We start from the raw sequence: 56,555 nt of genomic DNA on the forward strand, positions 1-56,555 counted from the left end.
GCGCCGTGGAAATTGCCGTTGCTCTCCACCCGGCCGTCGAGCGTGACGACGGGGTTGTCAACCGCGCTCGCGAGCTCCCGGTCGCGGACCAGGCACGCGTGTGCGAGCGTGTCGCGCCCCGCCCCGTGCACCTGCGGCGAGCAGCGCAGCGAATAGGCGTCCTGCACGCGGGTGCACTGCGGACCGCGGTGGCTGGCCATAATGGCGGAGCCGGCGAGCAGCGCCCGCAGGTTGGCGGCGCTGTCGGCCTGACCGGGATGCGGGCGCAGCGCCTGCAGGTCCGCGGCGAACACCGCGTCCGTCCCGAGCTGGGCCTCGACGCTCATCGCGGCGGCGAGGTCGGCCGTGCGGAATAGCAGCGCGAGGTCGTGGGTGGCCAGCGTCAGCATGCCGAGCATGCCGTCGACGCCGTTGGTCAGCGCCAGACCCTCCTTCTCGCGCAGCACGACAGGCGTGATGCCGGCCGCGGCGAGCGCGTCGGCCGCGGGCCGCGCCTCGCCGCCGACGCGTACCGTGCCCTCGCCCATCGCGGCGAGCGCGCAGTGCGCGAGCGGAGCGAGGTCGCCCGAGCAGCCCAGCGAACCGAACTCGTGCACAACGGGCGTGATGCCCGCGTTCAGCATCGCCGCGTAGGTCTCCGCGGTCTCCAGGCGCACGCCCGTGCGGCCCGTGGCCAGCGTCGACAGGCGCAGCAGCATCAGCGCGCGGATCACCTCGCGCTCGACCTCCGGCCCGGAGCCGGCCGCGTGCGAGCGGATGAGGCTGCGCTGCAGGGCCGCGCGGTCCGCGGCGGCGATGTGCTTGGTCGCCAGCGCGCCGAACCCCGTGGAGATCCCGTAGTGCGGCTCGGGATCGTCAGCAAGCGCCTCGATGACATCCCGGCTCGCGACGATGGCCTTGCGTGCCTCGTCGCTCAGCCGCACCCGCGCGTCATGACGGGCGACGGCGAGTACCTGGTGCTGCGTCAGCGCCTCGACGCCCACTGCGATCTCGTTCATAACCCCATGGTGCGGCGCGGACCGCGGCTTGTGACCTCTCGCGCAGCGGACATTGTCTGGGATTACAGATTCAGCCGGACGCCGCCGCGTGATGGTCTTCCGCCGCGGCGGCGCCCAGTCGCCGGCTGACTTCGGCGGCGGTCCTTGCTGCCCGTGCGGCGAGTTGCTCTTGCTCGCGCGCGCCGACCTCCGCGCTCGGGAATGTCACCGCCACGGCCGCGGCCGGGTAGCCGGCGCGATCGGTGGCGGCGACCGCGACCGAGGCGAACTCGGGTGTCACCTCGCCGTCCTCCGATGCGAATCCCCGGTGGCGAGCGTCGGCCAGCAGGTGCCTGAGCGCGGAGAGCGATCTCGGGCCCCGGTCATTGCGCAGCACGAAGCTGCCCGGGTCTGCGTAGAGCGCTCGCACCTGCGCCTTGGGCATCAGCGCCAGCATCGCCCGGCCGCTCGCGGTCAGGTGCGCGGGCAATCGCACGCCGACGTCCGTGATGAGCGGAGGCCGGCCGGTCGCGCGCTCCTCGATGACGTAGATGACGTCACGCCCGTGCATGATCGCCAGGTGCGCATTCTGGCCGGTGTTGTCCACCAGGGCGGCCAGCGGCGCTCGCGCCAGCCGCTGCAGCGACGTCTGCCGTGCGTAGCCCGAGGCCAGTTCGTACACGGCGACGCCGAGCGCGTACCGCCGCTCCTCGGCGAGGTGGACCACGAATCCGGCCCGGATCAGCGTGTCGAGCAGGTGGTAGGTCGTGGACCTCGGCAGGTCAAGCTCACGGCTGATGGCCGCCGCGGCCGCCGGCTGCGCCTGCGTGCCAAGGTACTGAAGCACCGCCAATGCCTGCGCGGCGGCCGGGACTACTGCCACAGCCGCATCCTACGGCTGAGAACCCCGACCAGACGCTCACGTAAAGGCGCCGTGGCCCCGGACGGGACCCTCACGTAGCGTGAGTTCATGGCAACAGCGACGCAGCATACCGAGACGGCGGGCGATCCAGGTCCGACGGTCTTCGTTCTGTTCGGGGCGACAGGGGATCTGTCCAGGCGGCTGGTGCTCCCGGCGTTCTACCGGCTGGCACGCGAACGGCTGCTGCCCGCGCAGTGGGTGCTGGTGGGGAACGGCCGCGGTGACCTGGCGCACGAGGACTTCCGTACCAGTTTTCGTGACGCGCTGACCGAGTTCGGTCCGGAACCGGAACCGGGGGAGTGGGACGCCTTCGCGGAGCGGGTGTTCTTCGCCGGCGGCGGGTTCAGCTCAGAAAGCCCAGGCAGCCTTCTTGACGTGATCAGCACAGCCCGGGGGTCGGTCGGCCCCGACCCGCTGCTTGTGCATTACCTGGCCGTTCCGCCCGTCGCCTTTGCCGGGCTGACGAAGGCCCTTGGCCAGCACGGGCTCTCATCGGGTGCCCGCGTTGTCTATGAAAAGCCGTTCGGCACGTCTGGCGATGCCTTCCGTGAACTCGACCGGGTCGTTCATTCGGTCCTCGACGAGCAGCAGGTGTACCGGATCGACCATTTCCTGGGGAAGGAAGCCACCCAGGACCTGCACGTGCTGCGGTTCGCCAACGAGTCGTCGGCCGCGTTCTGGAACCGCAGGCATGTCGAGTCGGTGCAGATCGACGTGCCGGAGACGCTCGACGTCAGCGACCGGGCTCAGTTCTACGACGCCACCGGCGCGGTGCTCGACATGCTCGTCACCCACCTGTTCCAGGTGGCCGCCGAGATCGCCATGGAGCCGCCGGCCACCCTCGGCTCGCTGGATTTGCAGGCCGCCAGGGAAACGGTCATCAACTGCTTCCGGCCCCTCGACCCCGCCGAGGTGGTGCTCGGCCAGTTCGCCGGATACCGCGACATTCCCGGTGTCGATCCGCGTTCCACCCGGGACACCTTCGTCGCCGCCCGGCTCTGGATCGACACCGACCGCTGGCGTGGTGTGCCGTTCTACCTGCGCACCGGCAAGCGGATGGCCGCGACGGCGCAGCGGGTCAGCCTGATCCTGCGCGAACCGGCGGGACCGCTGGCCGGCAGGCTGCCGCGCAGCGGAAACATACTTTCCTTCTCACTCGCCGGAGACGGCGAGATCGATCTCTCCCTGGTGGCCAAGAAGCCCGGTCCAGCGCTCGATCTCGATGTGGCGCACGCGTCCATCCCGCTGTCCGGCCTCTCCGGCGCGCAACCGCTGCCGGCGTACGTCCGGTTGATCCATGACGTGCTCCTCGGCGACCGCTCGCTGTTCACCAGACCGGATGGGCTCGCCGCGGTGTGGCGGGTCGCCGAACCCCTGCTGTCGCGGCCGCCGCAGGTCAGCTCCTACCCGCCCGGATCGTGGGGACCGGCCGAGGCGCGGGATCTCGTCGCGCCCATGACCTGGCTTCTCGGCCAGTAGCACGCCCGCTGATCAGCCGCGCTGCCGCGGCGCGGCCAGCGGGGCGGCGAGCGTGATTCCCGCCGCGCCCGCGGCGATCATCCGGTCGTCCCAGGCGCGTACGTCGATGGTGGTGTTCACGGTGGGCGGCTTGCCCCTCCGCGGCTGGCGGGTGCTGCCGCTGCCGCTCGACGACGTGACGTCGGCCGCCGAGGCGCTGCGGGCGCAGCCCGCCGGGCCGGCCCGTGCGGTGGCCGGGCCCGCCTTCGCCCGCGCGGTCTTCGACCTGTCAGGCGCGGGCGACCTCTTCCTCAGCACCGACGGGCTGGGCAAGGGCGTCGCCTGGCTCAACGGGTTCTGCCTTGGCCGGTACTGGTCGCGCGGCCCCCAGCGGACGCTGTACGTGCCGGGGCCGGTCACCAGGAAGGAGGGGAACGAGCTGATCATCCTGGAACTGGGCGCGACGACCAGCGGCACGCTGCGCTTCGTCCCCGGGCCTGACCTGGGGCACACGGAGACCTGAGCGGCCGCGCTACAGGCCCTCGTTGATCAGCCGGCCCACCTTCTCGAAGGTCTGCGGCTTGAACTTTTTGTAGTAGAAGGCGAGGCCGACGCCGATCAGCACCACCGCGAGGTCGACCGGGCCGAACAGCTTTGCGTACCCGTAGGACCCGGCCCCGAGGAAGTTGAGGTTCTCGAACAGCAGGTACACGACGTAGCCCTGGCTGATGAAGGCGAGCACCGGGGCGAGGAGCGTCCGCCACCAGTGGACCTCATCCCCGTGATGGCGCAGGAAGTAGACGACGATCGCCAGGGACACCAGCGCCTGGACCGACAAGATGATGATGACGCCCATGACCGCCATCAGCCCGTACAGCTGCCCGTAGGCCTGGGAGCTCGGGTCGCCGGTGCCGACGAATATCGCGAACAGGCCGATGATGAGCAAAGAGAGTAGCGAGGTCGCGATCGAGGCGATGTGCGGTGACTGCCACCGGGGGTGCGTCTTGCCGAGAACGGGCGGCAGCATCCCCTCGCGGCCCAGCGAGTAGGCATACCTGGCGGTGGTGTTGTGGAAGGCCATGCCGCACGCGAACGAGCCGGTGATGATCAGGTAGCTCATCACCGACGTGACCCAGTGGCCGGCGTACTGGGTGGACGGTGCGAAGAAGAAGTTGGCCGGGTCGCTCTGCGCCGACGCGATGGCCGACTTGACCGACGGATAGCCGGCCAGCGACGCCCAGGAGGTCAGGGTGTAGAAGGCGCCGAGGCCAAGGACGGAGATATACATCGCCCGCCCGATGTTCTTCTTCGGGTCGCGGGATTCCTCGCCGTAGTTCGGCGCCATCTCGAAGCCGACCCAGGACCAGAATGCGAAGAACAGGCCGACGCCGACCGCGCCGGCGGCGAGCTTGCCTGAGGCGGGAAAGGACTGGAACGCATTGACGGGATTCAGGGCCGACCAGTACAAGTGCCCCTTGGCGAGCAGCATCGCGTCGAAGAGCAGCAGGATCAGCACCTCGGTGATGAGGCCGACCGCGAGGATCTTGGCGGAGAAGCTCACATCGAAATAGGTCAGCACGCCGATGACGACAACCATGCCGAGCGCGAGCGGCGCCCAGCCGACGTTCAGGCCGAGCGATGCCAGCTTGAGGTTGGCGAAGTAGGCGAACCCGCCGGCGAGCGACGCCTCGAAGACGCCATAGGCGACCAGCGAGCCGAATCCCGCGCCGAAGCCGATCTCCCGGCCAAGTCCGTGGCTGATGTAGGCGTAGAAGCCGCCGGCGGTTGTCTTCTTGCGGGACATGGCGACATAGCCGACGGAGAACACGGCCAACACGATGGTCGCGACGATAAAGGCGGCCGGCGTGCCGATGCCCTCGCCCGAGCCGACCACGATCGGCGTGTTGAGCAGCATCGCGGTGATGGGCGCGGAGCCAGTCAGGGTCAGGAACAGCACCCCGCCGAGCCCGACCGCGCCCCTGCGGAGCTTGGCGACGTCTTCCCGCGCGGAGATGTCGAAATCCTCGGAAACCGCGGGCGCGGTCACCGGCTCTGTCTGTGCCACAGGCCATTCCCTTCCAGACACGATGCTTGCGCGGGGAACGTAACAGCGAATGAAAGGGTGAATCAATAGCGGTAAATCGAATTAACATCCAGGAAACGGGAAGGACGATACCGTAACTTGCCGGGTCCATTACAGTTTCGACGTCCGTAACCCGCGCCGGGAAAAGGCGCGGGATTATCCTCCTGGTGCCATCGCCGGGCACCCTTACGAAAGGGGAGCGCGGGTCATGTTCACCTCCATCGCGGGGCGCGCGGTCGTGGTCACCGGGGGGACCCGCGGCATCGGCAAGGGCATCGCGGCGGTGTTCGCACGAGCGGGCGCGCGCGTGCTGATCACCGGTCGCGACGAGTCGTCCGCTCGGGTCGCCGCCGCCGAGACCGGCGCAGCGGGTTACGTGATCGCGGACGTCGCGCGCAAGGCGGACTGCGCGCGGGTCGCGGCCGAGGCGGACGAGAAGCTGGGCGGCGTCGACGTGCTGTGCGCCAACGCCGGCATCTTCCCCTCCGCGCCGCTTGCCGAAGTGACCGAGGACGAGATCGACCAGGTCCTCGGCGTTAATCTGAAGGGCACGATCCTGTCCGTCCAGGCCTGCCTGCCGCTGCTGCGCCGGTCCGGCCGCGGCAGGGTCATCCTCACCAGCTCCATCACCGGGCCGGTCACCGGCTATCCGGGGTGGACGCACTACGGAGCCTCCAAGGCCGGCCAGCTCGGGTTCCTGCGCACGGCGGCGATCGAACTCGCCCGCGACGGCATCACGGTGAACGCGGTGCTTCCCGGCAACATCATGACCGAAGGCCTCGCCGGGCTGGGGGAGGACTACATCGCCGGCATGACCGCGGCGATCCCTTTGCGCCGCCTCGGCACCGTCGAAGAGATCGGTCACGCGGCGCTGTTCTTCGCGACCGATGAGGCCGGCTACATCACCGGGCAGACGATCGTGGTGGACGGCGGCCAAGTGCTGCCCGAGTCACCAGACGCCGTCGCTAGTTGAGCCGGCGCCGCGGATCTCGGCAGCAGAACGTCCGGGATCCGGTCTAGCGTCTCGTCCATGACACACGCACCGTGGGAACCGCCAATGGCGGGCACTGAGGAGCAGCAGCTGATCGGCGCGCTCGAGCGCATGCGGACCACCTTCCGGTTCAAGGCGGACGGGCTTGACTCCGCGGGCCTGGGCCAGCGGATCGGCGCGTCGTCGCTGACCCTGGGCGGGCTGCTCAAGCACCTCGCCATCAACGAGGACTACATGTTCAGCGTGAAGTACGCGGGGGAGACGCTCGGCGAGCCATGGCCGGAGGTCGACTGGGACGCCAACCCGGACTGGGAGTTCGCCACCGCGGCAGACGACAAGCCGGAGACGCTCTACCTGCTGTGGGACGGCGGGGTGGAGCGGTCGCGGCAGCGGCTGTCGGCGGCACTGGCCAAGGACGGGGGCCTTGACCAGAAGGTGGCGGCCAACGCGGACGGCGAGCACGCCAGCCTGCGGCGCCTGGTGACCGACCTGATCGAGGAGTACGGGCGGCACACCGGGCACGCGGACCTGCTCCGCGAGGCGGTGGACGGCGTGACCGGCGAGGATCCGCCGAGCGACTGGCGTCCGGTGTCCGGCGACTACCGGATGCCGGGCGGACGATAACTGCGGCGGGAGTAGCCTGGCCGCCCGTCGTCACGCCATCGTGGTGAACGGCCGCGCCAGCTCGGCGCGCGCCGAGTCGTCAAGGTGGAGGCTGGCGGCGGCGAGGTTTTCAGCGAGATGCGCGCGCGTCCGGGTTCCGGGGATGAGGAGAATGTTCGGCGCGAGGTCGAGCAGCCAGGCGAGGGCGACCTGGGCCGGGGACGCGTGCAGGCGGAGCGCCAGCGCGCCGAGTACGGGGTTCCCCAGCAACTGGTGGTGCGCTTCGCCGGGCAATCCCAGCGGGCAGAACGGGACGAAGGCGATGCCTCGCGCCGTGCACTCCGTCAGGACGTCCAGGGCCCGCTGGTCCGCCAGGTTGAAGAGGTTCTGCACGCAGGCGATCTCCGTCTGGGCGACTGCCCTCAGCAGGTGCTCCCGGGAGATGTTGCTGAGGCCGATGCCGTCAATCAGGCCTTCCTCTCTGGCCCGGACCGGCGGAGTTGATGCGGCTCATCGAACCGCGGCAGCGCGCCACCGGCGTCGCGGCGGGCGGCCACCTTGCTCACGATCGCCAGCCCGTTTGGGTAAGGGTGCAGCGCCTCGCGGATGAGCTCGTTCACCGTGCCTGCCCCGTAGTACTGCGCGGTGTCGATGTGGTCCACCCCGGCCTCGACCGCCGCCCGCAGGACCGCCAGCGCCTCGTCCCGGTCTCGCGGTGGCCCGAAGACCCCGTCACCGGCGAGTTGCATCGCCCCGTATCCGGCCCGGCGCACCCGCCGCGGGCCGAGCGCGAACGAACCACCCAGGTCGTATCCCTGCTCCATAAAACCGCCTCCCGTTGGCCTGGCCGAGGCACGTGTGCCGTGCGAAGTGCTCTCATCTTCGCGGCAGGCCAGGTGAGCGGTCCTCGCCGGATCCCAGTGATCGCCGTGAGTTCCGATGGTTCACGCCGCGCGGAGATGGGTGGCCGCCGCGGCGGTAAGCAGCAGGTCGCTGACCGGGTGCCGCGTCCGTGGTGCCGCTTCGCGTGCGGCGAGGTGGGTGGGGAGCTCGGCGTTCGGGTCGGCGCGCCCGACCGCGAGGACTACCACCGGAGTGAGCTCCCGGTCCAGGTTGAACTCGGCCCGGACGGCGTCGCTGTCGAAGCCGCCGATCTGGTGCACTGACAGTCCCTGAGCCTGGGCTTGGGTGACCAGTGAGGCGACGGCCTGTCCCGTGTCATAGAGCGCCCACGGCTGTGGTGCGCCATCGGCGGCGGTGCGGGCCGCGACGAGGATAAGGGTGCTGGCCGCGTCCGCCCAGTCCCGGTTGCCGGGGGCGAGCGCGGCGAAGAGCTGGCGGTGAGCAAGATCGCCGCGGCTTGTCACCAGGAACCGCCATGGCTGGCTGTTGCTCGCCGAGGGTGCCCACCGTGCCGCCTCCAGCAGCGCGGTGACCTGGTCGTCGCTGACCTGGTGCTGCCGGTCGAACCCACGCGGGCTCCAGCGCTCCGCCAGCAGCGGGTGAACGGGAACCGCGGTGGTCGCGGGCTTGCGCATGTCGGTCCTCCGATTCTCCGGTGCCGGCCGGCTCCGGAAGGTGGAATTCACGCGCGCTGTAACATGGTTGATGCTTCAACTATTCCGGACAGGAAGTCCCCGGCAAGGCCCGGCTCCCGCCGCTTCGGTCACAGTCAGTCGTTGCGGCGGAGGCCGTGGAGAGCAGGCCCGCCCCTGCAGGGCCTGCGCCCGTCGCCGGCCGTGCCGTCGCGGGTGGCTCTGCGCCGTGTCCCACGGTGGGCGGTCAGTGTCAGGTCGGCCGCGATCTCGCGGCGGGACGGCGGCCGTTAGCGGCGGGCCCCAGGGCTGCGCCGCGAGGTGCGGCGGGCGGAACCAACCAGGTTCCGCCCGGCCATGGCCATCACCCCGACCGCCGACACCCCGACCAAGATGACGAGCCCGACAATTATGATCATGACGCACTCCAGGAATCTGAGTTGCAGATATCTCTCGCGGCAGGATCCCTGGAGCTGTCTGCCGCCTTCAGCCGTGACGTTTTGCCGACACCGCCTATTCACGAAAAAACCCCGGTCCCTGCCGCTGTCCCCGCGGATATCGCGCAGGTGCGGTTGCCAGGGTCCGGGGCAACTCTCTCACATTACGCCCCTTCCGGCTCTCGTGTGAAGGAGAACTCCGGAGCCGGTCTAAATATCTTCTTCCTCACGTCCTGGCGCATCCTTGGCGAAGAACCTATTGTCGCCAAGGACCTCTGCGACGTCTTCGGCCGCGGCCTGCTTCGTCCTCTTCAGGCGCGCGCTAGGGCCGGGCAAGCTGTAGTACCCACCGCGGCCTTGGCGGACGAGGGAGCGGGGCCGTCGCGAGCCACCGCGCAGGAACAGCGACAGCAGCAAGCCCAGTATTCCGGCCAGGATCAACACGATGCCAACGACGTGCACGTTCAGGCCGTGCGGTGAACCTGCCGCCAGGGCGAACCGCAAGATCGCGCCGACCGTGATCAGCGTGATGGCGGCACCGGTACTCATCACCCGCCGCCCGGCCGCCGGCGGCTCGTCATCCCGGGGCCCAGTGGCCGTCTTCACCGGGTTGCCCAGCCAGACAGGCGGCAAGCGGTGGCGGAGCCGGCGGTTCGGACTTGAAGGATCGATGTGGCAGTGCTCATGACTGACTCCTCGGGTGCCGGTGCCCGAATGCAAAAACTCCGGGTCGCGCGCTGACCCGCCACATTCGTGCGGGCAGCAGCCGGGATCCGGAGCAGTATTTTGAGTCTACGCTCTGCCGTCCCTTGTGGATAGGGCGATTCCACCGTTGGACATGGGGGCCGGCACCGCGTCCTATGAAGATATCGCTCCGGATACCGGCAGCTGCACCCTGGGAAAAATGGTAGGCAGTGCAGGACCGCGAAATTCTCCCACCGCGATCTGTCGCGCAATCCGGCTAACCCGTAGGTCAAATTCCTTTCACCTGCCTGATCGGGTGGCCGGGGCGCTTGGCGGCGGCTAGGCCGCCACGGAGCTGTTCCACGTTCACACTCTGCACGGATTTTCGAACGCCACCAATGACCGCATCGGGCTTAGGGTCAGAGGTGCGGTTTGCCCTGCGTAGCGTTCGAGCCGCCGCACGGTTCCCGTGACCCGCAGGCGATCGGCGTCTGTTGGCGCCTGACGCGGGCCAGCTTCCCGGCAGGGACTCCCTCCGGGCTAGCATCGCGGGAGAATTGGCGGGTGAGCCGCCCAATACGGGCTGCGGGGGGAGGATGGTGATGTGGCAGGCGAGCGGACGGCGCGGGTGTGGTCGTGGATTGACGCCGCTGGTGGGACCGGCGTTCCGGTGTCGCTGGCGGTGCTGTGCCGGGCGGCCGTGGGCTGCGTGGCAGTGGACGGCGCGAGCGTGACGGCGGTGAGCGGCCCTGGACTGAGCGAGCCGCTTGGCGCTACCGATGAGCTGAGTGCCCGGCTTGAGGAGCTGCTGTTCACAACGGGGGAAGGACCGGGGGCGGAGGATCTCCTTGTGGGGTCTCCGGTGCTGATCGCGGACCTGGGGGCGGTGGCTGGGCGATGGCCGGGGTTCGTCCCGGCGGCGGTGGCGGCCGGGGCGCGGGCGCTGTTCGCGTTTCCGCTGCAGGCCGGGGCGATCCGGGCAGGGGTGCTTTCGCTGTACCGGGCGCGGCCGGAGCCGCTGACGGCGGGCCAGCTGGCGGACGCGCTGGTTTTCGCCGATATCGCGCTGCGGCTACTGCTTGACTCCTCCTCGGGGATCAGCGGGTTGGCCGGCTACCACCCGCTTGATGGCCTGTCGGACAGCCGCGCGGAGGTGCACCAGGCGGCCGGGATGATCTCGGTGCAGCTGGGGGTGTCGCTTGAGGAGGCGCTGACGCGGCTGCGGGCGCACGCGTTCGCGGCCGGCGCGCCGCTTGGCGATGTCGCGGGAGCGGTGGTCGCCCGGCTGCTGCGGTTTGATCCCGAACCGGATCCCGGCCCCCTGCCGGCGTGACGGCCTTGCCGCGTCGGATGCCGTGACCTGACGGGACGCTGGCTTCAAGTGCCGCCCCAAGGGCTATTGTTGCGTTATGGCAGCAACCGTGGATGAGCGGCTGGCGCAGGCGTTTGTCGAGCTGGCGGACACGCTCGTCGCCGGGTATGACCTGATGGAGTTCCTGCAGACGCTCACCGACCGGTGCGTCGATCTGCTGGAGGTGGACGCGGCAGGGCTGCTGCTCGCCGACAACCGTGGTGCGCTGCGGCTGATAGCGGCCTCGACCGAGCAGGCCAGGGTCGTGGAGCTGTTCCAGATCCAGAACGACGAGGGGCCTTGCCTTGACTGCTACCGCAGCGGGCAGGCAGTCATCGTCAGCGATATCCACTCCGAGCGCGCCGCGGGCCGGTGGCCGCGGTTCGCCGCCGCTGCGCTGGAGATGGGCTATGCCGGCGTGCACGCCATCCCGATGCGGCTTCGCGACCAGGTCATCGGGACGCTGAACCTGTTCAGGACCGCGCCGGACGGACTATCACCTTCCGACGTGGTGGCAGCCACCGCGCTCGTGGACGTGGCCACCATCGGCATCCTGCAAGAACGCGCCGTGCGCCACCACGAGGTCGTAGCCGGGCAACTGCAACTCGCGCTCAACAGCCGGGTCATCATCGAGCAGGCCAAGGGAATCCTCGCCGAACGTCTCCGGGTATCCCCCGACGAGGCATTCGTGATGCTGCGCGGCTACGCACGCGACCACAACCACCCCCTCACCGAACTGGCCGGCGACGTCATCCGCGGCACCGCGCGCATCCCGGGCGCCAAGCTGGCGTGATCGCCTGACAGTCAGTCATTCCTGACGGCGGCTGGCGGCCCGCGGTCGAGCAGGCCCATCGCCCGCACCTGCAGCGACAGTGCGCGGAAGCTGGCCGTCGAAGGATCGACGGTGCAGTCCTTCACGCTCGCCGGTCTTGTGACCCTGGGGGTCGACAAACGGCGGCCCGGATGGCGTGACTGTGTCATTTCGCCAGGAGATTGCCACAGGGGTTCCCGCTGGCCTAGGGTGGCGATAGCGGTAATTACTAACGCGAACGTCATTGTGCCCGCGAGTGCACGATGGCGCGTTTGCCGCTCTGGACCTCGGCTGACCTTAACTGGGTTTCTGCGAGCCGAGGCTGGAATGACTGCAATTTCCTCCCGAAGAGCACCTGCCAGTGATCTTGAGACGGATTTCCCCGTCCTGCCAGGCTTGCTGACGACCGGAGATCTGGCCGGGCTGGATGACCGGGCGCTGCTCGGCATCGTCGGCTTGCTGCCGCCGGGCAGCGGGCGGCGGGCGGCGGCGTGCGAGCTGCTGGTGTCCCGTTACCGCTGGCTGGTCCGTTCCTGCGTGCGGCGGTACCTGCACAGCCCCGAGCCGGCCGAGGACCTGATGCAGCTCGGGTATATCGGCTTGCTGAAGGCGATCGGCAACTTCGATCCGGCCATCTGCGGCAGCCTGGCCGCGTACGCGCGGCCGTGTATCAGCGGCGAGATCAAGCGGCACTTCCGTGACAAGCGGTGGCAGGTCCACGTCAAGCGCTCCGTGCAGGACCTGATGCTCGAAGCGCGCGACGCGACCTGGCAGCTGGCCCAGGAACTGGGCCGGATCCCGGCCGAATCCGACATCGCCCGGCACCTGGGGGTCAGCACCGGCGACTTGCGGCAGGCCCGGCGAGCCGAACTGGCCCTGCAGCCATCCTCGCTGGACGCGCCGCTGGGCAGTGAGCCCCGCATGGGCACCCTGGCTGACACCCTCGGCGAGCAGGATCTGCGGATCGAGCACATGCTCAATATGAACGCCGTGACCGCGCACTGGGGTGGGCTGCCCTCCCGCGAGCAGGCGATCCTCCTGATGGACTTCTACGGCGGTATGCCGCAGAGCGAGATCGGCCGGCAGCTTGGCATCTCCCAGATGCACGTCTCCCGGCTGCGTGCCCGCGCGCTCGGGTACCTCCGCGTGCGCCTGCTCGACCTGGAGGAGCAAGCCTTCTGATACGGGCCGGCAGCAATCAGGCCCGTATCAGAAGGCTTGGCTGGAGGGCCGGTCTACTGGCTGGTGCCGCGAACCCGCCAGGCCGGTAACAGCCAGTCGTTGCGGCGGAAGACCCAGTACAGCAGGCAGCCCGAGCCAAGCATGATCACGGTGGCGACGAGGAAGCCGACGTGGTTGCCGAAGTCGGGGTAGGGGACGTTCATGCCGTAGAAGCCGGTGATGAACGTGGGCACGGCGATGATCGCGGCCCAGCTGGTGACCTTCTTGGTGATGACGTTCATCCGGTTGCCCTGGATGGTCAGGTTGGTTTCCAGGATGGTGGTCACCAGATCGCGCAGCGACTCAGTCCATTCGGTGGCGCGCAGCACGTGATCGTAGACGTCCTGGTAGTACGGCATCATCTCCTCGTCGACGTGGTGCAGGTCGCGGCGGATGATCGTGTTCAGCACCTCGCGCATCGGCAGCACCACCCGGCGGAGCAGGACGAGGGACTTGCGCAGCTCGAAGGACCGCTTCTGGACCTGGAGGTCCATCGGGGTGGACGGGGAGAACAGGGCGTCCTCCAGTCCCTCCACCTCGTCGTCGAGGGACTGAACGGTCTCGAAGTGGCCGTCCACGATGTAGTCGAGCAGGCCGTGCAGCAGGTAGCCGACGCCGTGCCTGGCGAGGTCGGGGTTGGCGTCCCACCGGTCGACTACCTTGCCGATGTCGAGGCCGTCGTCCTTGCGGATGGTGATCAGCGCCCGCGGCAGGATGAACGCGGCGAGTTCGCTGGTGGCCAGCTCGCCGGTGGCCTTGTCGAGCCGCGCGGCGTAGGCGGTCATGAACAGGTGGGTGGGGTAGCGGTCGATCTTCGGCCGTTCCCGCTCCACGACCGCGTCCTCCACCTCTAGGGGGTGCAGTCCGAACTCCTCCTGCAGGACCGCGAGGTCGGCGTGGTCCGGGTCGCGCAGGTCGAGCCAGACGGTTGTCCCTTCCTCCGCGAGGAAGTCGCTGATCTGCGCGACCGCGAAGCCCTGTTCAGCCAGCCGGCCGTGCCGGTACAAGCGGGTTCGTGCCTGGCAGAACGTGGGAGTGTCGTGGCAGATTGTGTCCGCGGCGACTTTCTCCGCGTCGTTGCCGTGAAAGGTGGTGTCCCGCAGCGTTGTAGCGCCCAGCGCTCCGTCACGCGTTTCTATATCGCCCATGAGATCCCCTCGCTTCGGCTTGCGCCCCAGAATCTCACCTCTGGGGACACGGTCATGCACGAGCAGGGCAAATCTTGACGAACAGGAAGTCAGGCCAGCCAGCCCAGGGCCTCCCTGACGGTGAGGTCGGCGTCGGTGCCGAGTACGCGCCAGTCCTCGGCGGCGTCGAGTACCTTCTCCGCGCCGCGGATGGACTGGAAGTCGCCGCTGCCGCCGAGTGCGGGCAGGGCGGCCGTGTCGCCGTCGGCGGCGAGGGCCTTGGCGGCGCGCAGCAGCTGGCGGTGCATGCGGATGACGGCGACGTCGGTGGAGCCGAGGTGTTCCGCGGTCCTGTCGTAGATCGGCCCCGCCGTCTCAGTGGCCATGGCGTCCTGCGACCGGAAGTCGGCGATGCCGCTGTAGGACCGGCCCTTCTGCGCGAACCGGTCGATCTGGTAGTCGTTCTCGCGGGTGTAGGTGCGCGGGACAACGCCGTTGGGCGGCAGCATCTCGAAGGGGTACTTCTCGTAGGTGAAGAAGAGCGGGCCGCCGTAGCCGCGCGGGTTGGCGGGCGGCTGGGTGGTGAAGTTGTAGCGGTAGGTGGTCACGTCGTCGACCGGGACCACGAAGATCTGCCTGGTAGAGAAGGGGATCTGGGCGATGATGGTGGAACTGGGGAAGATGTAGGCGGTGACCCGGGCATGCCGGAACCCGTTCGGTGTGGTCCTGATGCCCGCGTACCTGAAGCCGTGCCAGGCGTCGTCCACCTCGATCAGCGAGCGCGGGTCGTGCCGCCAGAACTTCATCGACATGTACCCGGAGGGGTAGCCGGGCTTGTCGGTGCCGTCGTCCGGCACGTCGTCGATCGCGTCGAACTGGTGCAGGTTGGAGATGTGCGCGGTGTCCAGGTCGCCGTCCATCGACTGCACCCAGTTGCAGAAGATCTGCTCCTTGTTTACCGCGATCATCTGCGGTCGCAGGGTTTCTGTACCGAAGTCACGGAACGGGGTCATGGTTCCCGCCGGCCCCATATAGGTCCACACGATTCCGCCGGACTCGCGGGTGGGGTAATTCTTGATCCGGATCCGGTGCGCGAATGGGTGCAGTTCTGAGCGCTGGTCGGTGCACTGCCCGGTGACGTCGAACTTCCAGCCGTGGTAGGTGCAGCGCAGCCCGCATTCCTCGTTTCTGCCGTAAAACAGCGAGGCGCCGCGATGCGGGCAGCGTTCCTCGATCAACCCGACCTGCCCGTCGGTGTCGCGGAAGGCGACCAGGTCCTCGCACAGCAGCCGTACCCGCACCGGGGGACCGTCCGGCTCGGCGATCTCCGAGGTCAGGCAGGCGGGGATCCAGTACCGGCGCAGCAGGTTCCCCATCGGCGTCCCGGGACCGACCCGGGTCAGGATCTCGTTGTCTTCCGCTGACAGCACCGCGCACCTCCGCATGGCCCGTTCCGTCATCCGCCCTGACCTCACCGTTTCGCGTGACGGCGGGACCGTCAATCACGGTGGACGTCAAGTTGAATGCGCACCTGTTTGGCGGCAGGCCCTAACTGCCGCGACCGACATCGAAGTGTTATGGGCGAAACGCCGGGATTGTTCCCACAATGGCCCGGTGGCATGTGACGTTATGTCACCATGATCCGGTAAAAGACAGCTTGGGGGGTTTTGCCGGGGCGAGGGAGACGCGCGCGTCTGCCGCCGGGCGAAGCACATCACGGCTGGTAGCGACTCAAGGGAGCCCTCCGTGGTTACCGTGCACAATTTCACCTATGGCGTGTTCAACCCGGCGCTCGGGTACCTCATGTCCTGTCTTGGCGCGTTCCTCGGGCTGCGCTGCGTGACCAGGGCGCGAGTCCACGAGGGCCGCGCCAAGGCGCTCTGGCTGAGCCTGGCCGCGGTGTCAATCGGCGCCTGCGGGATCTGGGTCATGCACTTCATCGCGATGCTCGGGTTCACCATCCCGGGCCAGAGCATCACCTACAACGTGCCGGTCACGATCGTCTCGATGCTGATCGCGATCGCCGTCGTTGGCGCGGGCCTGTTCATCGTGGGCTACGGCGACGGCAGCCTGGCGCGGCTGGCCCTCGGCGGCCTCGTCGTCGGGATTGGCGTCGCCTCGATGCACTACCTGGGCATGGCGGCGATGATCATGCCGGACACGATGTCCTACAACCCGGTCCTGCTCGCGCTGTCGGTCGTGATCGCGGTCGTGGCAGGGACGGTGGCGCTATGGATCGGCACCTGGGTGCGCGGCATCGGCGCCACCGTCGGGGCGTCGCTCGTCATGGGCGTCGCGGTCAGCGGCATGCACTACACGGGCATGGCCGCGATGCGTGTCCACCACGGTGCGATGGCGGCCATGCACGGTGGCGGTGCCTCGCCGGTGGCCTTCCTGTTCCCGCTGCTGCTCGGGATCAGCGTGCTGACGCTCATCATGACGCTGACCATCACCATGTCGCCGAGCGAGGAGGAGGTCCGCGAGGACATCGCCATGCGGGAGCGGATGGAACTACTCCAGCAGCGCGCGGCCAGCGGGGAGCCGCGTCTCCGGCAGCGGAGCGGCGGCATTCACTGGTAGCTCAGTGCGCGAAGGACGCGCGCTTCTTCTGCAGTTCCGGCGGCATCTGGGTCTGCGGATGGTGCTCGAGGACCTGCAGCTGCAGCCTGAGGTCATCGAGGAGCAGGTTCGCCAGGTCCATGGAGAAGCCGTTGCGGATGACGATCCGCATGACAGCCATGTCGGTCAGGTTCTCGGGGAACGTGTAGGCGGGTACCTGCCAGCCGCGCATCCGCAGCCGCTCAGAGATGTCGAAAACGGAGTAGCCGGTCACGTCGTCGCGCAGCCTGAACGCGAAGACGGGCAGGTCGGAGCCGTCGGACAGCAGCTCGAACGGGCCGAGCTTGGCGATCTCGCCGGACATGTGAAGCGCGATGTCCTGGCTGGTCTGCTGGACGCGCCGGTACCCGTCGTGGCCGAGGCGCAGGAAGTTGTAGTACTGCGCTGCGACCTGCGCGCCGGGCCTGGAGAAGTTCAGCGCGAACGTCGGCATTTCACCGCCGAGGTAGTTGACCTTGAAGATCAGGTCCTCGGGCAGGTGATCCTCGTCGCGCCAGATGATCCAGCCGACGCCCGGGTAGACCAGGCCGTACTTGTGGCCTGAGGCGTTGATTGACGCGACGCGCGGCACCCGGAAGTCCCATTCGGTCTCCGGCTGGAGGAACGGCGCGACGAATCCGCCGGACGCGCCGTCGACGTGGATCGGCACGTCCGGGCCGCCCGGCGTGGCGGCGAGCGCGTCGAGAGCCGCGTTGACGTCCGCGACCGGCTCGTAGGAGCCGTCCATGGTCGACCCCATGATGACGACGACGCCGATGGTGTTCTCGTCGCACTGCGCCGAGGCCTCGGCCGCGCCCAGGTGGTAGCGGCCGGGTACGAGCGGCACGTACTTCGGTTCGACGTCCCAGTAGCGGCAGAACTTCTCCCAGCAGACCTGGACGTTGGTGCCCATGACGAGGTTCGGCCGGGCGGTGTCCTTGCCCGCGGCGCGCCTGCGCGCCCGCCAGCGCCACAGCAGGGCCATGCCGCCGAGCATGCACGCCTCGCTCGACCCGGTGGTGGAGCAGCCGACCGCTTCGGAGTGCGGCGCGTGCCACAGGTTGCCGATGATGTTCACGCACCGGTGCTCGAGTTCGGCGGTCTGCGGGTACTCGTCCTTGTCGATCATGTTCTTGGACGAGCATTCGGCCATCAGCTGCTCGGCTTCCGGCTCCATCCAGGTGGTGACGAACGTCGCCAGGTTGAGCCTGGCGTTGCCGTCGAGTATGAGCTCGTCCCTGACGACCTGCAGCGCGGTGCGCGGCAGCACGCCGCTGTCCGGCAGCCGGTACCGCGGGATCACGCAGCTCTTCTCCCGGGAGTAGACCGGGTTGATCTCCAGTTCGACGCCCGACTCGTCCTCGGGCACTCGGCTGTGCAGCGCCATGCGAGCCAGCCTAGTAGTGACCTGATCACCATGCGCTCACCGGGGCGGCGACCGACTACTTCAGCAGCTTCTGCACCGAGCGGAAGGCGGGGTGGCTGGCATCGCGAAGCCATTCGAACAGCACCATCTCGGTGCTGACGACCTCCGCGCCATGCTGCCTGGCACGCTCGACCGCGAGGGCCTTGTCGGCAGGGTCGCGGGACCCGGTGGCGTCCGCGGCCAGGATCACCCGCAGCCGCGAGCCGAGCAGGCCGAGGACGGTCTGCATGACGCACACGTGCGCCTCGCAGCCGGCGATGATGATCTCCCGCGTCCCGGCCGGGATCAGTCCGTCGAAGCCCGGGGCTGTAGATGCGGAGAAAGCGGTCTTTTCCAGCGTCGCGCTCGGGTAGGCGGCCAGTGCGGAAACGGTGCGACCGAGACCCTTCGGGTACTGCTCGGTGGCGAGAACCGGCACGTCGAGCAGCGCCGCCGCCTCCGCGAGCCGCGCCGACCTGGCGACCATGACGTCGCCGTCGTGGATGGCGGGCACCAGGCGTTCCTGCAGGTCGATGAGGAGCACGGCGGCGCCCTTGGCAGTCAGTAGCACGTTCCCACGGTAGCGGCCGCCGACCGGATTGTCGCGAATGGGGTCGCCCGCGCGGAAGAGCGCCGCGGGTTAGCGGAAGTAGGCGACGGTGCGCAGTTCGACGGACTCCCGCGGGCTGGCGCCGGCCGCGGCGGTGTCGCGGAACGAGGTGTGCGGCGCGCGCCAGGCGACCGTGTGGTCCGTGTCATGCAGCTTGATGAGCAGCGCCTCGCCCTGGTGCATGCCGGGGAAGTACCACCAGCGGTGCGCGGGGTTGGCGTGGAACAGGCTGGCCGCCGACTCGGCCGCCTCGTCGGGTGCGTCAGGCTCGCCGGGGTCCGGCAGGGCCGGGACGCGGAACAGCAGGTTCGGCGTGCCGTCCTCGGCGTCGTCGGTGGACCGGTAGTCGCACAGCGCGAGCGGCCAGTCCTGTGGCGGCGGGGAGAACGCGCGCCACAGGCTGGTCCACGCCGCCCGCCGGTAGGTGCCGGGCGCGGGCAGCGGTCCGCGGGCGTGGACCCCGGCGTAGCGGTGCGCGATCTCGGTGCTGTGCAGGTCGACGTGCACGTCGGGGGCGGGTGGCAGTGCGCCGCCGCGGTCGGCGGTGGTGCGGCGCATTATCCAGCCGAGCGAGACGACGTGATCGGCCCCGGTCAGGGCGCGGACCAGGGTGAGCGACTCGCCGGTGTAGCCGCCGTCGAGCACGGCGGGGTTGTCGAGGACGCGCACCGCGGTGCGGTGGTTCACGAGCGTGAAGCCGGCCGCGTCCAGGGTGAGGTCGTCGCGGTGCGCCCGCCCGTCGGCGATGAACACCCGGTGCGGCTCGTACCTGGCGGTGGCGCGCTGGTCACCAGGGGCGACATAGAGCCGGTTGCGCACCGAGCCTGGCGCGAGGTAGTTCACCGTTCCCCAGACACCGTCCATCACCTCACTATCCGCCGCGTGCCGCCGGGGCACGAGGGGCCGGGGCACAAGACGGGCCGGGTGATGGGCGGCGACTGGGGTCGCCGCGTTCCCGGCACTGGCAGGCCCTCCCGCGGGCGGCCGGCTTGCGGTTGGATGCCTGGGGGAAGGAAAGGCGGACGATGCGAACAGGAGTAGCGACATGCAGTACGTGACCGTCGGCGGGACCGGGGTGTCGGTGTCGCCGTTGTGCTTCGGCACGATGTCGTTCGGCTCGGATGCGGACGAGGCGACCTCGGCGGAGATGTTCGCCCGCTGCCGCGACGCGGGCATCAACTTCTTCGACACCGCCAACGCGTACGGCGCGGGCGCGTCGGAGACGATCCTCGGCAAGCTGATCGCCGGCAGCCGCGACGACATCGTCATCACGACCAAGGTGTTCTTCCCGACCGGCGCCGACGTCAACGCGGGCGGCCTGTCGCGGCGGCACATCAGCAGGGCCGTCGAGGGGTCGCTGCGGCGGCTCGGCACCGAGTGGATCGAATTCTACTTCGTGCACAGCTTCGACCAGCGGACACCGATCGAGGAGACCCTGCGCGCCCTCGACGACCTGCGGCACCAGGGCAAGATCCTGTACCCGGCGGTGTCGAACTGGGCCGCCTGGCAGATCGCGACGGCCCTCGGCATCTCCGCGCGCGAGCACCTGGCCAGGTTCGAGCTGATCCAGCCGATGTACAACCTGGTCCGCCGCCAGGCCGAGGTGGAGATCCTGCCGCTCGCGCAGGCGGCCAATCTCGGCGTCATCAGCTACAGCCCGCTGGGCGGCGGCCTGCTGACCGGCAAGTACGGCGCGACCAGGCGCCCGGAGGCCGGGCGGCTCGTGGAGAGCCAGCTGTACATCAACCGCTACTCCTACGACAGCGACTTCGCCACCGCGGAGGCGTTCACCGAGTTCGCGGCCGCCGCCGGGGTCGCACCCGCCACGCTCGCCGTGGCATGGGCGATGTCCCACCCGGGCATCACCGCGCCGATCATCGGCGCGCGGAACCTGACCCAGCTCGCGGGGTCCCTGGCGGCCCTTGACCTGGAGATGACACCGGACATGCGCGCGGAGATCTCCGCGCTGTCGGCCACCCCGCCGCCGGCCACCGACCGCACAGAGACGCTAAACCCGAACTGGAAGTAGGCAGCGACCGAACTTAACGCAGCCAAGGCAAACGAGGCTTATCGCAGGCACGGCAAACGAGGCTTATCGCAGGCAAGGCAAACGAGGCTTATCGCAGGCACGGCAAACGAGGGAGGACACCGATGACCGCGTGGACCAGTGACGAGCTCGACGCCATCGCCGCCGCCGACGAGCTGCGGATCGCACCGCACAAGCCGGACGGCACGCTGCGCGGCGCGGTGCCGATCTGGGTCGTCAGGCACGGTGACGACCTGTACGTCCGCTCCTTCAAGGGTGGCGGCGGGGTGGCACCGGGGCACCCAGGCGACGCACACCGGGCACATCGAGTCGGGCGGCGTGGCCAGGGACGTCACGTTCGCCGATGAGACGGACCCCGGTCTCGGCGACGCGCTCGACGCCGCCTACCGCGCCAAGTACCGCAATTACAGCGCGAGCATTGTCAACCCGATGCTGACCCAGCAGGCCCGCGGCGCGACCCTGCGGCTGGTACCCCGCTAGCCGAGACTCGTGCGGGGTGCGGCGCCCGAGTCGCGGATCGCGCCACGCCGGCCGGACGGTGACGCCGCGCAACCGCTGCCGATGGCTTCCCGCTATTCTTGCGCAGCATTCGCAGTTGCGAGAGGGGGGTGTGCGCGGTGCCTCGGATGAGCCGCTATGACCGGTTCCACGAGCTTCTGGGTGAGGCCAAAGCCCGCGGTGACGCCGACGGAGCGCTTGTCGCCCTGCTCGGCGAGGGTGCGTTCAACACGTGGGCCAGGACGCTCGTGGTCGCAGCACTGGGAGACACGAGGGGCCCGGCGGGTTCTGCGGCGATCCGCGGCGAGTTCGCCGCCGCCGCGGACCAGCGCGCGACAGCCAAGTCGCACAGTCGCTCCGATTACCGCGACCTGATGTGCGCCTGCGTGTGGGCCCTGGGCAAACGGGACGGTCCCGGGAGCACCGACATCCTGGTCGAGGCCGCCGCCCACGCCAGTGCCAAGGTCCGTGACTACGGCCTCGTCACCCTGGCCGCCGTCGGCGATGACCGTGCGTGGGACGACATGCTCGCTGACCTGCGGGAACGGCTGGCGAGAAGGATCACAAGCGCGTCGCGGCAGGGTGAAGCCCTGGTGGTCATCGCCTACCTCGCCCGGCACTGCGGGCGCGATGCCGACCGGAAGACCCGGCTGGCGGGCCTGCTCCGCGAACGCTGGACGCGCGTGCCTGACGCCAAGATGCTCGCGGTACGATACCCCGGCGTGATCCCCGGCGGCCCGCCGCCGTCCGACGTCGACTTCGGCGCCTACGTCCCGCGTGCGCCGTGGGCTCGGCCGACGGCACAAGAACTCCAGGAACTCCAGTCCCGGCGTTGGGAACGCGAGTCCAGCTACGACGCCTACACAGTCACCTACGACAACTGACTCGCCGTAGCGCTTCCGTCGGGCCCGGCGGCCGGCCGGGGAACGCTTTCCGCCTCCGGTCCTGGACTCGCCGGCCGCTCGGAGTTCCGCTTGCCGCGCAGCAGGGAGGCGAGGCCGGCCAGCACCGACAGCACCGCGGAAACGCTGAACACCACGACCAGGCCGCTGTGGAACGGGCCGGAGATCAGCGACGGGAAGAACGTGCGCCCCGTCAGCGCGGCCTGGCTGGCGGCAGGCAGTTGCGTGAGGACCCCGGACGGCGCGAGCAGGTGCTGTATCGGGTTGACACCGAGCACCGAGGCGAACAGCGAGGAGACCGGCGGCAGCGTCGCCACCTGGTGTGCGACGTCGGTGGGCACGCCGACCCTGGTCAGCCCGTTCGCCAGGGTCGTCGGCAGCGACGAGGACAGGCCGGCGATCATCAGCGTGAACACGACGCCGATGGACACGGCGGTGCCCGAGTTCTGGAACGTGGAGCGCATGCCGGACGCCGAGCCGCGGTCGCGGGCGGGGACCGAACCCATGATGGAGGAGGAGTTCGGCGAGACGAACATGCCGCTGCCGATCCCGTTCAGCGCGATGATCAGCGCGAACGCCCAGAAGGGGAAGTTGACAGGCAGCAGCATCAGCAAGATGAACGAGGACGCGAACACGGCCATCCCGGCGGTGGCGATGCCCCTTGAGCCGAACCGGTCCGACAGGATGCCCGAGGTCGGCCCGGACACAAGGAACCCGGCGGTCATCGGCAGCATCAAGATGCCGGCCCACAGCGGCGTCTGCTCGTAGGAGTAGCCGTGCAGCGGCAGCCAGATGCCCTGCAGCCAGATGATCAGCATGAACTGGATGCCGCCGCGCGCGATGGACACCAGCAGGCCCGCCAGGTTGCCCGCGGTGAACTCTCGGATCTTGAACAGTGACAGCCGGAACATCGGCTCGGCGACCCGCGTCTCGATGATCAGGAAGATGATCAGCACGACGATTCCGCCGATCAGCTCACCGAGCACGACGGGGGACTCCCAGCCCATCGAGTTGTCGCCGTAGGGCTGGATGCCGTAGGTGACGCCGACGAGGACCGAGCCGAGGCCTAGGGCGAAGGTGATGTTCCCCCACCAGTCGATCTTCCCGCGGTGCCGGACACCGTTGTCGCGCAGCTTCAGGTACGCCCACAGCGTGCCGAAGACGCCGACGGGCAGGTTGATCCAGAACACCGCGCGCCAGTCCCAGGCGGCGAGCAAGCCGCCGAGCACCAGGCCGATGAACATGCCGGCGAGGGCGGCGATCTGGTTGGTGCCAAGCGCGAACCCGCGCCGCTCCGGCGGGAACGCGTCGGTGAGGATCGCCGCGGAGTTGGCCATCAGCATCGCACCGCCGATCGCCTGCAGGAACCGCCAGCCGATCAGCCACATGGCCCCGTGCGCGGCCTGGAACGGGTCGAACGACAGCAGGATCGACGCGATCGTGAAGACCACGAAACCCGCGTTGTACATCTTGACCCGGCCGAACATGTCGCCGAGCTTGCCCAGGTTGACCACGAGGACCGCCTGGACGAGGCGGTAGCCCATGATCATCCACAGCAGGTAGCTGATGTTCCCCGCGGACAGCGGGTCGAGGTTGATGCCCTTGAAGATGGCCGGGAGCGCGATGATGACCACCGATCCATCGAGCGAGGCCATGAAGATCGCGGCGGTGGTGTTGGCGAGCGCGGTCCAGGCGTAGGCGTCGGGCTTCGGCGGCCTCGGCCGGTCGGCCCGTGCCTGGGCGATGGTGGGAGAACCCATCAGAGCTTCTCCGCCAGCCGCTCGAGCAGCGCCGTCGCGGCCATGAGCTGCCGGAGGTCGGCGTCGGTGAAGCCGTCGAGCAGCGCCGCCGCGATCTGCCCGGTGCGCGCGCCGCGCTTGTCGTTCACCACCCGGCGCCCCTCGTCGGTGATGGACAGCACGATCCGCCGTCCGTCCTGCGGGTCGCGGCTGCGCTCGATCAGCGCGCGGCCGAGCAGTGCGGCCACCGTCACGCCCATGGACTGCGGGCTGATCCGGTCCATCCGTGCCAGGTCGCTCGACGTCGCGGGCCCGCCGCGCTCGAGCAGCGCGAGCGCCGACGACTCGGCGACCGACAACTCGCCCTCGAACGGAACCTGCCGCAGCTTGCGCACCACCCGGCCGACGGCGACGCGCAGCGCCCCGGCCACCTCGGTGACATCAGGAACGGTGTCAGCTGAACCCATATGATCAGCCTAACTGATCAGTTAAGACTTAATAAACCGATGCGAGACACGAAGGTGCAGGGGGGACCGCGAACCCGTTATGAGTGCTGCAGATTTTGGTCTTCGGCGAAGTAGCGGCAGAACAGGAAGCCGTCGTCGGCCGCGATCACCTGCCGCAGGGTCAGCGGACGGGCGTCGGCGTGCTCGCCGGAGATGATGCGGCCGGCACCGGGGCCCGCCAGGGTGGGGCTGAGCGACAGGCACAGCTCGTCCACCAGGCCGGCCGCGCTGAGGTCGCCGAACAGATGCGGGCCCCCCTCGCACAGCACCCGGGTCAGGCCGCGTGCGGCCAGTTCGTCCACCAGGGCTCCGAGATCGACGGCCTCGTCGCCCACGACGATCACGTCGGCGACCTTAGCGGTCTCCGTGCGCAGCTCGGAGTCGGACGCCTCGCAGGTGAACACCATGGTCCGCGCGTCCGGCGGCGCCTCGGCGAACAGCGGCGAGGCCAGGTTCAGCCCGAGGGTCCTGGTGACGAGCGCGATCGGGGGCGTGGCGGTCCGGTCCGCGCGCAGCGCGGCGAGCGAGTCCCGCCGGCGGGCCGGCTTGTACTCCTCGGTGCGCGCGGTGCCCGCGCCGACCAGGATGACGTCGGCGAGCACCCGCAGGATGCCGAACACCCGCATGTCCGCGGCCGAGGAAAGCCCGCCAGAGCGACCGTCGACGTACGCGGCGCCGTCGGCGCTCGTCACGAAGTTGGCCCGCAGCCACCCATCGCGCGGGTACGCGTAGGCCTCGGCGAGACCGAACAGGTCAAGCTCGGGGCCGGCGGAGCCGGCCGGGGGATAGATCGTCCGCACCCGCCCGATCCTAGCCCGAGGGCCGTGAGCGGGTCAGCCGCGGGAGCGCAGCACTACGATCGCGTGCCTGGCCACCTCGACCTTGGTCTTCGGCAGGAAGCCGCCCTCGTCCTGCGGCTCGCCGCGCGGGTTTTCCGTGTCGAGCACGATCTCCCAGTCGGTGCCGAGCCTGGCCTCGGGGATGGTGAAAGTGATGGGGTCCGGGCCCGCGTTGAACAGCAGCAGGAACTTCTGGTCGGTCACCCGGTCGCCGCGCGGGTCGGGCTCGGTGATCTCCGAGCCGTTGAGGAAGACCGCCACCGACTTGGCGTACGACGCGCGCCAGTCCGCCTCGGTCATCTCGTCGCCCGCCGGGGTCAGCCAGGCGATGTCGGCCGCGCCTTCGCCGCTGCCGACGTACGGGCCGCGGAAGAACCGGCGGCGGCGGAACACCGGGTGGTGCCGGCGCAGCCGGGCGACGCGCCTGGTGAAGGCGAGCAGGTCGCGCTCGCCCGCCGCGCGGGACCAGTCCACCCAGGAGATCTCGTTGTCCTGGCAGTAGGCGTTGTTGTTGCCCGCCTGGGTGCGGCTTATCTCATCGCCCGCCAGCAGCATCGGGATGCCCTGGGACAGGAACAGCGTGGTGAGGAAGTTGCGCTGCTGGCGCGCGCGCAGCTCGACGATCTCCGGGTTCTCCTCGGCCGGGCCCTCGACGCCGCAGTTCCACGAGCGGTTGTCGTCGGTGCCGTCCCTGTTCTCCTCGCCGTTGGCCTCGTTGTGCTTGCCGTTGTAGCTCACCAGGTCGGCCAGGGTGAACCCGTCGTGGCAGGTGACGAAGTTGATCGAGGCCACCGGCCGCCGCCCGGACGTCTCATACAGGTCGGAGGAGCCGGTCAGCCTGGAGGCGAACTCGGGCAGGGTGGCGGGCTCGCCGCGCCAGAAGTCGCGGACGGTGTCGCGGTACTTGCCGTTCCATTCGGTCCACAACGGCGGGAAGTTGCCGACCTGGTAGCCGCCCTCGCCGACGTCCCACGGCTCGGCGATCAGCTTGACCTGGGAGACGACCGGGTCCTGCTGCACCAGGTCGAAGAACGTGGATAGCCGGTCGACGTCGTGCAGCTCGCGGGCCAGCGCCGAGGCGAGGTCGAAGCGGAAGCCGTCGACGTGCATCTCGAGGATCCAGTACCGCAGGCTGTCCATGATCAGCTGCAGCGAGTGCGGATGGCGCACGTTGAGCGAGTTGCCGCAGCCGGTGTAGTCGATGTAGCGCCACGGGTTGGCGTCGTCGAGCCGGTAGTAGGCCCGGTTGTCGATGCCGCGGAAGCACAGCGTCGGACCGCGGCCGTCGCCTTCGGCGGTGTGGTTGTAGACCACGTCGAGAATGACCTCGATGCCCGCCGTGTGTAGCGCCTTGACCATGGTCTTGAACTCGCCGACCTGCTCGCCGCGCTGCCCGGCGGAACAGTAGCGGTTGTGCGGCGCGAGGAAGCCGATCGTGTTGTAGCCCCAGTAGTTGGTCAGCCCGCGGGACTGCATGGCCTGCTCGGGCACGAACTGGTGCACGGGGAGCAGTTCCACCGCGGTGACGCCGACCCGCTTCAGGTGCTCGATGACCGCCGGGTGCGCGAGGCCCGCGTAGGTGCCGCGCTGGTGCAGCGGGATCTCCGGGTGCCGCAGCGTCAGGCCGCGCACGTGCGCCTCGTAGATGACCGTGTCGTGGTACGGGATGCGCGGCGGCCGATCGTTGCCCCAGTCGAAGAACGGGTTGATGACCACGTTCTTCGGCATGAACGGCGCGCTGTTAGCCGTGTTGGCCCGCTTGGGGTCGGCCCACTGGTAGTCGAACAGCGCCTCGTTCCAGCTCACCTCGCCGTCGACAGCCTTGCCGTAGGGGTCGAGCAGCAGCTTGGACGGCGCGCAGCGCAGGCCGCGCCTGGCGTCGTGCGGTCCGTGAATCCGGTAGCCGTATCGCTGCCCGGGGCCGACCGCCGGCAGGTAACCGTGCCAGACAAAGCCGTCAACCTCGGTCAGTTCGACCCGTGACTCCGCTCCCGCCTCGTCGAACAGGCATAGCTCGACTCGCTCGGCAGCCTCGGAGAACAGGGCGAAGTTGGTACCCCACCCGTCCCACGTCGCTCCCAGCGGGTACGCGGCACCTGGCCAGGTGTGCATTCGCCTCCTAACGGGTCAAGCAAGCCTGCGAGCGCACGTAGCCTACCGCGTTAGGTTGTTCGCGCCGTGCATCCGTTCCACGTCGGTGTCCCCGTATGAAGCGATTTCCTAACGGAGAAGCCGCAATCGCGTGCGCCGGATCGCGCCGCGCGCGGTCGGCGTGTCGTGCCGCGTCGTACCGGTCCAGGATGACCTGGGCCACCTCCGGGCAGGCGCCGAGCACCACGGAAACGGCGGACGCGCCGGCGCCGAGCGCGCCGTCGCGGATCTTGTCGGCGAAGTAGCCGGGGGCAAGCAGGTACGTCGCGACGACGACCGGCCCGGCTCCGGGGCCGGACAGCAGGGCAGCCACGGCCTCACCGGGACGCGGCCCCGACGCCGACGCGAAGGCGGGGACGACCGCACGCCAGCCGCGCTCGCGGGCCCAGCGGTCCGCCAGCGCCGCGATGATGGCGTTGGCGGCCGGGTCGGACGAGCCGGCCGCGGCGAGCACCACGCTTGTCTCCGCGCGCGCCCTGGCGTCCCTGACGGCCACACCGGCCTCCCGCAGCCGTCGCTCCAGCGCGGCAATGAGCAGCGCGTGCGGGCCGAGCGTGTCCGCCACGCGGACGTCGAGCCCGGGATGCGCGGCCCGCGCCTCCGCGAGCCGCGCCGGGATGTCGGCCTTGCTGTGGTAGGCCGCGGTGAGCAGCAGCGGCACGGCGACGCACTCGGCACCCTCAAGGTCCATCGGGGCGGGCGCCAGCGAGCCGAGCACCGCCGGCAGCGACGGCGCGCTGTGGTCGAGAAACGCCGCGCGCACGCCGATGCCCGGCGCCCTGAGCCGGACGGCGTCCAGGAGATCGTGCACCGTCGCCGCGGCGCGGGGGTCCTTCGACCCGTGCGCGACCGCGACGAGGGGCGGCAAGACCGCCGGCGGCCGGCCCTCAGACGCCCAGCCCTCAGGCGCCCAGGATCGTCCCGCGGCTTGGCTCAGACGTGCAGGCCGCATTCGGTCTTGCCCGTCCCGGCCCAGCGGCCGGACCTCGGATCCGCGCCGGCCTCCACCCGCAGGGTGCAGGTCCGGCAGCCGATGGACGGATAGCCGTCGTAGACGAGCGGGTTCACCAGCACGCCGTTGGACGCGATGTACTCGTCGACCTGCTCAGACGTCCAGGCCACGATGGGGTTGACCTTGACCTTCTGCCGCTTCTCGTCGAACTCCACGACCCGGGTCGACCGGCGCGACAGCGTCTCCTCGCGGCGCACGCCGGTGATCCACGAGTCGTAACCCTTGAGCGCGCGCTCGAGCGGCTCGACCTTGCGCAGGTGGCAGCACAGGTCGGGATTGCGCCCGTACAACCGGGGCCCGAGCTCGGCGTCCTGCTCGGCGACGGTGCGCGACGGTGTCACGTTGATCAGGTTGATCGGATAGACGGCGGCGACCGCGTCCCGGGTGCCGATGGTCTCCGGGAAGTGGTAGCCGGTGTCGAGGAACACCACGTCGATACCCGGGCGGACCGCGGAGGCGAGGTGCACGATGACGGCGTCGGACATCGAGGACGTGATGCAGATCCGGTCACCGAAGGTGTCGGTCGCCCAGCGGATCACGTCCTCGGCGGACGCGTCCTTGAGGTCCTCGGCTGCCTGCTCAGCAAGGTCGCGCATGCGCTGTGGATCCTTCACGTCTCGTCACCGCACCGGGTCGGGCTCCCTGAATAGCGCCCATTTATTAGTTTTTGATTAACTTCCGCATCTCTCACAGCACTGCCCCCAAGCCGGCGAAGCGGAGCTGGAAGCTCCTCGTGCACGAGCGGCAGTGCCACTCGCCGTCCGCCGCGCCCTGCGGCTCGAGGTCCTCCTCGCCGCAGTAAGGGCAGTAGAACGGCACTGCGCGCACCGAAGGCGATGTCATGACAGCTCCTCGTCCGTGGCCCGCAGCGTCCACGCGGCGAACGTCTCGCCGACCTCCCGCGCGGCGTCGTAGCGGCGCAGCACTCGCTCCACGTAGTCGGGCAGTTCCTCGGCCGTGGCCTTGAGGCCGCGGACCTTTCGCCCGAATCCGGACCCGCTGGCGTCACCGCCGGTCAGCGTGCCGCCGAGGTGGATCTGGAAGCCCTCGACCTGCTTACCATCCGCGTCGGTGACGAGCGACCCCTTCAGGCCGATGTCGGCGACCTGGATGCGGGCGCAGGAGTTCGGGCAGCCGTTGACGTTGATGGTGACCGGCGACTCGAAGCCGGGCAGCCGGCGCTCGAGCTCGTCGATCAGCTGCATCGCCCGGCCCTTGGTCTCCACGATCGCGAGCTTGCAGAACTCGATCCCGGTGCAGGCCATCGTGTGCCGCCGGAAGACGCTCGGCTTCACCGGCAGGCCAAGCGCGTCGAGTTCGGCGACGAGCTCGTGCACGTTCTCGCTCGGCACGTCGATGATGACCATCTTCTGCTCGGCGGTGGTCCGCACCCGGCCGCTGCCGTACCGGCTGGCGAGGGTGCCGATCGCGGCGAGCAGCTCGCCGTTGACGCGGCCGACGCGCGGCGCGAACCCGACGTAGAACAGGCCGTCGGTCTGCTGGTGCACTCCAACATGGTCGCGCAGCGCGCCGTCCACATTGACCGGGGCGGGGCCGTCGGGCAGCGAGTAGCCGAGGTACTCCTGCTCCATGACCTCCCGGAACTTCTCCGCGCCCCAGTCGGCGATCAGGAACTTGATCCTGGCCCGGTGCCGCAGCCGCCGGTACCCGTAGTCGCGGAACACGCCGGCCACCGCCGCCCACACCTCGGCCACCTGGTCGGGCCGCACGAAGGCGCCGAGCCGCTTGGCGAGCATCGGGTTGGTGGACAGGCCGCCGCCGACCCACAGGTCGTACCCGACCTCACCGGTCTCCGGGTCCCGCACGGCCGCGAACGCGACGTCGTTGATCTCGTGGTGCGTGCACTGGGCGGCGCAGCCGCTGATCGATGACTTGAACTTGCGCGGCAGGTTGGAGAACTCCGGGTCGCCGATGTACCGCTCGGCGACGGCCGCGATCTCCGGCGTGGCGTCGATCAGCTCGTCGCCGTCGAGTCCCGCCAGCGGACAGCCCATGACGACACGGGGGGTGTCACCGCAGGCCTCGGTGGTGGACAGGCCGACGGCCTCCAGGGCCTCCCAGATCGCCGGGACGCTCTCGATCTCGATCCAGTGCAGCTGGATGTTCTGGCGGTCAGTGATGTCGGCAGTGCCCCGCGCGTACTTGACCGAGATGTCGGAGATGACGCGCAGCTGCTCGGCGGACAGCTGCCCGCCGTCGATGCGGACCCGGAGCATGAAGTAGCGGTCGTCGAGCTCCTCGGGCTCGAGGACGGCGGTCTTGCCGCCGTCGATGCCCTGGCGGCGCTGGGTGTAAAGCCCGTACCAGCGCATACGGCCGCGCAGGTCGGCGGGGTCGATCGAGTCGAAGCCGTGCTTGGCGTAGATGTCGATGATCCGCTGGCGGACGTTGAGCCCGTCGTCGTTCTTCTTGTTTTCCTCGTTCTTGTTCAGCGGCTCGCGGTAGCCGAGTGCCCACTGGCCCTCGCCGCGCTTCCGGCGCGGTGCTGCCGGCTTGGCTGGAGTCGTCCTGGCCATCGCCGGGGCTTCGGTCGCCGTCGGGGTATCGGTCGCAGTTGCTCCGGTCACGGGAGACATGCGGCGGTTCCTCACTCACGTAAAAGTCGATGTCGGTGGGCACGCGCCCGCCTGGACCCGCCACGGCTGCAAAAAAGGAAAAGGCCGCCCGGCAGTTCGCGGTGCGCGCCCAGAGATCACTCCCGGTTACCAGATAGCTGTAACCGTGAGTTAAACAATTGGGCGGCGATCAGCGTGCAGGACGACACATCGCGCTACGGACGCGGAGCAGGTCAACGTGCCTGCGCTCAACGAGCATGGGGTCCGTAACACTCACCTCAGCAGGATCACACACTTTGGTGCGGGATGTCCAGCCGAGATGATTCATGACCGCGACAACCGCGCAGCGGCGACGCCTATTCCGCCACGGCGGATTTACATATGTAACGTTCTGGTCTCGGACTAGCCCTGGCGGACCCAGGACAGTGCCGACTCGGCGTGCACCGGTGCCTGAGTCACTTCTTGTGACGGCTGGTGCTGGCAGTCACACCACGTGCCGCCCGGACATTCCTCGTGCCGGCGCTGGCGGCAGGCAGGGCAGATCATGGATGTTGTCTCCCCACGACGCGGCGCCGCAATCCGCCCGCCGAATCTTCCCCGATTTTCCGCAATCCCCGGTCTACACGGCGAAGCGGCGGGTATACGCCGATGAGATGGCCAATCGTTCCGAGCGCCATGAGGCGGTGCCACACGGACCGCCCGCCTTCAGGGACAGAGCCGAGGCGGGCGTGCTGCTCGCCGCCGCGCTGCGGGAGGCGTTCGGCAATCAGGTTTCCGATCATCCCGAACGGTTTCGCGGCTCCGCGGGTCCAGCCGCCATGACCCGTGAACCCCCGCAGGCCGGGCGGGCGGTTCCCGCGCAGGGATTCCCCTCGCCCGGCCCCGGCTCGCCGGACCCGGAGGCTGGCTGCGAGCCGCCGCCGCCCCGGGACAGCACGGAGAACCGCGGGTCGCGGGACTGGCTGCGCGTGCTGGCGATTCCCCGCGGCGGAGTCGCGGTGGGCGCGGAGGTGGCGCGCGCGCTCGGCGTCCCGCTCGACGTGATCATGGTCCGCAAGCTGGGGCATCCCGAGGCGCCAGAGCTCGGCCTCGGCGCGATCGCCGAGGGGGCGGGCGGCGCCGGAGAACCCTTCTTCGATGAGGAAATGCTTGACCGGGTAGGCCTGACGCCGGCCGACATGACCGCGGTGGTGGCGCGTGAGCGGGCCGAGCTGGCCAGGCGGGTCGCCGTGTACCGCCCTATGCCCCCGACGGAGGCCGACGGCCCGCAGGGACTGGCGGATCTGGCGCGGCAGGTGGTCGTCGTGGTCGACGACGGACTCGCGACCGGCGTGACGGCGCGTGCCGCGCTGCGGGCGGCGCGGGCCAGGGGCGCCGCGCGGACGGTGCTCGCCGTGCCGGTGGCGGCGCCCGCGGCTGCCGAGGCCATGAAAACAGAAACCGGCGAGGTGGTGACTCTCGTCACCCCTCGCCGGTTCCGCAGCGTGGGAGAGTGGTATGCCGACTTCGGTCAGCTGACCGACGACGACGTTCTGACGCTTTTGTCTTCTTTCGGGGGATCAACCCCGCGGAACTCCCGCAGTCCGGCCGGACGGGCCTGATCGCCAAGATCGGCAATCAGGCAGCGTTGGCGCGGCGCATCCGGCGGCGGCGCTCGGCGGAGCGCTCGTCCTCGTTCAGGCCACCCCAGGTCCCGTACTTCTCAGGACGGGCAACGGCGTAGTTGAGGCATTCCATCCGGACCGGGCAGCTCGCGCAGACCTGCTTGGCCTTGCGCTCCCTGATGTCCCGCTCTGGCTGCCGCTCGCCGTCTGGGCCGAAGAAGAGCATCAGATCCTCGCCACGACACGCAGCATCGTCCTGCCAACCCCAGTTAGGGCGGGGAAGCACGGCCGTCTGCCTACGCACCTGGGACATGGATCAATCACCTCAACAAAGTCGCTTATTTTTTGCGTTACTCTTGCTAGTGGGCTCGCTTTCACGCGAGTCGGTCCTGCGCGGGTAACTGCTGTTGCAAGCTGCAACGCTCAACGGTCCCATACTGTTCCCGCGCGTTCGCGTTGCGCTTGCGCGCGCCTCATCGAGCTTGCGGGGACCGTGGTCCCGTGGGCATGGCACATCTTGCAGGCAGCCGGAAGCCGGCCGATCCGTGAAAACCGCCTGCCCCACTATGCGACGGTCGCTAGCAGACCGCAGTCACCAAGCCAGGGGAAACCCGCTCAACGAACAGTGTCCGGTAGCTGACCCGTTTGCCGCTGTCAGCCGGAAGAGATCCGCCGTATGAGGGGGGCAGGAAAGCCTGGGGTCTATGATGCCACCCGCCCCATGGCTCGCGCACGGTGGGGTGGCATTTTTCTTACCGGTGTGGCAAGAATTTTTTCACGCCATTTGGCATCCGTTGCGTGCTGATTCGGCGTGGCGCGGCGCGCCGGCCCCCCCAGGCGCCCCATCCACGGCCAGCGCGCGTGACTGGGTCACGCGTGAGGCGTGCGAGCAATAGTCTGTACGAAGTGGACATACGTTCGGCTGGGGGCCACCATGGGCAGCATGTCAGCGTCGGATGCAGCACCCCTGCCCCGGCTCGGCGAAGTCTTCTTCGATGTGCGCGGCAATTCACGCAGCATGCGCCTGAGCTGGTACGCCAACACCGGGATCGCGGTTTTCAGCATCTGGCAGGGGGGAACTTGCACCGGCACCTTCCGGCTGCCGATGGATGATCTGTCTCGAATGGTGGACTCCCTGCGCCGGGGGATGACCGGCGGCCCGGGCGATGAAACCGCGGGACCGGCCGCGATCAGCGGCCAGCGTCCCCGGCTGGCGATAGGCGCCGCGCCGGTCGAGCCGTTCACTGGGGCGATGAGCGCGCTGACAGACGAGCAGATCGCGGCCTTTACGTCCGCGAGGGGCCAGGCGGCCGCCGCTGCCCAGCCCAATGCGGGCAACTACAGCGGGGGCCAGTACGGCGCGAGCCAGTACGGGGCGGGCCAGCGCGGCGGAGCCCGGCCCGCCGACGGCCAGCGAGCGGCCGGCGGCCTCAGGGGCACGGGCGGCCTCCGCACGACCGGCGGGTTCCCGGTGACCGGCGATCACCTGGTCCCCAGTGCCCCGCCGCGACTCGACATCACGCACGAGGACGTGCCGAAACGCCAGCAGGCCGCGGCTCAGCAGGGTAAGAACCGGGACTACGGCAGCGACGCCGGGCAAGGGAGCGCCGTCTACGGGGCGCCCGCATACCCGGACCAGGCCTACCAGCCCCCGTCGCCGCCCCAGCCCCAGTCTCCGCGGGTCGAGTCTCCGCGGGTCGAGTCTCCGCGGTCCGAGCCTCAGCGAGGCCAGTCTCAGCAGGGCCAGTACGACCGGGCCCAGTACGAGCAGGCACAGTACGGGTCGGCGCAGTACCAGCCGCCTGGCAACGGCGCGTACCAGGGCGAGGCCTATGAAAACGGGGCCTACGAGAGCGGGACGTACGGCCAGGCGCAGGGATACGCGCCAGCCGGCTACGGCACGCCGCGCTATCCGCAGCAGGCCTACGACCAGCCGGCCGAGGACGAACACGGCTACGACGAGCACGGTTACGCGGTGTCCGGGCGGCCCGAGCACGGCGCCGTCGCGCTCGACTTCCCCGCCGTCAGCGGCGGCGACAACCCCGGTTACCAGGTGATCGGGCTTGACCCGGGACTGCTCCCCGGCTACTTCCAGGAAAGCGGCCAGGTCAGGCAGGGCGAGCAGCAGGGCGTCGGGGGAAGCCAGGAATACGCGGCCCAGGCTTACGCCGCGCAGCAGCCGGTGCTCTCGGCGCCGGTGACGGCGGACGCGGCCACCGGGCCGCAATCGTTCGGCTCGGCGGCCCACGAGGCTGCCCGTTACTCGTCTCCCAACGGTCAGCCGTCCTACCAGCCGTCCTACCAACCCTCCTACCAGCCGTCCGGCTACCAGGCGACGCCCGCCGACCAGGACCAGACAAAGAACCAGAGCGTGCCGGGCGGCGTCCCCGCCGCGACCGCCGCGGCCCAGGGCTACGGCCAGGACGGACTCGGGCAGGCGGCCCCCGGCCGCGCCACCGGGGCCGTCCAGGTTCCCGCGCCGCTCGGGGCCAACCCTGCGGGCACCGGGGCCTATACCGCCGCTGCTTCGGCTGGCACCGGGACGTATCCCGCGGCAGCGCCAGGCGGCAACGGCTACGCGCCTAACGGAGCTCCGAACCCCAACGGCTCCGGCTCCCACGGTTACGGTCCTAACGGGTACAGCACCGCGGGCGCCGCCGGCTACGCCGCCACTGGGCCGGGAACCGACGCGTTCCCCGCGAATGCCTACGGCGCCGACGCACGCGCCGCCACTGGGCCGGGAACGGATGACTTCGCAGCGAATGCCTATGCCGCCGGCCCACTCGCCGGGAACGGCCAGAGCACTAGCGACTACGCGGCGACCGGCTACGCCGTCGACGGCATAGCCGCGAATGGGCAGAGCCCCAACGGCGCCGCCGCGGGGTATCCCGCCACCGGGCCGGCCCCCGACGGCTACCCGGTCAACGGTTACAGCGCCGACAGCCTTGGCGCGAGCGGGCAGGCCCCCAGCGGTGCCGCGGCCGCCGGGTATCCCTCGGCCGGTCCTGGCGCCGACGGCTACGCGGTGAGCGGCTACGCCGCCGACGGCCCCGTCGCGAACGGGCAGGCATCCAACGGCAGCGCGGCGAATGGCTACGCCCAGAGCGGGCCGGGCGCCGATGGCTACGCGGCGAGCGACTATCGCGTCGACGGCCTCGGCCCGAACGGGCACAGCGCCAACGGCAACGGCTCAGCCGGCTACGCCGCGAGCGGCAACGGTTCCCTCGCGTACGCGCAGGGCGGCAGCGCCGCCAACGGCTACGCGCCCAACGGCTATGCCGCGAACGGGTACGCCGCGGACGGCTACACCGCCGATGGCGGCGCGGCGAACGGTGCGGGGAACGCCGGCGGTGCGGGCGGCTACCAGATGCCCGACTACACCCAGGCGGGCAGCGGCGCGGCGACACAGGCCGCACCGGGTGGCGAGCCCGCCGGAGCGGTGTACGCGCAGATCCCGCAGGCACCCTCCCAGCCTTCCTTCACCCCTGCGGCCGTCCAGAACGGCGGGGCCGGCGCACCGGGCCAGGCCAGCCCGAGTCAACCCAGCCCAAGCCAGCCGAGCCAGAGCCAGAGCCAGCCGAGCCAGCCGAGCCTCACCCAGCCCAGCGGCGGCGCCTATCTGGCGGCTCCGGGATACGCCGCACCTCAGCCGGCCGCGACGCAGACCCCGGCCCCGCAGGCCCATCAGGGTGGCTATGCCGCCGGGCCGGCCTACGGCGCGGCGGACCAGTACGGCACCTCGAATGGCCAGGCCGCTCAGCACGGCTACGCCGCGGCCGCCAACGGCAACCCCGGCATGGACGGGCATGCGGCCGCCAACGGCAACTCCGCCGCCAACGCGTACTCGGCCGCCAACGACAGCCCCGCCTCGAACGGGTACGCGGCTGCGAACCTCACTCCAGGCGTGAACGGCTACGCCACCGCCAATCCTGGTACGAATGGCTACGCCGTCCCGAACGGCCACGCACCGGCGAACGGATACGGGACCGCGAACGGATACGGGACCGCGGAAATCTACGCCGCCCAGGACAGCCAGGTGGCGCCAAACGGTTACGCAGCCCAGAACGGCCAGTCCGCTGTCAACGGCTACGCGGCCCAGAACGGCCAGCTGGCCGCCAACGGTTACGCCGTCCAGAACGGTCAGTCCACTGCCAACGGCTATGAGGCCCAGAACGGCCAGGCGGCCGCCAACGGTTACGCCGTCCAGAACGGCCAAGCGGCGCCCAACGGTTACGCCGCCCAGAACGGCCAGGCGGCGCCCAACGGCTATGCCGTCCAGAACGGCGAGCTGGCCGCCAACGGCTACGGCACCGTCAACGGCTACCAAGTCGCGAACGGCTACCCCGCAGGGAGCGGTCACGCCGCGGACGGCAACGGCTGGGCCGGCGCCTATCAGAACGAGGGGTACTCCGCGACCCAGCCCGCCGGGCCGACGACGCCCGGCTACCAGCCCGCGCCGGGCTTGGTCCCCCCGGGTCAGCAGGAACAAGCCGAGCAGGTCTACTGGGATCCTGACCGGCAGCCACGCGGAAATTGGACCTGATCGAGGGAACACCAACCCCCTAGGTCGCGTTAGACTCAAGTAGCCGGTGCGGCTAGGGTCCCCCGGGCCGCACCTAATATCGCCTTCGCGGAATACCGTTCGGCTGGAGCCGCGATGTGCCTCTCGCCGAGGAGGCGACCGGTCGCACCGGCCCAAATGACGACAGCCCCGTTGCGCCCCGCGCGGCGGGGCTTCGTCGTTCCCAGGCGTCTGCGGGCACCGCCTGAATCGAGAAGGCCGGCGTTTCATCGCGGGACCGCTTGAGTATCCCCCGGGGACGGTTCTACCGTCATCGCGGGTCTGCGCCGTCCCGAGCCCGCGCTCCATCACGCGCGGCGGGTACTGGACATCTGCCAGCGCAACGGCATCGGCGACTGGGACCTGGCATTCGCCTTCGAGGCCCTCGCCCGGGCCAGCGCGGTCGACGGGGACGCCGCGCAGGCGCGGCAGTACACCGACCAGGCACTCGCCGCCGCGAAGAACATCGCTGACGACCAGGACCGCGCACTCGTCCTCGCGGACCTGGAGACGATACCCGGCCAGCCGCGCTACTGGTAGCCATCCAGATAACAGCAAGAAGCGCGGAGCGCGTGACAGGCGCTCCGGCACTGGGCGAGTGCGTCAGTCGTCGAGCACGTGGCGGTGGCCGTGCGGGCAGGTGCCGACCGTGCGGTGGTAGAAGCCCTCGTCCCAGAGCACCTCGGCCTGCCAGTCGCCGCCGCAGTAGTTTAGCTCGCAGTCGGGGCAGTAGAAGGGCACGAGATCCCGGCCGATGCGCCGCAGGACGGCCGGGTCCGCGCAGCCCGCGTCGAGGAGCGCCTGAGCCGCGTCCACCGCCGCGGGATCGGCGGCGAACCACACGGTGCCGAGGAAGTAGTCGATGACGAAGCCGTCGCGGCCGAGATCGTGCCTGCCCGCCATCGGTCCCAGGTCGATGAGGGCGCCCGCGTGCGCGGTCCGCACGACACCGGCTGCCTCTCCGCAGGCCGCGCACCTGAAGCTGGCGGCGCCGTCCGCCGTCCGTTCGCCGAATCGGGTTATGCCAGCCACCGCCGCCTCCCCGTTGACGCACCCGGCGCGCCGGCGGGGACCGTGCGCAGGGTTAGAAGGGCAGGCTACCAATCGCTGTTCAGGGGCCCCCGGCCTGAACCGATGGCCGGCGGCCGGAACTCAGGCCTGGGCGGCGTGATTGACGAGGATCGAGAACAGGCCGGGGATGTGCTGAGCGGCGGGCACGAGGCGGGTGCCGAGCAGCGCCTGATTCCGTGACCACAGCAGCCCCGCGGTGAGCCGCCAGGCGGGGGAGGAGACCCGGCGCCAGGCGCGCTCGTAGTCGGCGGGGCGGCCCGCGGCGAGGCAGACGGCTAGTGCCTCCGCCTGGGCGAGACCGACGCCGATGCCCTCGCCGGTCAGCGCGTCCAGGTAACCCGACGCGTCGCCGACCAGGAGAACTCTGCCGTGCACTCGCCGCCTGACGTCCTGGCGCATGGGTCCCGCGCCGCGGACCTCGCTGGCGGTCGGCGCGCCCGTTAGCCGTTCGGCAAGCGCGGGGAAGGCGGAAAGCCGGGAATCGAAGTCACCGCGCTCGGCGCCCGGCCCGTCGCCGTTGGTCCCGTCGTTGGCGAGTAGCAGGGCGACGCCGATCAGGTCCTCGCCGACCGGGGTCACGTACGCCTCGGCGTGCGCCGCCCAGTGCACTTCGACCAGGTCCGTCCACGGCGCGATCCGGTAGTGCCGGCGCAGCCCGTAGCGCGGCGCCCCGCCGCGCGAAGGCACTGACCCGCCGCGCGAACGCACTGACCCGCCGCGCGGTTCCGCGACACCCCGCGCGCCCGCTCCAGGGCCGGACACGGAACCCTCCACCGCGCCGTCACGGTCGAGGCAGCGGCGGATCGTCGAGTGCAGCCCGTCGGCGGCCACCAGGTAACGGGCCTCGACGCCCGCGGCGCGCACATGCGAGGAGTGCCGCTCGAAGGACGTCACCCGGACCGGGAGCACCTCAATGCCGAGCGCCGCCGCGCGGGACGCCAGGGCGGCGTGCAGCACCGTGCGGCGCACGCCGAGCCCGTCGCCGTGCCGGAAAAGCGCGTCGGCCCGGTGACGGTCGTCCAGGTAGCGGATGCCGCGCAGCGGGTGCCCGTCGGGCGTGACGCCGAGGGAAGCGAGCCGCCGCACCGCGGCGGGCATCACGCCCTCGCCGCACGCCTTGTCGATGGGGCCGCCGCGCGGCTCGGCCACGGTGACGGTCAGGCCCGCCCGCGCGCAGGCGATGGCGGTGGCCAGACCCACCGGGCCGCCGCCGACGACCAGCACGTCGATCATGAGGCCGCCGCGCCCGCCGCATCCGTCGGTGCTGCAGGGCCCGGCGCCTGGCCGGCGGGCGCCGCTCCATCGACGGAACACGTGGCGAGCGCTCGCGTCTCGCACCGGATCCGGACGGTCAGCAGGGCGGCGTTGAGCACCGTGAACGTCGCCGCGGTGATCCACGCGGACCCGGTGAGCGGCAGCGCGAAGCCCTCGATGATGACCGCCACGTAGTTCGGATGCGAGAACCACCGATATGGACCTGAAGTGACGAGCGGCTCGCCCGGCAGCACAATCACGCGCGCCGTCCACCGCGGCCCCAGGGTGCGAATGCACCACCAGCGCAGCCCGTTGGCCAGCACGGTCACCGTCAGCATCGTCCAGCCGAGCCCGGGCGAGAACGTGCGGTGCGCGAGCAGCGGTTCGAGCACGCAGCCGGCGATCAGCGCCACGTGCAGCGCGATCATCACCGGGAAGTGGCCGAAGCCGTACTCCACGCCGCCGCGCCGCAGCAGCCCCTGCGCGTGCCGCGCCGACACCGCGAGCTCGGCGACCCGCTCGCAGGCGATGAAGCCGAGAAGCACCCAGTAAACGATCATCGAAGTCACCACTCCAGCAGAACGAGTTCGGCGCTCACCCCTGGGCCCAGGCCGATCATCAGGCCGGCCGACCCCTCGGGCGGGCGTTCGCTGTCACAGATCATCTCAAGGATGTGCAGCACCGACGCCGAGGACATGTTGCCGACCTCAGCGAGCGAGCGGCGGCTCGCCGCCACCGCGCTGTCCGGCAGCTTAAGCGACCGCTGCACGGAGTCGATCACCTTCGGGCCGCCCGGATGGCAGATCCAGCTCGCGATGTCGTCGATGGTCAGGTCGTGCTCGGCGAGGAAGCCGCTGACGCTGTCCGCGAGCCCGCGCTCGACCACGACAGGCAGCTCGGTGGTGAGCACGATGCGGAAGCCGTCCGCGCTGAGCCGCCAGCCGAGCGCGTCGCCGCTGTCGGGATAGACCACGCTGCGCGAGGCGATCAGTCGCGGTCCTGCCGGGGACTTGGCGTCGGACACTGCGCCGGTTACCTGGTCGGCCTGGCCGCCGCTAGCGATGAGCGCCACCGCGCCGTCGCCGAACAGCCCGGCCGCCACCATGTCGGCCAGCGTGATCCCCGACCTCGGCCAGTTCAGCGAGCACAGCTCCACCGCAAGCAGCGCCGCGGTCTGCCCTGGCCAGCCGAGCAGGTAGTCGTGCAACCGCCCGAGCGCGGCCGCGCCGGCGACGCAGCCGAGCCCGAAGATGGGCAGCCGCCTGATGTCCGCCCGCAGCCCAAGCCGCGGGATCAGCCGTGCGTCGAGGGACGGCACCGCCACTCCGGTGACCGACGTGACGATCAGCAGGTCGAGGTCGGCGGGCGACAGCCCCGCGGCGTCAAGCGCGAGCCGCAGCGCCCGCTCGCCGAGCAGCGTCGCCTCGGGAATGTAGCGGTCGTTGACCGCCTCGGCGCCGAGCAGGTGTACGCACTCTTCGACGGGCAGCACGATGTGCCTGGTAGCGACCTCGGAGGACCCATGCAGCCGCTCGGTGAGCGCCCGCTCGGCCGGGCCGAGCCTGCCGCGGCTGGCGAACGCGTCGGTGATCTCCGCCTGGGCCAGCCGATGCTCGGGGAAGGCCGAGCGGACCGCGAGGACCCGCGGCATCATGTCAGCGCCTCCCCGCCAAGCGCGAAGAGCAGCACGTCGACGGCGGCGATGCCGATCGCCGCGTAGAACGGCACCTTCCCCGTGCCGCGTGCCGACGCCACGGCGAGCAGCACCGCGGCCACCAGGCCGGGGATGGCCACCCAGCGCCTGGTGGCGCCGATGAGCAGCAGCACCGAGGCGCCGAGCAGCAAGACGAGCGCGGCCCCCCGCACCGCCGCGGGCCCCCACCGGGCGGCGACCCGCTGCGGCAGGCCGCCCACGCCGACCTTCTTGTCGGTCGCCAGGTCGGGCAGCACGTTCGCGAAGTGCGCGCCGAGGCCGAGCAGCCCGGCCGCCAGCGTCACCGGCCAGCGCGGCGCGGGGTGCCCGGGCAGCGTGCTCGCCGCGTACGCGGGCAGCGGTCCGAATCCGAGCAGGTACATCACGCCCGACGCCAGCGTCGCCTTGAGCCCGAGGTTGTAGGCCCAGCCGGGCGCGACCACCAGGACGTACAGGGCCGCGGTGAGCGGGCTGATGGTCAGCGCGAGCGCCAGCCCGAGCGCGGCGGATATCCAGGCCGCGGTCCAGACGGCGCCCCTGCCGATATCGCCGCGCGCCACCGGCTTATCTGTCCGGCCGGCCGCCGCGTCCCTGGTGGCGTCGCAGGCGTCGTTGGACCAGCCGATGGACAACTGCCCGGCAAGCAGGGCGGGAGCGGTCAGCGCCGGGCCGATGCCGTGCGGCGCCGCCTGCGCCGCGAGCAGGGTTGTCAGGGCCGTGATGGCGAGTGATGGACCTGGGTGGCTGGTGATAACGAGCGCTCGCACACGGTTCATGGCCTGACCGCCCCCGTAGAGAGATGGAACCGTTTCCGGATCAGCATCGCAAGGCAAGCCAGGTGGCACCACTGTCATCTGGCGGATTTTCGTATGGACATATGCACTGTAGATCAATCCGCTAGACAGTAGAAGACGATGATATCTATACCCAAAACACGACATATGAAGTGCCAATGCGGTCGGAGAATTTGATAAAGCTGAATAGGTGAAACTTGCGCTGAAGTGTGCCAACCCGGCCGAATGGCTGGCGCTACGGGCGGGGCTGGTGCCTGAGCCCGCCGCCGAGGCATGGGGCGGGATGGCCCTGTCCGGCGTGGTGGTCGCGGCCGTCCGCAGCGGGGTCACCGCCCGCCTCGCGGGCGGGCAGGCCACCGCGCCCAAGATCGCCGCCGATCTCGGCCTTGACCCGCTGCCCACCCGCCTGCTGCTCGACTGCCTGCGCTCGGCGGGCTATGTCACGGAACGCTCCGGACGGTACCGGCTGACGCGGCGTGGGCGGCGCTGGCTCGACCCGGCCTCCAGGCTGTCGGTGGCCGCCTACGTCGAGGGCGCGGGCGACTACTGGTCCTGGTGGGCCGGGCTGTCCGACACCATGCGGACGGGAACCTCATCGGGTTCGCACGAGGCGGGGCCCGCAGACCCGTACTGGCAGCGCTACATGGCCGGCCAGCGGGAACTGGCCAGGCTGTCGGCGACCGAGATCACGAAAAAGCTCCCGATGCCGCGCCGGCCGCGCGCCCTGCTCGATCTCGGCGGCGGCCACGGCTGGTATTCCGCGTCGCTGTGCCGGCGCTACCCGGGGCTGACCGCGACCGTGCTCGACCTGCCGGGCAGCGCGGCGGTCGGCCGCGAGATCATCGCCGAGGCGGACCTGTCGGACCGGGTGCTGTTCCGCGACGGGGACGTGACCACCGCGGACCTGGGCGGCGGCTACGACGCGGTGCTGTGCTTCAACCTGATCCACCACCTGGCCCCGGCGCAGGCCGCCGTGCTGCTGCGCCGGATCCGGGCCGCGCTGAAGCCCGGCGGGACGCTGGCGATCCTCGACGTTTTCGCCGAACCCGGCCGCCGCGCCTCCGCGCACGCCGACATGCTCGCCCTGTTCGTCTACCTCAGCTCGGGAGCCCGGGTGCACACGCCCGGTGAGCTCGACGGCTGGCTGCGCGACGCCGGCTTCGGCTCGCGGCGCGAGATACCGATGCTGCGCATGCCTGGTCTGTCCCTGCGGGTCGCGGCCTGAATAAGGGCGATACCGAACGGGTTCGCGGTTCCCCGCGCCGGGCCCCCTTCACGGGGACCTCGCTACTGCTCGCCGCCCGTTCCCCCCGGGCGGTGCGCGCCGCCCGCGCCGTCCGCGGTGCCGACAGGCCCGGCGGACGCGCCGTCCGCGGACGGTCCGCGCTGTGCGGCAGCCTGGGCGGGCTGTGCGGCAGCCGGGGCGAGCTGTGCGGCAGCCGGGACGGACTGTGCCGGCTGCGCCGGGGCGGCCGCCGCCTGGCCCGCCTGCGCGCGGGACAGCTGCCAGGGGTCGGTCCGCGATGAGTCCGCCGGCGACGGGCTTGCCTGCGGCGGGCCGGCGAGCGGTGGGCCGGGCGCGACGGCGGCCTGCGGCCAGGGGTCAGGGGTGATGGGCGGCTGGCTGCCCTGCGGCGGCAGCGGGCCGATGACCGCGTTGAGCACCTGCGAGTTCGGGACCGACAGCATGCCGTTGACGGTGGACAGCCGCACGTAGGTGATGCCGATCTCGCTCACCGTGCCGTCAACCTCGCCGGACAGGGCGCCGGCGCGCAGCCGGACCGCGTCGCCGACCTTGAACGGGCGCGCGAGCAGCAGCACGATGCCCGCGAACACGTTGGACAGCGCCTGCTGCGCCGCGATGCCGACAAACACGCTGGTCAGCGCCCCGCCGAGGAGAAGCTGGCCGACCGGGACCCCGAACAGCACGAGCGTGACGATCAGCGTGGTGACCGCGCCGATGAGGACGAGCGCGTAGCGGACGATCGCGGCGTGCGCGGTTCCCATGACGGGCTCGAGCACCGACCGTGCCTTGCCCGACAGGCCGATGGTCGCCGCGCTAGCGAAGACGCAGAAGGCGATGGCGGTCACCGCCGTGATGACCCAGCTAAGGCTGGGATCCGTGGCGAAGAAGTGCTTGTGCGCCCACCCGGCGGTGACCGCCGCGCCGATCGCGAAGATCAGCGCGATGATCGACTTCCACGGCCTGGTCTTCGCTCTCACCTTGGCCACCTGCGCAGACAGGTCGATAGGCGGCCCGCCATGCACCTGCATACTGCGAATCCTCCCGTTTTCACCCGAACCGAAGCGGCTGACTGCCCTACGGTACAGGTGTCAACGGAACGACGCGCGCTGGGCGCCCGATGGCAAAGGCCGCCATCGTATCGGGTGCCCAGCGCGCGAATGTCTCCCAGGGGGACGCCGCTAGATCAACGGCTTGCCGACGGGAAGCCTGATCTTCCCGTTCAGGCCGTTGGCCAGGCCGGCCGCCGAGGCGTACCAAGCGACGAACGCGGTGATGATGCCCAGGTAGCCGCCGAACTGGCTGAGTCCTCCGGTGCCGCCATCGGTGAAGTTGCCGATGGCGAGGAAGATCTCGGTGAGCTCCAGCGTGAGGAACACGCCGAATACGGCGAGGTTGATCTGGGCGCTCATGATGAGCATGTAGGTGTTGAAGATGGCGAACGCGAGAAGGATCCAGCCGAGATCGTGACCGGTCGCCGTCGGCGCGTTCTTTATCCAGATGAACAGGCCGATCCAGAATGCGCCGTACGAGGAGAACGCGGTGGCGCCGAATACGTTTCTGTTCCTGAATTCCCACATGCCTGCGAGCAACTGCGCGAGCCCGCCATAGGCGAGCGCGTAACCGAGGAAGGCCGAGCCGGCCGAGTTTCCCGATGTCCAGTGCGCGTTGACCGCGGACAGCAGGAAAGTTGTTAGTGCGAACGCCGCCAGGCCCAGCGGGGCCGGGTCGGCGACGGGTGCGGCTGCGGCCGCGGGCTGGACCGTGGTTGACGCATCGCGGTCTTCGCTGACGCTCATAACGTTGCCTCCGAGCTAGACCAGCTCCCTGGCTATCGCCAGGACGGATCACATTCCGCTGATAGCGTAACTCTCTGGTTAGTCTACCGCGATAGGTTGGCATGCCAGAAAAAATTGAGGCTGGATAGCACAAAGTGACGGATGATTTCTTATGCCCCGATAGCCCGCTATTCTCCGCATAGCGGGTCAAAGGCCATTTGTCAGAAATTAACGAAATTTTCGGATTTTAACAATATTTAAGCCGTGACCACTGGCGGGCGATTGCCTGCCAGGAAGGTGGACAATCCGGCGCGGGTGGCGAGTACGATCACCCGGTCACCGACGGCGAGCCGGCGGTCGCGGCGCCGTGTCCAGTCGAACCGCGGCGTCCCGTGCTCGGCAAGCGCGAGCACCCGGGCGAGTCCGTTCCCCTCCAGGTCGGCGAGGGGACGGCCAGCGAGGTCAGAGCCCGGCTCCACGCGCACGTCGGCGATTACCAGGACGTGCCTGCCGACCGGGATGGTCCGCAGCACCTTGTGCTCGAGCATCGCGACCGCGAACGCGGGTGCCGCCAGGTAGGAGACCGACCGGGAGACCACGTTGCCGCCGAGCGTCTGGGTCACCCGCTGGGCGAGGTCGTCGTCGAACAGGCGCAGCACGATCCGCAAGTCCTCGCCGCGCAGCGCCCTGGCCTGCAGCGCGGTCTCCAGGTTGACGATGTCGCTGCTCGTCGCCGAGATCAGCGCGATCGCGCCGTCAAGACCTGCCCGGCGCAGCGTCCGCTCGCTCGGCGCGTCGCCGATCACCACGGGCATGCCCTTGGCGCGCGCGAACGCGATGCCCCTGGCCTTGGCGTCCTGGTCGATGACGGCGAAGTCGAAGCCGAGGTCGTACAGGGCCCCGGCCACCCGGGTCCCGACATCGCCGCCGCCCACGATGATCACGTGGCCGCCGCGCGCCCGTGGCTCACCGCGGATCGAGCCGGTCAGCCGGGCACCGACGATGATCGCGGTGGCCAGGGGGAGCAGCGCCATGCCGTCGACCGTCAGCAGGATCTGCGCGATCTTCTCAGCAATGTGGTTTTTCACGCTGGTCAGCGCGGACCCGGTCATGTCCATGACACCGAGGTAGAGCACGTCGCCCGGCTCGTGGTCCGAGGCGGCGAGCAGGACGAAGCCGGCCAGTGCGAGCGCTACGAGGACCGTGAACGTGACGCCGAACTTGTTCCACAGCAGCCGCATGGTCATCCGCAGCGCGCCGCGCACGGGGTGGCGCTCCCTGGCGAGCGGGTCCCGCGGCGTCCCGTCCGCCACGGCGAGCACCAGGTCACCGTCATCGCCCAGATCTTCCGGTGCGACGATCCGCGTGGTGTCACCCAGGTCGTCGGTGACGGCGAGCCCGCACAGCACCTGCCCCGCCTGCACGTCTCCGCGCCTGGCCACGAACAGCGTCTGGCCGGACACCCGCACATGGCTCGGCGCCACGTCGCCGAGGGCAGCGGCGACTAGCGCCGGGGCGGCCAGCTGGCTGCGCGACAGCACCGTGCAGTCGCGGAAGAAGCCGGTGATGTGATCGCCGAGCCGTCGGTTATAGGCGGCGACGACCAGCCGCAGGTCCGGGTTGAGTTCCTGTGCGCGCAGCGCCGCGTGGAAATTCGCCAGGTCATCGGTGCCGACGAGGGCAAGCGCCCGGGCCGTGGCGATCCCCGCGTCGGTGAACGCCTCGCCGGCGAGCGTGGCGTGCTCGCGGACGGTGACACCGGGCAGCGCGGCGATCTGCGGTCCGTGGTCCTTGAGCTTGTCGGGAAGCACGATGACGACTTCCTCGCCGTACCGCTGAGTCAGTTCGCTTGCGATGCGGTGGGCGAGCGGATTGTCGCCGCAGACGATGAAGTGACTCCCGGTCATGGGGGGCGGGGGCATGGCCAGATCATATTGGAGCCGTTTATCCCCCATGCGGCCGGTGATGCCAAGTCCATCGGCATCGGGTGAGGAGCGCCGGGAGCCGGCGCTGTACCATGGAAAAGGCCTGCCTCCCGAGGGGAAGTACTGCCCATGGCCACCGATGACCCCATTCGCGCCTCGGACGCTGACCGGGATGTTGTCGTAGCCGCGCTGCGGGAGGCCTACACGGCCGGCCGGCTGGACATCGAGGAATTCGACGAGCGGATGTCGGCCGCCTATGCCAGCAAGACCTGGGGCGATCTGCGTAGGCTCACGATCGACCTGCCGACGCAGCCGCTGCTCGGTACGGATGTGCCGGGGCGCCATCCGGAACCGCAAGCCCCCATGCCCCTCCACCGGCCACTGCCCGCGCCGGCACCAACCGATGACCCGCAGGAACTCCCGGTGCGGCGGCGCCGCAGTCCGATAGGGGTGCTCATACCGCTGGCGGTCTGGATCCTGCTCGTCTCCCACGGCACGCTCGCGCCCGGCATGGTGTTCTTGTTCATCGTCGTGGTCGTGCTCGTGTCGATCTCGGCCTCGATCCGCCGCCACTGACACTGGCGCTGCTATCCCGGCGCCGGCCGCGGCCTAGGCGCGCGGCAGCTTGCCCGCCGCGGCCTCGTCGAGCAGGAACAGGGTGCGCTCCGTGCCGCGGGCGCCCGCCGCGGGGAGCTTGTCCTGGCTGATCCCGGTCACCGCCAGGGCGACCGCCTCGGCCTTCTCCTCGCCGCTCGCCAGGATCCAGACCTCGCGAGCGGCACGGATGGCGCCGAAGGTGAGCGAGATCCGGGTAGGCGGCGGCTTGGGGGAGTTGCGGACCGCGACCACGGAACCGCCGGCGCGCGCGGCGGGGGAGTCGGGGAAGATGGAGGCGACGTGCCCCTCCGGCCCGATGCCGAGCATCAGCACGTCGAAGGCGGGGACGAGCGCGCCGTCGGCGGCCGCGGCGGCCAGTTCCGCGGCGTACCTGGCGGCGGCCGCATCCGGGTCATCGCCGTCGGGACCGTCGGGCCCCGCGACCGTGTGCACGCGCGCGGGGTCCACGCCGAGATGGTCGAGCAGCGCGGCCCTGGCGCCGGTCTCGTTCCGCTCCGGGTCGCCGGTCGGCTCGAACCGCTCGTCGCCCCACCAGAAGTCGACACGGCGCCAGTCGACAGCGTCCCTGGCGGGCGCGGCGGCGATCGCCGCCATGACCTTCGTGCCGATCCCGCCGCCGGTCAGCACCAGGTGGCCGTGCCCGGCGGCGCCGATCGCGTCGGCCATCGCGGTGACGGTGCGCGCGGCGGCCGCGCTGGCGAGCAGGTCACCGCTGGCATGAATGAGGACCTCGGGAACGGACAAGAAAAGCCTCCCTATTCGCCGTCGGCCACGGTGACGCTGGCGCCATCAGCCCCGTCAACGGCGTCGGCGGCGTCCGCCTCTGGCGACTCATCGGCCAGCGTGGCCGAGGTGGGCGGTGACGCGAGCACGCGCTGGAGCGTCTCCGCGTAGACCTCGTCCGGGTCGAGCCTGCGCAGTTCCTCGGCGAGCAGCTCTTCCGTGTCGCGCCGGTGCAGCGCGACCATCCGGTCGACCCGTCCCGGCCAGGACAGCGTGGCCGTCCTGCCGTCGGTCCTGGTGATCCTTATCTCGCCCTCGGCCGTCGCGAACAGCGCCGCGGTGATGCCGGGACCGCCGGAGACGGTGCGGGATACCGGAACGTTCAGCCGCAGCTCGAGCCAGGCCGCGATCAGGTCCGCTGTCGGGTTGTCCTCCTCGGCCGCGATCTCGCCCGCGCTGATGGCCGGGTGCGGCTGGTCGAAGGTCGCGGCGAGCAGCGAGCGCCACGGGGTGGACCGGGTCCAGCCGAAGTCCGTGTCGCCGGGCTGGTAGGCCGCGGCGAGCGCGGCGAGCACCGCGCGCGGCTCCTCGGCGGTCGCCGCGTCGGTCACCCGCCGCTGCGCGAGCGCGCCGAGCGGGTGCTTGGCGGGGACCTCGGGGCCGAAGTCGGGCCACCAGGTCACCACGGGGACGTCAGGAACGAGCAGCGGCGCGACGACCGAGTCGGCGTGCTGGCCGAGCATGCCGTACATGCGCAGCACGATCGTCTCGCCCGGCGAGGCCTCGCCGACCCGGATCTCGGCGTCGAGCCGCGAGTCCGCCTTCGGCTTGCGGCTGATGACCGTGAGGATGCGGCACGGGTGCTCGCGGGCCGCCTGGTTGGCGGCCCGGATGGCGTCGTACTGCGCCGCCTCGTCCGTCACGATGATGAGCGTGAGCACCATGCCGAGCGTCATGCCGCCGAGCCGCCGCCGCGCCTCGGTCAGCGCCTGGTCGATGGCGCCAGTGGTGGTGTCCGTGAGGTCGATGGTCATGAGTTCTCCTACAGCCTGCGCCAGGTGCGGCCGTCGCGGGCCATCATCGCGTCCGCGGACGCGGGCCCGGCCGAGCCTGACCCGTACTGCTCCGGCTTGGTGTTCTCGGCCCAGAACTGCTCGATCGGGTCCAGGATGCGCCAGGACAGTTCGACCTCTTCCTGGCGCGGGAACAGTGGCGGATCGCCGATGAGCACGTCGAGGATCAGCCGCTCGTAGGCCTCGGGCGAGGACTCGGTGAACGACTCGCCGTAGGCGAAGTCCATGTTCACGTCGCGGACCTCCATCGCCGAGCCCGGCACCTTGGAGCCGAACCGCACGGTGACGCCCTCGTCCGGCTGGACGCGGATCACCAGCATGTTCTTGCCGAGTTCCTTGGTGTCGGTGGCCGCGAACGGCAGGTGCGGCGCCCGCTGGAAGATCAGCGCGATCTCGGTCATCCGCCGGGTGAGCCGCTTGCCGGTGCGCAGGTAGAACGGGACACCCGCCCAGCGCCGCGTGTCGACGGACAGCCGCACGGCGGCGTAAGTCTCGGTCCTTGAGTCGGCGGGGATGCCCTCCTCCTCCAGGTAACCAACCACCTGGCGGCCGCCCTGCCAGCCGGCCGAGTACTGGCCGCGCGCCGTCCCCTGGGCGAGGTCGGCGGGCAACCGGACGGCGGACAGGATCTTCTCCTTCTCCTGGCGCAGCGAGTCGGCGTCGAACGACACCGGCTCCTCCATCGCGGTCAGCGCTAGCAGCTGCAGCAGGTGGTTCTGGATGACATCGCGGGCGGCGCCGATCCCGTCGTAGTACCCGGCGCGGCCGCCGATCCCGATGTCCTCGGACATGGTGATCTGCACGTGGTCCACGTAGCCGCGGTTCCAGATCGGCTCATACAGCGAGTTGGCGAAGCGGAGCGCCAGGATGTTCTGGACGGTCTCCTTGCCCAGGTAGTGGTCGATGCGGAACACCGAGTGGGCGGGGAAGACCGCGTCCACGATGTCGTTGAGCTCCTTGGCCGTCTCCAGGTCGCGCCCGAACGGCTTCTCGATCACGACCCGGCGCCACGGCGTGTGTCCCGCTTCGTCGGCGGGCCCGGGATCGGACAGGCCCGACCGCTTGAGCTGCTCCACCACAGTGGGGAAGAACTTCGGCGGTATGGACAGGTAGAACGCGTAGTTGCCGCCGGTGCCGCGCTCGTGGTCCAGCTGGCGGACGGTCTCCGCCAGCTGGTCGAACGCGGCGTCGTCGGTGAACTCGCCGGGGACGAACCGCACGCCCTCCTGGAGTTGCTGCCACACCGTCTCACGGAACGGGGTGCGCGCGTGCTCCTTGACCGACTCATAGGTGATCTGCTGGAAGTCCTCGTGCTCCCAGTCCCTGCGGGCGAAGCCGACCAGCGAGAATCCGGGCGGCAGCAGGCCCCGGTTGGCCAGGTCGTACAGGGCGGGCATGAGCTTCTTGCGCGCCAGGTCTCCGGTGACACCGAACATCACCATGACGCACGGGCCGGCGACCCGCGGGATCCGGCGGTCTCGCGGGTCGCGCAACGGATTGACGGGGTCGCCCGACGCCGCGATCACCCCCGGGTTCGCCGGCGCCGGCCCCCGGGTGCCGGCGTTCGGCACGTCCATAAGCGGATCCTCCTGTAGGTCCTAGCCCGATCCGGTTACGAGTTCAGGTTGAGCTCGTTCTTGATGGTGGCGAGCATCTCGCCCCACGAGACCTCGAACTTCGAGACGCCCTCGTCCTCGAGAACCTTGGTCACGTCGTCGTAGCTGATGCCGAGCGCCTCAAGCTTGGCGAACAGCGCCCGGGACTCGTCGTAGGTGCCGTGCACGGTGTCGCCCTGCAGCACGCCGTGGTCCTGGGTGGCGTGCAGCGTCGCTTCCGGCATGGTGTTGACCGTGTCGGCGGCCACCAGGTTGACCACGTAGAGCGTGTCGGGCAGCGACGGGTCCTTCGTTGAGGTCGAGGCCCACAGCGGCCGCTGCACCTTCGCGCCCTTGGCGGCGAGCGCCTGCCAGCGCGGGGTGTCCAGCTTCTGCTCGTACAGCTCGTAGGCGAGCCGCGCGTTGGCGATCGCCGCCTTGCTCTTCAGCGCCAGCGCCTCTGGGGTGCCGATGGCCGTCAGGCGCTTGTCGACCTCGGTGTCCACCCGGGACACGAAGAACGACGCGACCGACGCGATCGTCGCGATGTCGTGCCCGTTCTCCACGGCCTGCTCGAGGCCGGCCAGGTAGGCGTCGATGACCTCGCCGTAGCGCTCGAGTGAGAAGATCAGCGTCACGTTGACGGAGATGCCCTGCGCCAGCGTCGCGGTGATCGCGGGGATGCCCGCGGCGGTCGCCGGGATCTTGATGAACACGTTCGGCCGGTCGACCAGCCACCATAGCTGGCGAGCCTCGGCGACGGTCTTCTCCGTGTCGAGGGCGAGGCGCGGGTCGACCTCGATGGACACCCGCCCGTCGACGCCGCCGGAGGCGTCGTAGACCGGGCGGAGCACGTCCGCGCCCCAGCGGATGTCATAGGTGGTGATCATCCGGGACGCCTCCTCGACGGTGACGCCGCGGATGGCCAGGTCCTTGATCTGGTCGTCATACGCGTTGCCCTTGGCGAGCGCGTTGGCGAAGATGGTGGGGTTGGAGGTCACGCCCCGCACATGGAAGTCCCTGACCAGGGACTCCAGGTTGCCGGAGCGCAGCCGCTCCCTGCTGATGTCGTCGAGCCAGACCGACACGCCGGCCTGGGTGAGTTCCCCGAGTACGTCAGTCATTGTGACCGCGTTCCTTCCGTCTCTAGCTTTTCTGAGGCACTGGGTCTGCGGGCTTCGCGCTCAGCCCCGCGCCTTCGCGATGGAGGTCCTCGCGGCGGCCGCGACGGCCTCCGCGGTGATGCCGAATTCCTTGTAGAGCACCGACTCCGCGGCGGAAGCACCGTAGTGGTCGATGCCGACTGACTCACCGGCGTCGCCGACGAACAGCTTCCACGGGGGAGTGATGCCCGCCTCGACCGAGACCCGGGCCCGGATCGCCATCGGAAGCACCTCCTCTTGGTAGGAAGCGTCCTGCTCCTTGAACCATTCCACGCACGGCATCGACACAACCCGCGCCGAGATGCCGTCCGCGGCGAGCAGTTCCCGTGCCGCCACGGCGATCTGTACCTCGGAGCCGGTCCCGATCAGGATCACGTCAGAACCGTCAGCGAGCACGTACGCGCCACGGGCGACGCCCGCGGCCGAAGCGAACTCGGTCCGGTCGAACGTCGGCATGTTCTGTCGCGACAGGCACAGGCCGGCCGGGCGGTCGGTCTTCTCCAGGATCGTCTTCCACGCGATCGCCGTTTCATTCGCGTCACCGGGGCGGACCACGTCGAGGCCGGGGATGTTCCGCAGCGACCACAGGTGCTCCACCGGCTGGTGCGTCGGGCCGTCCTCGCCCAGGCCGATGGAGTCGTGCGTCCACACGTACGTGACCGGCTGCTCCATCAGCGCGGCCAGCCGCACCGCGCCGCGCATGTAGTCACTGAACTGCAGGAACGTGCCGCCGTAGGGGCGGGTGAGGCCGGAAAGCACGATGCCGTTCAGGATGGCGCCCATGCCGTGCTCCCGGATGCCGAAGTGCAGCGTCCGCCCGTAGGGGTTGCCCGGCCACATCGCGGACTGGCGGTTGGCCGGGAGGAAGGACGGCTCGCCCTTCATCGTGGTGAGGTTGGACTCGGCCAGGTCGGCCGAGCCGCCCCACAGTTCAGGCAGCACCGGCGCGAGCGCGCTCAGCACCTCGCCCGACGCCTTCCGGGTGGCGATGCCCTTGGCATCGGCGGGGAACTCCGGCAGGGCGGCTCCCCAGCCCTCGGGAAGGGAACGGGAGGACAGCCGGGCGAAGAGACGACCCCGTTCCGGATTGGCCTCTTCCCAGTCCGCGAACGATGCGTCCCACTCCGCGTGCAGCGCCTTGCCCCTGGCGGCGACCTCGCGGGCGCGGTGCAGCGCCTCTTCCTCGACAGGGAAGGTCACGGCCGGGTCGAAGCCGAGGATCTCCTTGGTCGCCTTGACCTCGGGCTCGCCGAGCGCGGAGCCGTGTGCGGCCCCGGTGTTCTGCTTGTTCGGCGCGGGCCAGCCGATGATCGTGCGCAGCACGATGAAGGACGGCTTGTCGGTGACGGCCTTGGCAGCCTCGAGCGCGTCGTACAGCGCTTGGGCGTTCTCCTGGTAGCCGCTGTCGGTCACCCAGGAGACGTGCTGCACGTGCCAGCCGTACGCCTCGTAGCGGGCGCCGACGTCCTCGGACTTGGCGACTACCGTGTCGTCCTCGATCGAGATGTGGTTGTCGTCGTAGATGACAACCAGGTTGCCGAGCTCCTGCACCGCGGCGATCGCGGACGCCTCGTGGGTGATGCCCTCTTCGATGTCGCCATCGGAGACTATCGAGTAGACGAAGTGGTCAAAGGGCGACTCTCCGGGCGCGGCATCGGGGTCGAGCAGCCCGCGCTCGCGGCGCGCCGCCATCGCCATGCCGACCGCGTTGCCCAGGCCCTGGCCGAGCGGGCCGGTCGTGGTCTCGACGCCCGCGGTCAGCCCGTGCTCGGGATGGCCGGGGGTGATCGAGCCCCAGGTGCGGAAGGCCTTCAGGTCGTCGAGCGAAACCGCGTACCCAGACAGGTACAGCTGGATGTACAGGGTCAGCGAGGAGTGGCCGCAGGACAGCACGAACCGGTCCCTGCCCGGCCACTTCGGGTCGGCCGGGTCGTGCCGGAGCACCCGCTGGTAGAGCAGGTAGGCGGCGGGCGCAAGGGACATCGCGGTGCCGGGGTGACCGTTGCCCGCCTTCTGCACGGCGTCCATCGCGAGGACGCGGACCAGGTCGACGGCCCGCTTGTCCGCGGCCGTCCAGTCAAGGGCGTGGTTGCTCACCGTTATGTCACAGATCCCTTCTGCACGACTTCTTCTCTGGCGTCCGCCTGGTAACGGCGGAAAGGCTCGAGTGCGCGGCGGAACGCGGGCACGGCGAAGTCCCCCGTGGCCACCATGCCACGTTGAAGAGCCTATCCCGACACGCTAGCGGCGCAACGGCCGGGGAGACCGTTTATACAAGGTTCACCGGATCTTTGGTCTAGACCACCTAACGCCACCGGTCTAGACCAATTTATATGCGCGCCGCGTGCTGTCACCGGGTTGCCGCGCACCCGGTGACGGCGGGCCTGGACAGTATGCTTCCGCCTATGACCGACTCATGGCGGGATCCCCAGGCGATCCTCGCCGGCCGTCCCCCGGGCCGGACGCCTGTCGGATTCATCGTCGGCATCGCGGTCACCGCGACCTGCGCGATCGTCGCGCTTGGCATCGACGCGACGCAGTCCTTCACCGCGGGCGAGGGCGCCACGCCGTTCGCCATCGCGCTGCCGCTCGCCCTGCTGCCCGTGCCGCTGCTCGTGGCGCTCGTGCTGTGGATGGACAGGCTCGAGCCGGAACCGCGTGCCAACCTGGCCTTCGCCTTCGGCTGGGGCGCCGGGATCGCCGCGCTGACCGCGCTGATCGTCAACACCGCCGACCTGGAGTACGTCACCATGCCCGCGCTCGGCGCGACGAACGGTGAGTACGTGGCGGCCACGTTCGGCGCGCCGGTCGTCGAGGAGACGCTGAAGGGCCTGGTCCTCATCGGCCTGCTGTGGCGCCGTCGCGCCGAGATCGACGGACCGACCGACGGCATCATCTACGCGGCCATGGTCGGCCTCGGCTTCGCGATGATCGAGAACGTCGGGTACTACATCAACGCGTTCGTCACACCGGAACGCGGCGGCATCGAGCTGCTCGGCTACACGTTCGTGCTGCGCGGCCTGGTCTCGCCGCTGCTGCACCCGATATTCACCTCGATGACCGGGCTCGGCGTCGCCTACGCGGCGAGCCGCAGGGGCGGCGCGCCGTGGGCGGTGGGGCTCGGCCTGCTCGCGGCGATGATCCTGCACGGCACCTGGAACGGCCTGTCGCTGTACGGCACGGCGGGCCTGGTGGCGGCCTACCTGATCATGTCTTGCGTGCTCGTCGCGCTGCTGGTGATCCTGGTCGCCGACAGGCGCCGGATGATCGGCCTGATCCGGCACTGCCTGCCTGGCTACGAGCGGACCGGGCTGATCACCGACGACGACATCGCGATGCTCGCCTCGCTGCGCGAGCGGCGCCTCGCCCGCGCCTGGGCGCGCGGCATCGGCGGCCTTGGCGCCTCCGCCGCGATGTCTGACTACCAGCTCGCCGCGACCGAACTCGCCCTGGCCCGCGCCAAGGCCGACCGCGGCGTGCTCGACTTCAACGCGTTCGCCGCCCGCGAGCACTCACTGCTGTCCCTGATGGCCGTCGCCAGGCGCGCCTTCGCCCAGCGGGTTCCCGGCCACGCGCCCGTCTCGCCCGCCCCCTGGGCGGCGTCCGCCACCGCCTTCACCCAGGACCAGCACTCCGCCTGAGGCGCGCCTTCCCGCCGTGCCGCCAGGTCACGAGCTGTCGGCGGACCTCGCAAGCTCGCGCAGCCGCGCGAGCGTGTCCCCCGGGCGGCCGGCCAGTACCCGCACCGCCGGAAGCAGCACGCCAATTTCCCTGGCTTCGCTCGCGGCGGCACTGACCGCGCTCGCGGTGGCCGACGACAACACGATGAGGGTCGCCCCGGTCTCCGCCGCGATGGCGATGACCTCGGCTGCGGGCAGATCGGCGGCCAGGTGGTGCACCTGCCAGTGGTCCTCGCGCAGGCAGGCCGCCGCCATCAAGGCCGGAAGCGCGTGCCGCTCGCCCGGTGGCGTCGCGGTCACCGCGACGCCCCGGGGGCGGCCCTGCGGCTGGTGCACCCTGGTGGCGATGAGCCGCTCGCAGATCGCGGTCGCTCGGTGCTCGGCGGCGATCGACACCTGTCCGGTGGCCCACCCCGCGCCGAGCCGGCGCAGCGCCGGGGCGATCACCTGATCGCACAGCACGCTCAGCGGCACCCCAGGGTCAAGGCGCGCCAGGTCATGCCTGGCCTGCGCCTCGTCCCCCGCCGCGAGGGCCGCGTATAGCCGGTCCGCCTGCGCCGCCCAGTTCCTGACCCGGACCTCGCGCGGCGGCTCGTCGCCCGCCGCCCGCAGTGCGGCGAGCTCGCGAACGTCGCTTTCGTCCACCTCGTAGCCGCGTGGCGTCTTGCGCGCGGGCAGCGTGCCCTGGCGCACCCAG

52 protein-coding genes and 1 pseudogene (2 of these 53 cut by a window edge) are annotated in these 56,555 nt (G+C 70.1%); 16 read left to right on the plus strand and 37 right to left on the minus strand.

The genetic code is table 11. The annotated features are described in order from the left end of the window. Positions 1–998: the 5' portion of a histidine ammonia-lyase gene (gene hutH / locus EAS64_RS08945; protein ID WP_145852482.1), read on the minus strand. 538 nt of this gene lie to the left of the window's left edge; the window shows 998 of its 1,536 coding nt (coding positions 1–998); it begins with the start codon at positions 996–998; its stop codon lies off the left edge, out of view. 70 nt (positions 999–1,068) lie between these two features. After that, positions 1,069–1,860, minus strand: a complete 792-nt coding sequence (locus EAS64_RS08950; RefSeq protein WP_145852483.1) for an IclR family transcriptional regulator — start codon at positions 1,858–1,860, stop codon at positions 1,069–1,071. Positions 1,861–1,947: 87 nt separating this feature from the next. On the opposite strand from EAS64_RS08950, the gene EAS64_RS08955 reads away from it, so the two are divergent. Continuing rightward, a complete protein-coding gene (locus tag EAS64_RS08955) occupies positions 1,948–3,378 on the plus strand; it encodes a glucose-6-phosphate dehydrogenase (protein WP_145852484.1) in 1,431 nt (476 codons plus the stop codon). A 121-nt stretch (positions 3,379–3,499) separates the two neighbouring features. Next, entirely contained in the window at positions 3,500–3,880 is a 381-nt protein-coding gene (locus EAS64_RS08960; RefSeq protein ID WP_145852485.1) for a hypothetical protein, read from the plus strand. A gap of 9 nt (positions 3,881–3,889) precedes the next feature. On the opposite strand, the gene EAS64_RS08965 is transcribed toward EAS64_RS08960, so the two are convergent. Next, entirely contained in the window at positions 3,890–5,422 is a 1,533-nt protein-coding gene (locus tag EAS64_RS08965) for an APC family permease (protein ID WP_145852486.1), read from the minus strand. Positions 5,423–5,648: 226 nt separating this feature from the next. Between EAS64_RS08965 and fabG the strand changes: the two genes are divergently transcribed. Together fabG and EAS64_RS08975 are read left to right on the plus strand one after the other, a co-directional pair. Next, positions 5,649–6,413 carry a 3-oxoacyl-ACP reductase FabG gene (gene fabG, locus EAS64_RS08970; RefSeq protein ID WP_145852487.1) on the plus strand — a complete coding sequence of 255 codons (765 nt, stop codon included), beginning with the start codon at positions 5,649–5,651 and terminating at the stop codon, positions 6,411–6,413. Positions 6,414–6,470: 57 nt separating this feature from the next. Then, on the plus strand, positions 6,471–7,055 hold the full coding sequence (locus EAS64_RS08975; protein WP_145852488.1) for a mycothiol transferase: 585 nt from the start codon (positions 6,471–6,473) through the stop codon (positions 7,053–7,055). 30 nt (positions 7,056–7,085) lie between these two features. Here EAS64_RS08975 and EAS64_RS45695 read toward each other — a convergent pair whose 3' ends face one another. The 5 genes from EAS64_RS45695 to EAS64_RS08990 all read right to left on the minus strand — a co-directional run bounded on the left by EAS64_RS45695 (position 7,086) and on the right by EAS64_RS08990 (position 9,555). Further along, a complete protein-coding gene (locus EAS64_RS45695) occupies positions 7,086–7,505 on the minus strand; it encodes an aldo/keto reductase (RefSeq protein ID WP_342782043.1) in 420 nt (139 codons plus the stop codon). Next, a complete protein-coding gene (locus tag EAS64_RS45700) occupies positions 7,502–7,858 on the minus strand; it encodes an aldo/keto reductase (RefSeq protein WP_246115597.1) in 357 nt (118 codons plus the stop codon). The genes EAS64_RS45695 and EAS64_RS45700 overlap by 4 nt, the downstream gene beginning before the upstream one ends. A 120-nt stretch (positions 7,859–7,978) precedes the next feature. After that, complete coding sequence (locus EAS64_RS08985; protein ID WP_145852489.1) at positions 7,979–8,572, minus strand: nitroreductase family protein; 594 nt, start codon at positions 8,570–8,572, stop codon at positions 7,979–7,981. A 287-nt stretch (positions 8,573–8,859) separates the two neighbouring features. Continuing rightward, positions 8,860–8,988, minus strand: coding sequence for a hypothetical protein (locus EAS64_RS46670; RefSeq protein ID WP_281283224.1), 129 nt, complete (start codon positions 8,986–8,988; stop codon positions 8,860–8,862). A 228-nt stretch (positions 8,989–9,216) separates the two neighbouring features. Further along, the gene (locus EAS64_RS08990; RefSeq protein ID WP_145852490.1) at positions 9,217–9,555 is read right to left on the minus strand and encodes a hypothetical protein; all 339 of its coding nucleotides are present in this window, start codon (positions 9,553–9,555) and stop codon (positions 9,217–9,219) included. Positions 9,556–10,294: 739 nt separating this feature from the next. Between EAS64_RS08990 and EAS64_RS08995 the strand changes: the two genes are divergently transcribed. The 3 genes from EAS64_RS08995 to EAS64_RS09005 all read left to right on the plus strand — a co-directional run bounded on the left by EAS64_RS08995 (position 10,295) and on the right by EAS64_RS09005 (position 13,034). Then, entirely contained in the window at positions 10,295–11,023 is a 729-nt protein-coding gene (locus tag EAS64_RS08995) for an ANTAR domain-containing protein (protein WP_222849155.1), read from the plus strand. A 76-nt stretch (positions 11,024–11,099) separates the two neighbouring features. Beyond that, the gene (locus tag EAS64_RS09000) at positions 11,100–11,834 is read left to right on the plus strand and encodes a GAF and ANTAR domain-containing protein (protein ID WP_145852491.1); all 735 of its coding nucleotides are present in this window, start codon (positions 11,100–11,102) and stop codon (positions 11,832–11,834) included. A 414-nt stretch (positions 11,835–12,248) separates the two neighbouring features. Next, a complete protein-coding gene (locus EAS64_RS09005; protein WP_187365803.1) occupies positions 12,249–13,034 on the plus strand; it encodes a sigma-70 family RNA polymerase sigma factor in 786 nt (261 codons plus the stop codon). Between the two features lie 53 nt (positions 13,035–13,087). Here EAS64_RS09005 and EAS64_RS09010 read toward each other — a convergent pair whose 3' ends face one another. Together EAS64_RS09010 and EAS64_RS09015 are read right to left on the minus strand one after the other, a co-directional pair. Beyond that, the gene (locus EAS64_RS09010; protein WP_145852493.1) at positions 13,088–14,221 is read right to left on the minus strand and encodes a magnesium transporter CorA family protein; all 1,134 of its coding nucleotides are present in this window, start codon (positions 14,219–14,221) and stop codon (positions 13,088–13,090) included. A gap of 89 nt (positions 14,222–14,310) precedes the next feature. Next, positions 14,311–15,630 carry a Rieske 2Fe-2S domain-containing protein gene (locus EAS64_RS09015; RefSeq protein WP_145852494.1) on the minus strand — a complete coding sequence of 440 codons (1,320 nt, stop codon included), beginning with the start codon at positions 15,628–15,630 and terminating at the stop codon, positions 14,311–14,313. 316 nt (positions 15,631–15,946) lie between these two features. On the opposite strand from EAS64_RS09015, the gene EAS64_RS09020 reads away from it, so the two are divergent. Continuing rightward, on the plus strand, positions 15,947–16,780 hold the full coding sequence (locus EAS64_RS09020) for an MHYT domain-containing protein (RefSeq protein WP_145852495.1): 834 nt from the start codon (positions 15,947–15,949) through the stop codon (positions 16,778–16,780). 1 nt (position 16,781) lies between these two features. Here EAS64_RS09020 and gad read toward each other — a convergent pair whose 3' ends face one another. The 3 genes from gad to EAS64_RS09035 form a co-directional block, all read right to left on the minus strand. After that, positions 16,782–18,185, minus strand: a complete 1,404-nt coding sequence (gad, locus tag EAS64_RS09025) for a glutamate decarboxylase (RefSeq protein WP_145852496.1) — start codon at positions 18,183–18,185, stop codon at positions 16,782–16,784. Between the two features lie 55 nt (positions 18,186–18,240). Then, positions 18,241–18,774, minus strand: coding sequence for an isochorismatase family protein (locus EAS64_RS09030; RefSeq protein WP_145852497.1), 534 nt, complete (start codon positions 18,772–18,774; stop codon positions 18,241–18,243). 69 nt (positions 18,775–18,843) lie between these two features. Next, the gene (locus EAS64_RS09035; RefSeq protein WP_145852498.1) at positions 18,844–19,677 is read right to left on the minus strand and encodes a CmcJ/NvfI family oxidoreductase; all 834 of its coding nucleotides are present in this window, start codon (positions 19,675–19,677) and stop codon (positions 18,844–18,846) included. 181 nt (positions 19,678–19,858) lie between these two features. Between EAS64_RS09035 and EAS64_RS09040 the strand changes: the two genes are divergently transcribed. The 3 genes and pseudogenes from EAS64_RS09040 (at position 19,859) to EAS64_RS09050 (ending at position 22,242) form a co-directional block, all read left to right on the plus strand. Further along, positions 19,859–20,842 carry an aldo/keto reductase gene (locus EAS64_RS09040; RefSeq protein WP_145852499.1) on the plus strand — a complete coding sequence of 328 codons (984 nt, stop codon included), beginning with the start codon at positions 19,859–19,861 and terminating at the stop codon, positions 20,840–20,842. Positions 20,843–20,964: 122 nt separating this feature from the next. Beyond that, positions 20,965–21,340: pseudogene (locus EAS64_RS09045) on the plus strand (DUF2255 family protein). A 146-nt stretch (positions 21,341–21,486) separates the two neighbouring features. Then, on the plus strand, positions 21,487–22,242 hold the full coding sequence (locus tag EAS64_RS09050) for a hypothetical protein (protein WP_145852500.1): 756 nt from the start codon (positions 21,487–21,489) through the stop codon (positions 22,240–22,242). On the opposite strand, the gene EAS64_RS09055 is transcribed toward EAS64_RS09050, so the two are convergent. The 9 genes from EAS64_RS09055 to EAS64_RS47385 all read right to left on the minus strand — a co-directional run bounded on the left by EAS64_RS09055 (position 22,230) and on the right by EAS64_RS47385 (position 31,411). After that, a complete protein-coding gene (locus EAS64_RS09055; protein ID WP_145852501.1) occupies positions 22,230–24,020 on the minus strand; it encodes an MFS transporter in 1,791 nt (596 codons plus the stop codon). The genes EAS64_RS09050 and EAS64_RS09055 overlap by 13 nt on opposite strands. Beyond that, positions 24,020–24,466 (minus strand): MarR family winged helix-turn-helix transcriptional regulator, encoded by a 447-nt coding sequence (locus EAS64_RS09060; protein WP_145852502.1) that lies wholly within the window; start codon positions 24,464–24,466, stop codon positions 24,020–24,022. Before EAS64_RS09060 ends, EAS64_RS09055 begins: the two co-directional genes overlap by 1 nt. A gap of 77 nt (positions 24,467–24,543) precedes the next feature. After that, a complete protein-coding gene (locus tag EAS64_RS09065) occupies positions 24,544–25,305 on the minus strand; it encodes a pyrimidine reductase family protein (protein WP_145852503.1) in 762 nt (253 codons plus the stop codon). A 33-nt stretch (positions 25,306–25,338) separates the two neighbouring features. After that, positions 25,339–27,456 (minus strand): glycogen debranching protein GlgX, encoded by a 2,118-nt coding sequence (glgX, locus tag EAS64_RS09070; RefSeq protein WP_145852504.1) that lies wholly within the window; start codon positions 27,454–27,456, stop codon positions 25,339–25,341. A 7-nt stretch (positions 27,457–27,463) separates the two neighbouring features. Beyond that, the gene (locus tag EAS64_RS09075; protein WP_342782032.1) at positions 27,464–28,363 is read right to left on the minus strand and encodes a sirohydrochlorin chelatase; all 900 of its coding nucleotides are present in this window, start codon (positions 28,361–28,363) and stop codon (positions 27,464–27,466) included. A 65-nt stretch (positions 28,364–28,428) separates the two neighbouring features. Continuing rightward, positions 28,429–29,103 (minus strand): phosphoadenylyl-sulfate reductase, encoded by a 675-nt coding sequence (locus EAS64_RS09080; RefSeq protein WP_145852506.1) that lies wholly within the window; start codon positions 29,101–29,103, stop codon positions 28,429–28,431. A gap of 91 nt (positions 29,104–29,194) precedes the next feature. Further along, on the minus strand, positions 29,195–29,350 hold the full coding sequence (locus EAS64_RS09085; protein WP_145852507.1) for an Insertion element protein: 156 nt from the start codon (positions 29,348–29,350) through the stop codon (positions 29,195–29,197). Further along, positions 29,347–31,044, minus strand: coding sequence for a nitrite/sulfite reductase (locus EAS64_RS09090; protein WP_145853459.1), 1,698 nt, complete (start codon positions 31,042–31,044; stop codon positions 29,347–29,349). The genes EAS64_RS09085 and EAS64_RS09090 overlap by 4 nt, the downstream gene beginning before the upstream one ends. A 229-nt stretch (positions 31,045–31,273) precedes the next feature. Beyond that, the gene (locus EAS64_RS47385) at positions 31,274–31,411 is read right to left on the minus strand and encodes a putative leader peptide (protein ID WP_369333558.1); all 138 of its coding nucleotides are present in this window, start codon (positions 31,409–31,411) and stop codon (positions 31,274–31,276) included. 325 nt (positions 31,412–31,736) lie between these two features. On the opposite strand from EAS64_RS47385, the gene EAS64_RS09095 reads away from it, so the two are divergent. Beyond that, entirely contained in the window at positions 31,737–32,684 is a 948-nt protein-coding gene (locus tag EAS64_RS09095; protein WP_246115598.1) for a phosphoribosyltransferase family protein, read from the plus strand. A gap of 16 nt (positions 32,685–32,700) precedes the next feature. Here the strand turns inward: EAS64_RS09095 and EAS64_RS09100 are convergent, their stop codons facing one another. Next, entirely contained in the window at positions 32,701–33,000 is a 300-nt protein-coding gene (locus tag EAS64_RS09100; RefSeq protein ID WP_145852508.1) for a WhiB family transcriptional regulator, read from the minus strand. Positions 33,001–33,630: 630 nt separating this feature from the next. Here EAS64_RS09100 and EAS64_RS43430 point away from each other — a divergent pair. After that, entirely contained in the window at positions 33,631–37,230 is a 3,600-nt protein-coding gene (locus tag EAS64_RS43430) for a hypothetical protein (RefSeq protein WP_187365804.1), read from the plus strand. Between the two features lie 621 nt (positions 37,231–37,851). On the opposite strand, the gene EAS64_RS09110 is transcribed toward EAS64_RS43430, so the two are convergent. The 5 genes from EAS64_RS09110 to EAS64_RS09130 all read right to left on the minus strand — a co-directional run bounded on the left by EAS64_RS09110 (position 37,852) and on the right by EAS64_RS09130 (position 42,042). Further along, positions 37,852–38,280 carry a hypothetical protein gene (locus tag EAS64_RS09110; protein WP_145852509.1) on the minus strand — a complete coding sequence of 143 codons (429 nt, stop codon included), beginning with the start codon at positions 38,278–38,280 and terminating at the stop codon, positions 37,852–37,854. Positions 38,281–38,400: 120 nt separating this feature from the next. Next, positions 38,401–39,552, minus strand: coding sequence for an NAD(P)/FAD-dependent oxidoreductase (locus tag EAS64_RS09115; RefSeq protein ID WP_145852510.1), 1,152 nt, complete (start codon positions 39,550–39,552; stop codon positions 38,401–38,403). Further along, positions 39,549–40,133 carry an isoprenylcysteine carboxyl methyltransferase family protein gene (locus tag EAS64_RS09120; RefSeq protein ID WP_145852511.1) on the minus strand — a complete coding sequence of 195 codons (585 nt, stop codon included), beginning with the start codon at positions 40,131–40,133 and terminating at the stop codon, positions 39,549–39,551. The genes EAS64_RS09115 and EAS64_RS09120 overlap by 4 nt, the downstream gene beginning before the upstream one ends. 5 nt (positions 40,134–40,138) lie before the next feature. Beyond that, on the minus strand, positions 40,139–41,227 hold the full coding sequence (locus EAS64_RS09125) for a type III polyketide synthase (protein ID WP_246115600.1): 1,089 nt from the start codon (positions 41,225–41,227) through the stop codon (positions 40,139–40,141). Continuing rightward, positions 41,224–42,042 (minus strand): UbiA family prenyltransferase, encoded by an 819-nt coding sequence (locus EAS64_RS09130; protein ID WP_145852512.1) that lies wholly within the window; start codon positions 42,040–42,042, stop codon positions 41,224–41,226. Before EAS64_RS09130 ends, EAS64_RS09125 begins: the two co-directional genes overlap by 4 nt. 208 nt (positions 42,043–42,250) lie before the next feature. Here EAS64_RS09130 and EAS64_RS09135 point away from each other — a divergent pair, with 208 nt between their 5' ends. Beyond that, positions 42,251–43,285, plus strand: a complete 1,035-nt coding sequence (locus tag EAS64_RS09135) for an SAM-dependent methyltransferase (protein ID WP_145852513.1) — start codon at positions 42,251–42,253, stop codon at positions 43,283–43,285. A gap of 62 nt (positions 43,286–43,347) precedes the next feature. Here the strand turns inward: EAS64_RS09135 and EAS64_RS09140 are convergent, their stop codons facing one another. The 3 genes from EAS64_RS09140 to EAS64_RS09150 form a co-directional block, all read right to left on the minus strand. Next, entirely contained in the window at positions 43,348–44,334 is a 987-nt protein-coding gene (locus EAS64_RS09140) for a mechanosensitive ion channel domain-containing protein (protein ID WP_145852514.1), read from the minus strand. Positions 44,335–44,484: 150 nt separating this feature from the next. Continuing rightward, positions 44,485–45,102, minus strand: a complete 618-nt coding sequence (locus tag EAS64_RS09145; RefSeq protein ID WP_145852515.1) for an acetate uptake transporter — start codon at positions 45,100–45,102, stop codon at positions 44,485–44,487. Positions 45,103–45,338: 236 nt separating this feature from the next. Next, positions 45,339–47,003, minus strand: a complete 1,665-nt coding sequence (locus EAS64_RS09150) for a potassium channel protein (RefSeq protein WP_187365805.1) — start codon at positions 47,001–47,003, stop codon at positions 45,339–45,341. Positions 47,004–47,135: 132 nt separating this feature from the next. On the opposite strand from EAS64_RS09150, the gene EAS64_RS09155 reads away from it, so the two are divergent. Continuing rightward, a complete protein-coding gene (locus tag EAS64_RS09155; protein ID WP_145852517.1) occupies positions 47,136–47,582 on the plus strand; it encodes a DUF1707 SHOCT-like domain-containing protein in 447 nt (148 codons plus the stop codon). 33 nt (positions 47,583–47,615) lie between these two features. On the opposite strand, the gene pgl is transcribed toward EAS64_RS09155, so the two are convergent. The 5 genes from pgl to tkt are packed head-to-tail and all read right to left on the minus strand — an operon-like array spanning position 47,616 to position 54,206. Then, complete coding sequence (pgl, locus tag EAS64_RS09160) at positions 47,616–48,368, minus strand: 6-phosphogluconolactonase (RefSeq protein WP_145852518.1); 753 nt, start codon at positions 48,366–48,368, stop codon at positions 47,616–47,618. Between the two features lie 11 nt (positions 48,369–48,379). Then, positions 48,380–49,381, minus strand: a complete 1,002-nt coding sequence (locus tag EAS64_RS09165; protein ID WP_145852519.1) for a glucose-6-phosphate dehydrogenase assembly protein OpcA — start codon at positions 49,379–49,381, stop codon at positions 48,380–48,382. Between the two features lie 8 nt (positions 49,382–49,389). Next, a complete protein-coding gene (gene zwf / locus EAS64_RS09170; protein ID WP_145852520.1) occupies positions 49,390–50,997 on the minus strand; it encodes a glucose-6-phosphate dehydrogenase in 1,608 nt (535 codons plus the stop codon). Positions 50,998–51,032: 35 nt separating this feature from the next. Next, positions 51,033–52,139 (minus strand): transaldolase, encoded by a 1,107-nt coding sequence (gene tal / locus EAS64_RS09175; RefSeq protein ID WP_145852521.1) that lies wholly within the window; start codon positions 52,137–52,139, stop codon positions 51,033–51,035. Between the two features lie 60 nt (positions 52,140–52,199). Further along, positions 52,200–54,206, minus strand: coding sequence for a transketolase (tkt, locus tag EAS64_RS09180; RefSeq protein ID WP_439333593.1), 2,007 nt, complete (start codon positions 54,204–54,206; stop codon positions 52,200–52,202). A gap of 377 nt (positions 54,207–54,583) precedes the next feature. Between tkt and EAS64_RS09185 the strand changes: the two genes are divergently transcribed. After that, positions 54,584–55,819, plus strand: coding sequence for a PrsW family intramembrane metalloprotease (locus EAS64_RS09185; RefSeq protein ID WP_145852523.1), 1,236 nt, complete (start codon positions 54,584–54,586; stop codon positions 55,817–55,819). A gap of 27 nt (positions 55,820–55,846) precedes the next feature. Here EAS64_RS09185 and EAS64_RS09190 read toward each other — a convergent pair whose 3' ends face one another. After that, positions 55,847–56,555: the 3' portion of a B12-binding domain-containing protein gene (locus tag EAS64_RS09190; protein ID WP_145852524.1), read on the minus strand. Its footprint extends 56 nt past the window's final position; the window shows 709 of its 765 coding nt (coding positions 57–765); its start codon lies off the right edge, out of view; it ends in the stop codon at positions 55,847–55,849.

Origin of the sequence: Trebonia kvetii (assembly GCF_007827045.1) — a bacterium.
GTDB classification, from domain to species: domain Bacteria; phylum Actinomycetota; class Actinomycetes; order Streptosporangiales; family Streptosporangiaceae; genus Trebonia; species Trebonia kvetii.

Excerpts from the sequence above, each read along its gene's own strand:
- fabG (WP_145852487.1), top strand. The coding sequence starts at position 5,649 with ATGTTCACCTCCATCGCGGGGCGCGCGGTCGTGGTCACCGGGGGGACC.
- EAS64_RS08990 (WP_145852490.1), bottom strand. The coding sequence starts at position 9,555 with ATGAGTACCGGTGCCGCCATCACGCTGATCACGGTCGGCGCGATCTTG.
- EAS64_RS09050 (WP_145852500.1), top strand. The coding sequence starts at position 21,487 with ATGAGCCGCTATGACCGGTTCCACGAGCTTCTGGGTGAGGCCAAAGCC.
- glgX (WP_145852504.1), bottom strand. The coding sequence starts at position 27,456 with ATGCACACCTGGCCAGGTGCCGCGTACCCGCTGGGAGCGACGTGGGAC.
- EAS64_RS09055 (WP_145852501.1), bottom strand. The coding sequence starts at position 24,020 with ATGGGTTCTCCCACCATCGCCCAGGCACGGGCCGACCGGCCGAGGCCG.
- tal (WP_145852521.1), bottom strand. The coding sequence starts at position 52,139 with ATGACTGACGTACTCGGGGAACTCACCCAGGCCGGCGTGTCGGTCTGG.
- EAS64_RS46670 (WP_281283224.1), bottom strand. The coding sequence starts at position 8,988 with ATGATCATAATTGTCGGGCTCGTCATCTTGGTCGGGGTGTCGGCGGTC.
- zwf (WP_145852520.1), bottom strand. The coding sequence starts at position 50,997 with ATGGACGTGCCGAACGCCGGCACCCGGGGGCCGGCGCCGGCGAACCCG.
- EAS64_RS09010 (WP_145852493.1), bottom strand. The coding sequence starts at position 14,221 with ATGGGCGATATAGAAACGCGTGACGGAGCGCTGGGCGCTACAACGCTG.
- EAS64_RS09120 (WP_145852511.1), bottom strand. The coding sequence starts at position 40,133 with ATGATCGTTTACTGGGTGCTTCTCGGCTTCATCGCCTGCGAGCGGGTC.
- EAS64_RS43430 (WP_187365804.1), top strand. The coding sequence starts at position 33,631 with ATGTCAGCGTCGGATGCAGCACCCCTGCCCCGGCTCGGCGAAGTCTTC.
- EAS64_RS09140 (WP_145852514.1), bottom strand. The coding sequence starts at position 44,334 with ATGCAGGTGCATGGCGGGCCGCCTATCGACCTGTCTGCGCAGGTGGCC.
- EAS64_RS09090 (WP_145853459.1), bottom strand. The coding sequence starts at position 31,044 with ATGGCCAGGACGACTCCAGCCAAGCCGGCAGCACCGCGCCGGAAGCGC.
- EAS64_RS09130 (WP_145852512.1), bottom strand. The coding sequence starts at position 42,042 with ATGAACCGTGTGCGAGCGCTCGTTATCACCAGCCACCCAGGTCCATCA.
- EAS64_RS09000 (WP_145852491.1), top strand. The coding sequence starts at position 11,100 with ATGGCAGCAACCGTGGATGAGCGGCTGGCGCAGGCGTTTGTCGAGCTG.
- EAS64_RS09040 (WP_145852499.1), top strand. The coding sequence starts at position 19,859 with ATGCAGTACGTGACCGTCGGCGGGACCGGGGTGTCGGTGTCGCCGTTG.
- EAS64_RS08975 (WP_145852488.1), top strand. The coding sequence starts at position 6,471 with ATGACACACGCACCGTGGGAACCGCCAATGGCGGGCACTGAGGAGCAG.
- EAS64_RS47385 (WP_369333558.1), bottom strand. The coding sequence starts at position 31,411 with ATGAATCATCTCGGCTGGACATCCCGCACCAAAGTGTGTGATCCTGCT.
- gad (WP_145852496.1), bottom strand. The coding sequence starts at position 18,185 with ATGGCGCTGCACAGCCGAGTGCCCGAGGACGAGTCGGGCGTCGAACTG.
- EAS64_RS09150 (WP_187365805.1), bottom strand. The coding sequence starts at position 47,003 with ATGCCCCCGCCCCCCATGACCGGGAGTCACTTCATCGTCTGCGGCGAC.
- EAS64_RS08955 (WP_145852484.1), top strand. The coding sequence starts at position 1,948 with ATGGCAACAGCGACGCAGCATACCGAGACGGCGGGCGATCCAGGTCCG.
- EAS64_RS09165 (WP_145852519.1), bottom strand. The coding sequence starts at position 49,381 with ATGACCATCGACCTCACGGACACCACCACTGGCGCCATCGACCAGGCG.
- EAS64_RS09100 (WP_145852508.1), bottom strand. The coding sequence starts at position 33,000 with ATGTCCCAGGTGCGTAGGCAGACGGCCGTGCTTCCCCGCCCTAACTGG.
- EAS64_RS09125 (WP_246115600.1), bottom strand. The coding sequence starts at position 41,227 with ATGATGCCGCGGGTCCTCGCGGTCCGCTCGGCCTTCCCCGAGCATCGG.
- EAS64_RS09080 (WP_145852506.1), bottom strand. The coding sequence starts at position 29,103 with ATGCGCGACCTTGCTGAGCAGGCAGCCGAGGACCTCAAGGACGCGTCC.
- EAS64_RS08985 (WP_145852489.1), bottom strand. The coding sequence starts at position 8,572 with ATGCGCAAGCCCGCGACCACCGCGGTTCCCGTTCACCCGCTGCTGGCG.
- EAS64_RS09185 (WP_145852523.1), top strand. The coding sequence starts at position 54,584 with ATGACCGACTCATGGCGGGATCCCCAGGCGATCCTCGCCGGCCGTCCC.
- EAS64_RS09115 (WP_145852510.1), bottom strand. The coding sequence starts at position 39,552 with ATGATCGACGTGCTGGTCGTCGGCGGCGGCCCGGTGGGTCTGGCCACC.
- EAS64_RS09155 (WP_145852517.1), top strand. The coding sequence starts at position 47,136 with ATGGCCACCGATGACCCCATTCGCGCCTCGGACGCTGACCGGGATGTT.
- EAS64_RS09060 (WP_145852502.1), bottom strand. The coding sequence starts at position 24,466 with ATGGGTTCAGCTGACACCGTTCCTGATGTCACCGAGGTGGCCGGGGCG.
- EAS64_RS09095 (WP_246115598.1), top strand. The coding sequence starts at position 31,737 with ATGGCCAATCGTTCCGAGCGCCATGAGGCGGTGCCACACGGACCGCCC.
- EAS64_RS09085 (WP_145852507.1), bottom strand. The coding sequence starts at position 29,350 with ATGACATCGCCTTCGGTGCGCGCAGTGCCGTTCTACTGCCCTTACTGC.
- tkt (WP_439333593.1), bottom strand. The coding sequence starts at position 54,206 with ATGGACGCCGTGCAGAAGGCGGGCAACGGTCACCCCGGCACCGCGATG.
- EAS64_RS45700 (WP_246115597.1), bottom strand. The coding sequence starts at position 7,858 with ATGGAGCAGGGATACGACCTGGGTGGTTCGTTCGCGCTCGGCCCGCGG.
- EAS64_RS09035 (WP_145852498.1), bottom strand. The coding sequence starts at position 19,677 with ATGGACGGTGTCTGGGGAACGGTGAACTACCTCGCGCCAGGCTCGGTG.
- EAS64_RS09145 (WP_145852515.1), bottom strand. The coding sequence starts at position 45,102 with ATGAGCGTCAGCGAAGACCGCGATGCGTCAACCACGGTCCAGCCCGCG.